Origin of the sequence: Streptomyces sp. TM32, from assembly GCF_004122755.1 — a bacterium.
Classification (GTDB): Bacteria; Actinomycetota; Actinomycetes; order Streptomycetales; family Streptomycetaceae; genus Streptomyces; species Streptomyces sioyaensis.
On record NZ_SDIG01000006.1, the window covers coordinates 1 to 57,671 of the forward strand.

Genomic DNA, 57,671 nt, shown 5'->3' on the forward strand with positions numbered 1-57,671 from the left:
GGGTCGGGATACGGCTCTCGGGTGAGGTGCTCCGGCGGGGGACGTAGCGGGTGGGGTCGTCGTCCGGCGTGGCCGCGCACCGGAACTGGCCACGCTGTCCGGGCGGGAACACAGGAGGTTTCCCCGCCCGGACAGCGCGACCGGCGAGGCCGGGTCAGTCGGCCAGCGGCAGGTACACCCGGTTCCCTGCGGCGGCGAACTCCTTGGACTTCTCCAGCATCCCCGCCTCGACCTCCTCGGGCGTCGCGTCCGCTTCCCCGCCGAACTGCTCGGTGATGCTCCGACTGATCTTCATCGAGCAGAACTTCGGCCCGCACATCGAGCAGAAGTGCGCCGTCTTCGCCGGCTCGGCAGGCAGCGTCGCGTCGTGGAAGGCACGGGCCGTGTCCGGGTCGAGAGCCAGGTTGAACTGGTCCTCCCAGCGGAACTCGAAGCGTGCGTCGGAGAGCGCGTCATCCCATTCCTGGGCGCCCGGGTGGCCCTTGGCCAGGTCCGCCGCATGGGCCGCGATCTTGTACGTGATCACGCCGGTCTTGACGTCGTCGCGGTCCGGCAGACCCAGGTGCTCCTTGGGCGTGACGTAACAGAGCATCGCGGTGCCCCACCAGGCGATCATCGCCGCGCCGATACCGGAGGTGATGTGGTCGTAGGCGGGCGCGATGTCGGTGGTCAGCGGGCCGAGAGTGTAGAACGGCGCCTCTTCGCAGATCTCCTGCTGGAGGTCGATGTTCTCCTTGATCTTGTGCATCGGGACATGCCCGGGGCCCTCGATCATCGTCTGCACGCCGTGCCGCTTGGCGACGGTGTTCAGCTCGCCGAGCGTCCGCAGCTCCGCGAACTGCGCCTCGTCGTTGGCGTCCGCGATGGAGCCGGGGCGCAGACCGTCACCGAGTGAGTAGGTGACGTCGTAGGAGGCGAGGATCTCGCAGAGCTCCTCGAAGTGCGTGTAGAGGAACGACTCCTTGTGGTGCGCCAGGCACCAGGCCGCCATGATCGAGCCGCCGCGGGAGACGATGCCGGTCTTACGGCGGGCCGTGAGCGGGACGTAACGGAGCAGCACGCCGGCGTGCACCGTCATGTAGTCCACGCCCTGTTCGGCCTGCTCGATGACGGTGTCCTTGTAGATCTCCCAGGTCAGCTCCTCGGCCTTGCCGTCGACCTTCTCCAGCGCCTGGTAGAGGGGGACGGTGCCGATGGGGACGGGGGAGTTGCGCAGCACCCACTCGCGGGTGGTGTGGATGTTGCGGCCGGTGGAGAGGTCCATGACCGTGTCGGCGCCCCAGCGGGTCGCCCAGGTCATCTTCTCCACCTCCTCCTCGATGGAGGAGGTGACCGCCGAATTACCGATGTTGGCGTTCACCTTCACCAGGAAGTTCTTGCCGATGATCATCGGCTCGATCTCCGGGTGGTTGATGTTCGACGGCAGCACCGCGCGCCCGGCCGCGATCTCGTCGCGCACGAACTCGGGGGTGACCTTCTCGCGGACCGCGACGTACTCCATCTCCGCGGTGATCTCCCCGCGCCGCGCATAGGCGAGCTGGGTGACCGCGGCGCCGTCGCGGCCACGGCGCGGCTGTCGGGGGCGGCCCGGGAAGACCGCGTCGAGGTTCTTGAGGCCGCCGCGCGGGGAGGTGTGCTTGAGGCCGTCGTCCTCCGGACGCATGGGGCGGCCCGCGTACTCCTCGGTGTCGCCGCGGCCGATGATCCAGTTCTCCCGCAGCGGCGCCAGGCCGCGGCGGACATCGGTTTCGATATTGGGGTCGGTGTATGGCCCTGACGTGTCGTAGAGCGTCACGTCCTTGCCATTGGTGAGATGCACCCGTCGCACCGGAACCCGAAGGTCCGGGCGCGATCCGGAGACATAGCCCTTGTGCCAGCCGATCTGCGGCTCGTTGCCGTCGCCGGCACCGTTTTCGGGCGTGCGTGCATCCTGCAGAGTCATATGACCCAACTCCCTACGCCGGCATTACCCGGTAACAGGTTCGGCGGTCGACGCAGCGGCTTCCGTCCATGGGCGTTTCACGTGAAACGCCGCTGGGACGAAGGTCAGCGCCCTCTCAGCCCGGTGCTCCGAGCTCCCGCGATTGCAAAGGTGTCACCACGGTAGCGGCCAGTCCGCCACGGTGAACAGGGGGCCCGGATTTCTTGCGATGATCGGGCGGTGCCTCCTCACGGGTCCCACCACCATTCCGCGCCGCACTCCCACGGCCACTCCCACGGCCACGGTCCTGCCGCGCCCGTCTCCCGGCATCTGCGCAGAGTCATCGCGGCGGTGCTGATCCCCTTCGCCGCCGCGGTTGCCGTCGGTCTGCTCGTGCTCTGGCCCGGCGGTGCACCACCCCACAAACCGTCCGGTGTCGGCTTCGACCAGCCCACCGAGCGGGCCAGAGTGACCAAAGTGGCGGAGGTGAACTGCGCGGACGTCCATGCCGAGCAGCAACCCCAGCCGCCGTCGCCGGGCGGGCAACCACCGACCGGGGGAGCGGACAAGGGCAAGCCCTGTCAGCAGGCGACGATCGAGGTCACCACGGGGGAGAACGCCGGGCGCACCTTCAAGACGGTGGTCACGCCGGACGCCCTGCGCCACTACACCACCGGCCAGGACGTGGTGGTGTCGTACTCCCCCAAGGCACCGAAGGAACTGCAGTACGCGGTCAGCGACGTCGACCGGTCGGTCCCGATGTGGGTGCTGGCGGCGATCTTTGCCCTCGCGGTGGTGCTCGTCGGCCGGCTGCGCGGCGTCCTCGCGCTGGTGGCGCTGGCGGCCAGCTTCGTGGTCCTGACGCTGTTCATCCTCCCGGCGATCCTGCAGGGCTCCAACCCGCTGGTGGTGGCGGTGGTGGGGGGCAGCGCGATCATGCTGATCGCGCTGTATCTGTGCCATGGGCTGACGGCTCGCACGTCGGTGGCCGTGCTCGGCACCCTGGCGTCACTGCTGTTGATCGGGCTGCTCGGGTCGGTGTTCATCAACTGGGCGCTGCTGACCGGCAATACGGACGACACCACCGGACTGGTGCACGGCCTCTTCCCGGACATCGAGATCCGCGGCCTGCTGCTGGCGGGGATCATCATCGGATCGCTCGGTGTGCTCGACGATGTGACCGTGACACAGACCGCCGCGGTCTGGGAGCTCAAGGAGGCGGACCCGTCGGCCGGCTGGCGCAAGCTGTACGGCGCCGCGATGCGGATCGGCCGGGATCACATCGCGTCCGTCGTCAACACCCTCGTGCTGGCTTACGCGGGCGCGGCACTGCCCTTGCTTTTGCTGTTCTCGATCGCACAGAGCAGCGTCGGCACGGTCGCCACGAGCGAAGTGGTCGCGGAGGAGATCGTCCGCACGCTGGTGGGCAGCATCGGACTGGTCGCCGCGGTACCGCTGACGACGCTGCTGGCGGCGCTGGTCGTCTCCGCGGACCGCAGGGAGCCGGGCCTGGCCGAGGTCGCGGACAGGTCGGGAGAGGGAGAAGGCTCGGGAGCCGGTACGCACACCGGGGAGCCGATTGCCGCCGGAGGGCTGGCGGACGCCACGGCCGGCCCGAAGCGGCGGCGCGGGGGACACGGCAGACGACGCAAGCGGTGAGGGTGACCGCGGGCGGGAGGGTGCGCGGCCCAGGCGGGGAGAGGCGGACGGGTACGCGGGATGACCTGCGTACCCGCTATGGCTCCGGCTTGGACGGTCGGTGCGGGGGCGGAGTTGAGGGAGAACGCCGTCGGGGCTGGGCGCACGGGCGGGGTCGGCTGGCCGAACTCAGCCGGCCGGGGCCTCGGTGAGGATCCGGTCGAGTACGGCCTCCAGGGTGTCGCAGACCTCTTCCTTGCCGAGGGGTACGAGCCGGTCCGTACGGTCCAGGAAGGCCACCAGCGGTGCCGCGCTCACCCGGAACAGCGCACGCTCGGAGCCGACTTGAAGGCTGATGAAGACGTCGCTGAGGTGCTCAGGGGAGGCCGGCTCGATACGCACATCGCCCTCACCGGACGGTCGACTCAGCCCGTCGAGCAGCAACTCCCGGCCGAACGCCCAGGTCACGGGGGCATCGCCGGGCAGATCGAAGGTGAGGCGGACGGCGAAGGGATCGGCGCTCGCGAAGTCCAGCTCCACCGGAATCCGGAACGCAAGCTCATCCGAGACGACGAAGCTCATGATCACTTCTGCCTGAACTGTGTCGGTCATCAACCACTGCCCCGCACTTGATCGGAGATGGCCGGGAAACATCCCCCGTAGCCCTATTGGCGCCATCGTCTGCCACGTGCCAGCAGATCACAAGGAGTGAGTTTTCAGATACTGATAGAGAAGGCGAGTGTCGTTAGTGTCGCCTCCGCCATTTTCCGTAGTCGGTCTGTAACGGACCGCAATCGATGCAGTTCGTTCGCGGGCAAGGAAATCGCCAGCGCAGCAGAGGCCGCCCCGACCTGAATGGGGATGGCTGCACACACCGTGCCAAGGGCATATTCCTGACGCTCATAAGCGACTTGACCGCGACGCACTGTATCCAAGCGGTGCAGCAAATCGTCCTCAGTTCGCACAGAAAAGGGCGTTATCGACTGGACGGGATAGCGCGCAAGATGCTCCTTCCTGGATGCCTCGTCAAGCTGCGCGAGCAGACACTGCCCCATCGCATGAGCATGGGCTGTGGTGCGGAAGTCGACCCACTCCTCCACGGGCGGCCGCGCCGGATCGTCGGTGACCGCCACCACCTCGACTTCACCCTCGCGGTAGACAGCGAAGTAGACGGCGGCATGCAGTTCCCGCCCGGCCACCGCCAGGGCTTCGGAGATCTGTGCCCGTTGCCGGCACCCGGCCCCGGCCCGGCCGATGGCCTCGGCCGCCGCACCGAGGACGAACACGCCCTGCTCACGGTGCAGATAGCCCTCGTGCGTCAGGGTCCGCAGCAGGTGGTAGGTCGTCGGCAGCGGCAGCCCGGTTTCCCTGGCGAGCTGCTTGGCGGGCGCACCGCCAGGATGCGCGCCCACCGCTTCCAGCAGCCGGAGGGCCCGCTGCACCGATCCGATCAAGGTGGGATGAGCGGCGGATTCGCCATTCACAACTGACAATGCCAACCCCCAGATCCGCTCGCAGTGGGGCACGGGCCCCGGTCACGGGACCCACTCCCGCAACCGCGCGCGTCTCCCAGGCCCCGCGATGCCGCCCGGACCGGTCTCGCCTCACTCGAATTTCCGGAATACCACCATCCGGAAGACGCCTGCGCGCCGCACTCTAACTCGGTCGATCCGGGCGGTAAGGGGAAATTCGGGGAGTTACCTCACCTGGTGCATGTGTGGACTTGAGTGGGCGGGATGGATTCGACATCGAAATCGATTGCGCCACCCTTGGGCGATTTGGGGCGGTGTCGATCGGACGTGATGGTGTCGGTGAGTCGGTGATGGCCGGTGGGTGGTGGTGAGTCGTTGGTGGCCTGTCGGTGTTGGTGAGTCGTGGCGGTGAGGCCCGGGGGGGTGTGGGTGCATCGGTTGCGGCTCGCGAGCGTTGGTGAATCGGCGGGGTGAGCCGGTGCGGTGAGCCGATGCAGGGAGCCGGTTGCGGTCGGTCGAGCGTGTCAGTTGCGTCGTGTGGGTCGGGCCACCCCGCACGCGGCCACTGCCATGTAGTGCCGTAAGCGCGGCGACCGCCGCGTGATGCCGTGATGCCCGAAGGCTGCCGTGAGTGTGGGACGGCCCGCGCGGGGCGTGCGGAGTCAGACGTCAGCCGGTGAGGCAGGGTGCGACGCGCGGGCCGTGGGGTCGGACGGGGACGGGGCTGACGAGGGGGTGAGGCCGGCCGTCCCGGTCTGCGGCTTACCAGTCGCTCTTGGACGAGGACGAGGAGGAGCCGGTGAACCTGCGGACCAGGTAGATGGCTCCGGCGATCAGCGCCGCCGCGATGAGGACCTTGAACAGCAGGCCGATCAGGATGCCGAGCGCGGTGGCAATCAGTCCGCCGAAGACAACGATCAGGATGACGGGCACCACGACCCAGGTGACCCACCACGGAAGCCCTGTGAATATCCCCTTACCAGCCACTGCTCTGCCCTGCTTTCTGTCTGTCGCGCTGTCGCTGTGTGCACCGCGCCATCTGTCCGTTGCGTTGTCCGCCTGCTGCGCCGTATGTCGCGCCGAGGGTTCGTTCCGCGTGCTGCGTGTCGGCCGCCGCCCGCTTCCGTTCCCTTCCCTCACGATGCTAGGACGCGGACCGCTGCCGCGGGGGCCGCGCAGCCCCCACCCGCCCCTGACCCTTCCCCTACGGGTCCCGGGGGCCGTCCCTTAGCTCTCAGGAGGAGAGAAGACCACCATCACCCGGAGGTCCTCGCTGATGTGGTGGAACTTGTGGGGCACCCCGGCCGGTACATAGACCACGCTGCCGCGCGCCACCGACTCCGTCTCCGTCCCGACGGTGATCGCCGCGCGGCCGCTGACCACGAGATACACCTCGTCCTGGGCGTGCGGCTGCTGCGGATCGATACTGCCCGCGTCCAGCGCATACAGCCCGACCGACATGTTGCGTTCCCGGACGAACTGCAGATATGCACCGTCGTTCGCGGCCCGCTCCGCTTCCAGCTCATCCAGTCGGAAAGCCTTCATGCCGTTCGCACCCCTCGATAGTTCAGAATCGTCTGCGACGATCTCACCATGAAGCATTTTCTGGTCAAGACGATCGCCAACGCCGCGGCGCTTGCCGTGGCCATCTGGCTGCTCAAGGACATCACGCTCACCGGTGAGAACACCGGCCGCAAAATACTCACCCTGATCCTGGTCGCGCTGATCTTCGGGCTGGTCAATTTCATCGTCAAGCCCGTGGTGAAGCTGCTTTCCTTCCCCCTGTTCATCGTCACCCTCGGCCTGATCACGCTGGTCGTGAATGCCCTGATGCTGTTGCTCACCTCCTGGCTCGCCGGCAAGGCCGACCTCGCGTTCCATGTGGGCGGCTTCTGGGCGGCACTGGTCGGCGGCGTGATCGTCTCCATCGTGGCCTGGGCGATGCACGTGATCCTTCCCGATGAGGACTGACCTTTGAACGCCCCGTTCCGCATCTGCTTCGTGTGTACCGGCAACATCTGCCGGTCGCCGATGGCGGAGTCCGTCTTCCGCGCCCACCTCGCGGAGGACGGACTCGACGGTCTGGTCGAGGTCGACAGCGCCGGCACCGGCGGCTGGCACGAGGGCGACGGAGCCGACCCGCGCACGGTCGCCGTACTGCGCGCGGGCGGCTACGCACACGCCCACACCGCCCGGCAGTTCCGCGCCTCCTGGTTCGACCGGCTCGACCTGGTCATCGCGCTCGACTCCGGCCATCTGCGCGCACTGCGCAGCCTCGCCCCCACCGAGCAGGACGCCGACAAGGTCCGGCTGCTGCGCTCGTACGCCCCGGGCGCGGCGGCGGACGCCGGCTCGGGGGAGCTCCCCGGCCTCCTCTCCGACTCCGACCTCACGGGTGACCTGGACGTACCCGATCCGCATTACGGCGGCTTCGCCGGATTCGAGGAGTGCCTGGAGATGATCGAGACCGCGAGCGAGGGCTTGCTGGCAGCGGTCCGTACCGCGCTCACGTCCCGCGCCGTGGTCGCGGCCCGCGCGCCAGCGCACGACGCCCCGCCCGCCCCGCGGGACCGGCACGGGTCGCGCGCCAAGGAGTGCGCATGACGGGCGACGGCACCCGCGTCGTACGGGCCGGGCTTCCGGAGCCCGAGGCATACGAGCCGACGCTCCCCGGGCCGGTGTTCGCGGCCCACTACCACCTTCCCGGCGATGCCGTCGGCCCGTATACGTACGGCCGCGACGCCAACCCGACCTGGACCCGTCTGGAACAGGCCATCGGCGAGCTCGAATTGCCGGAGGAAACCACCCATACCGTCACCTTCGCCTCCGGAATGGCAGCCGTCACGGCTGTCCTCTTCTCGCAACTGCGCACCGGCGACGCCGTGGTGCTCCCCAGCGACGGCTACCAGTTACTGCCGGCCGTCCGGACCCGCCTGGAGAGCTACGGCATCGAGGTCCGTACGGCGCCGACGGCGCACGACGCACAGCTCGATGCCCTGGACGGCGCCCGGCTGCTGTGGATCGAGTCACCCTCCAACCCCGGCCTCGACGTCTGCGACATCCAGCGGTTGTCCGACGAGGCCCACCGTCGCGGCGCACTGGTCGCCGTCGACAACACCCTCGCCACCCCACTCGGCCAGCGGCCGCTCGCACTCGGCGCGGACTTCTCGGTGGCCAGCGGCACCAAGGCGCTGACCGGCCATGGCGATGTCCTGCTGGGATACGCCAGTACCCGTGATGCCGCGCTGGCCGATGCCGTACGGCTGTGGCGCAAGACCGTGGGCGCGGTCCCCGGCCCCATGGAGAGCTGGCTCGCGCATCGCTCGCTCGCCACGCTCGCGCTGCGCGTCCGCCAGCAGTCGGCGGGCGCTCTGGCGCTGGCCGCCGCGCTGGCCGACCGACCCGAGGTCACCGGCCTGCGCCACCCCGGGCTTCCGTCCGACCCGGCCCACGCGCTCGTAGCCCGGCAGATGCGCCCTGGCTGCTTCGGCTCCGTGGTGTCCTTCACGCTGCCCGACAAGGCCTGCGCGGAGCGGTTCCTGGCGGCGCTGACCTTGGTGGACGACGCGACGAGCTTCGGGGGCGTGCGGTCCAGCGCCGAGCGCCGGGCCCGTTGGGGCGGCGACGCGGTGCCGGAAGGCTTCATCCGCTTCTCCGTCGGCATCGAGGAGCCGGAGGACCTGATCGCGGACGTCACCCGGGCACTGGACTCCGCCACGCGGAACTGACCCAACCGACCGGGATGATCTGCACACACAACATGAACTGCACGCGGCGGAACGGCTCGAACAAAACGAGTGAGCCTTGCGCCCGGCGCACCTGAAGAGCAAATGAAGGCCGGCAGGGTATCCCCCCTCGTCACCCTGCCGGCCTGCGGTTCCACGTGGCTCGAGCCCACGCGTTTCACGTGAAACCAAATGTTCCACGTGAAACGACCGCTCGAACAAGGCTAGTTGACTGTGCGTCAGTGTCCAATCACGCTAGCGACACAGCCCTATCGACAAATTTATAGTTGGCCCGCGACCAGGCTTCCGAGGGGCGCAGGAGGTACGCGATGGATCTGGCCCTGCTGCGCACCTTCGTCACCGTGCACCGAGCCGGCTCCTTCACTCGCGCCGCGGCCTTACTCGGCCTCTCCCAGCCCGCGGTGACCAGCCAGATCCGGGCGCTGGAACGCCAGCTGGGCCGCCCGCTCTTCCTGCGTTACGCCCGCGGCGTCACCCCCACCACCATCGGCGATGAACTCGCGCACAAAGTCGCGCCGCATCTGGACGCGCTCACCGAGATCACCGAGGCCGGCCTGGACCGGGACTCCGTCACCCGCACCCTGCATCTCGCCGGCCCCCCGGAGTTCCTCGCCGAGCGCGCACTCCCCGCACTGACCCCGCTGATCGCCCAGGGCCTGTCCATACGCACCGCCTTCGGCTCCGCGGAGGAGCTGCTGACCGGCCTGTCCTCCGGCCATCACGATCTGACGGTCAGCACGGCCCGACCCCGTGGCGGACTGCTCACCGCCACCCCGCTGTGCGACGAGGAGCATGTACTGATCGCCGCGCCGTTATGGGTGGACCAACTGGGAGGACTCGCGGAACTGCAGGCAGGGGGCGCGCGGGTGCTGGATCCCGTGCCGCTCGTCGAGGTCCACGAAAGCCTGCCGCTGATCTCCCGCTACTGGTCCGCGGTCTTCGACGCCAAGCCCGCTGCCTCCGCCGCCGTGATCGCTGCCGACCTCCGGGCGGTGCTGTCCTGCGTGGCGGCCGGTGCGGGGATCGCCGTACTGCCCCGCTATCTGTGCGCCGACGCGCTGGACAGCGGCGAGATCGTCGCCCTGCTCGACCCGCCGGTACCTCCGCTACGGACCTACTTCCTGGCCGTACGGCACGGGACGCTCGGGCTGCCGCATATCGCGCGGGCGCATGAGTGGCTGCTGCGGGCCGCGACCGCCTGGTGAGCGAGGCACGGGTTTCACCAGGCCTCGGCTGCGGCATCTGTCCCCTATGAACGTACGGCCAGTCGTCAAACGCACCGCCCGCGCGATTCTGCTGGACGGAGCGGACCTCGTTCTCATCAAGCGCACCAAGCCGGGCCGGGCACCGTACTGGATCACTCCGGGCGGCGGTGTCGAGCCCGAGGACGCCACGGTCATCGACGCCCTCCACCGGGAGCTGGACGAAGAGCTGGGCGCGAAGATCAAGGACGTGGTGCCGGTCTTCGTCGACACCGTCGAGCACTTCAGCGACGGCGGGGTGGACGGCGTGAAGGTGCAGCACTTCTTCGTCTGCCGGCTCGACTCCATGGACCTCTCCCGCCGACACGGCCCCGAGGTCGACGAACCCTGCGGGGACTACGAGATCGTGCGGGTGCCCTTCACCCGTGTCGGCATCGCCTCCGTCGAGGTCGTACCCCTGTCGCTACGGCACTACCTGGACGGCAATATCGAGGGCGTACGGGCGATGCACGCCCCCGACCTGGGCTGACGAACCACGGGCGCGGGCCGGCGCCGGCTCAGGCGTCGCGTCGGCCGAACCATCCCCGGAAGGCGGGGTCGTCCTCCACCGGCCCGCGGGGCCGGGCCCGGGCGAGCACCTGCTCGACCCGGTCGAGGAACTCCGCATTCAGCTCCTCGACGACATCCTCCCGGCCGGCCACCCGGGGCCCGGCGCCGGGCGTCGGGCCGGTCTGTGCGGCACGAGACGTGGCGGCGGGCACCGGAGCGGCGTCCTGGTACACCACGTCCTCGATGTCCTCGTGCAGTCCGCCACGGAGGTGTTCGTTCCGGTGCGCCGTGCGCCGGAAGGGCGGCCGCTCACCCGCCTCGGCCGCCGCGCCGAAGAAGTCCCCGCCCTTGCGCTTGACGTCATCGGTGCCCCAGGCCCGCGCCCCGCGCTGCTGCGCCGGGACCTTCTGCAGATGCGGGATGTGCTTGGCGCAGTGGATGTACGCCTCTTCGACCTCGACCGTGACCCACAGCTGGGCGCGCCGCCCGGGGACCGGGTCGACCGGGAGGTCGTCGTGGTGCGCCCGCATCTCTTCGTCCATGACGACCCGGGCGCGTCCGTTGATGTGCAGCCCGATGCGGTCACGGGTGAAGTCGATCATCATGATGCCCAGGCGCGGGTTCTCCGAGATGTTGCCGATGGACGCCATGACACCGTTGCCACGGTATTCCGGATACGCCAGCGTCCGGTCGTCGAGCACCTGGACGAAACCGGGCGGCCCGGCCCGGAACGACGAGTCGCATTCACCGTGCCGGTCGGCCGTGGCCAGGAAGAACATCTCCTGTCGGGCCACGAACTCCTGCATACGGACGTTGAGATGGTCCAGGACCTGGTCCCCGTAGAAACGGTCTGCGCGCTCGGTGGTACCGAGCCTCTGCTGAACCAGGTGCTCGCCGTCGCTCCCGGGGCGTTCCTGCTGCGCCATGCCCGACCTCTCCCCTGTTGGACCGGATTCGCCCTGCGCCGCCGAGCCTCAGCCTCAGTCTCCTGCCGGCACCAGCTCTTCCACGGAGTCGTGCCGTATGCGATCGGCCGGGACGCCGACCCCCACCAAAGCGTCCACACCGCTGCGGATCAACCCCGGCGGCCCGGAAAGATAGGCGTCGTATTCCCGGAACGGCCCGTATTGCCGCACTGCGTCCGGAAGTTGTCCGGTTTCGCTGCTCGTCCCGCCACGGGCCGCGGGTCCGGTCGCCACGACCGGGCGGACGGAGAGCCAGGGATGGGCCTGCTCCAGCTGCAGCATGGTGTCGAGGTCGTAGAGGTCATGGTCACTGCGGGCGCCGTAGAACACCTCCACGGGGCGGTGGATGCCGTGTTCCGCGACGTCCTCGACCAAGGCCTTCAGCGGCGCGATGCCGGTGCCGCCGCCGACGCACAGCAGACCGTTGCGCGTGGTGTGGTCGACCGTCATCGAGCCGCCGGGTGCACCGAGCCGGATGACGTCGCCGGGACGGGCGCGGTGGACCATGGCGTTGGAGACCCAGCCGGCCGGCACCGCCTTGACGTGGAACGAGAGCAGGCCGTCGGAGCGCGGTGCACAGGCAAAGGAGTAGTGCCGCCAGACCCGCGGCCACCAGGGGGTTTCCACACTGGTGTACTGGCCCGCGAGGAACGGGTAGGGCTGGTCGGGGCGGACCGTCACCACCGCGATGTCGGGGGTACGCAGCTCGTGCGAGACGACCTCGGCCTGCCACCACGCAGGGGCCACGGCCTCGTTCGCGGCCGCCGCATCGATCATGATCTGCGAGATCGCGGTGTACGCGCGCACCCACGCGGCCTCGGTCTCCGGCCCCCAGCTGGACGTCGCATAGCGCCCGAGCGAGGCGAGCAGGCATTCGCCGACCGCCGGGTAGTGGTCGGGCAGGGTGCCGTATTTGCGGTGACCGCGGCCGAGGTTCGAAAGATAGGCAGTGAGCACCTCGCCGTCGTCGACATGTTGGGCGGCGGTGAGCAACGCCTTGAAGAGCCGGTCGCGCTGGGTGTCCATCGAGGCGGGGAACAGTGCCCGCAGATCGGGGTGCTGGACGAAGAGCAGCGCATAGAAGTACGAGGTGACCTTGTCGGCCACGGGCTCGATCTCCGCCATGGTTCGACGGATGAGTACCGCGTCGGGAGAGGGGGGTGTGGACGAGGAGGCCGAGGCCTGCTGCATCGCGTCGAGGGAGGCCTCGGGGGCGGGAGCGGCGGGACGCGCCTCGGGGGCGAAGACAGAGGCAGCGGGTGCCTCGTTCTGGCCGGCCGGCGCGTGGGCCGGTGACGCCTGGGCGGGCGGTGTCTGGACAGTCGGCGCCTGGGCGGCCGGGGCTCGGACAGTCGGTGCCTGGAAGGGCGGTGGCTGGGTGGCCGAGGTCCGGACCGCCGGTTCCTGGACGGGTGCGGCTCCGGTGGGGGCGCTGTCCGCTGCGGCCTGCGCCTGCGTGGCGCGCGCCGATTCGTGTACGGGCTCGGGCTCGGGTTCCGGGGCGGACACCCGCTCCCAGACCGGCCAGCTGCCCTGGAACGGATCGGCGTGCGGGGTGGGCGTGGGCTCGGCCTCGTCGCGCGGTGTCGTGTAGGCGGAGGCGGTGTACCCGGGTGCCGCGGTGGACTGACCCGGATGGGAAGTGGCGGCGGGGTACCCGGTGGAGGAGGGGGCGGCGTGCTGTCGGGCCGCCTCGGCGGGCCGCGGCTGCGCGGCCTGCGGCGGCTCCGTCTCGCGCTCACGCTCGGCCGCGGTGCCTACGGGCCGGATCGGATTGACCGGACGACTGGGTATGTGCTCCCGGTCGTTCCGCTCCGCTCTTTCCTGCCGCTCATGGCGATCTCTGTACTCGCCGCGATCGTGGGGTGCACCCCGCTCGTCGGTTTCGGCCTGGCCGTCCTGGCCCTGTTGCCGGTCCTGGCTGTTCTGCCGCTCCTGCGGTTCTCCGGAGGACTTCTTCGCCGACGGAGTGAACCAACCCCAATCTCCACTGTTCCCGCCGGAAGAGCCGTTATCGGCCGACGTGGTGGTCGGAGCGTCCATGGTCTGCCTCGCCTCGAACGTCTTTCGGTTGTCTTCGCACTTCCATGATCGGAACTGCCCGGAATTCCCCCGCCCTGCCCCGGAATTGTTAATCGTCTCAAGCGATCCCGGCAACATCCTCCAAAGCGGACAAATCTCACGTCCTCGCGACAATGCGGAGCAGATGCCGCGCCAGCAGCATGCCACCCCTGCTCACCCACCGGACAAATTGCCGGAAGTCTGGGTATCGAGGGCCTCTTCGCCGCTAGGCTGACGAGCTTTGCCCGGCACCTTCGTGCACTCGCGGAAGCCTTGACTCCGCCAAGCCGGAGTCGACCATACCGGCAGCGGTTGAAACCACAAGACCTGATCTTGAAGCACGCCGCGCGGCCCGGCGATATCAGTGATCCTTCCCACAGAGCTCTATTTCACTGGATACAGCGGGTGATTCCGCCGGCGACGCCAGAATTACCGGCCGGTACGGATCAGTTCGTATGCCTCACGCAGATCCCGTCCCGCGTACGCATATGAGGCCAGGTCACTCACATGGTGATCCGCATTCACGGCAACGGACTGCGGAACTGCCGCGAACAGTTCGGTGTCCGACATGGAGTCGCCGTATGCGACACAGTCGGCCCGGGTGAACCCGTACTGCACGCAGAGTTCGTCCGCGATCCGCACCTTCGCCGCCGACGAGAGGATGCCGGCCGGGTCCACCGCCTGCCGAATGGGCACCGCGGGCCAGCGTGAGCCGTGCGCCGTGTCGGCGCCCCAGGCCAGCAGCCGTTCGACGAAGAAGGCCGGCGACAGGGAGACCACCGCGCACCGTTCGCCGCGCGCCCGGATGTCCGCCCAGACCTCCTGGATTCCGGTCAGCCAGGGGGCACCCTCGAAGGCCGCGGCCACCTGAAGTTCGGTCAGCTCGGCTGCCCATAGTTCACATGCCCGCTGCGCGAACTCCACGGGCGTCAGCTCACCCGCGGCAAATCCCCGTTCCAGCTCGGCGATCTCCCGCTCCAGCCCGAGCCGGCGGGAGATCTCGACGGCGGCCGCGGACCCGTAGAGCAGGGTCCCGTCCATGTCGAACAGATGCAGCTTGCTCATGCCCCGGAGCCTAAGGGGGCTGTCCGGCGGAAGGCACGGACGGAACCGGGGATGGCTACGACCGGCTGCTACGACCGGCCGCGTACGGTCCGGGAACGGGTTGCCGCCGGCACCATACGCCGGACGTACGTACTCAAGCCCGCGTAGGCGCTGATACTCCCGCCGGCAGATGTACCGCGGGGCGCGGAAGACGACCGTGGACGGTATGCAGCAGCTCAGCCGTCCGGCCCGCCGGGCCGTTCTCGTCCTCCATGTCGCCGTATCCGTCAGCTGGCTCGGCCTCACCTTGGGGCTGCTCGCGCTCGGTCTCACCGGCTACACCACCGGCTCGCCCGCTATGGCGACGGCCGCCTACCGTGCGATGAAGGTCTTCGGTGACTGGCTGGTCCTCCCCATCGCGTTGATGTCGCTGCTCAGCGGGCTGGTGCTGTCGCTGGGCACGCCGTGGGGGCTGGCCAGACACCGCTGGGTCGTCATCAAGTTCTGGCTGACACTCCTCACCCTGCTGTTGTCGGTCTTCGCACTCCGGCCCGGCATCAACCGCCTCGCCGCCGCAGCCGCGGCGGGCACCCCGGCACCCGACATCCACCTCGTCATCGCGCCGGCGGTCGCCACGGCCACCTACTTCTTCCTCACCGCGATCTCCGTCCTCAAGCCCTGGGGGCCGACCAAGCGCGGCAGCCGACTGCGCGCGGCACGGTCGGTCAGGGACCGCGCCGGACGGGCGCGAACGAGCGATCCCGCGGGTGTGGGCGTCCGCCGGCAGCGGACGTCCACCAGCAGAGGACGGTGACCAGCCTCAAGCGAGGCCGCTCTCCGCTCTCGCCTCGACGGCAATCCGGCGGTAAGCCGCTGCCGGTCGGGCTGTTGACCGGGGGGTGCCGTACGGACGCAAGGTCAGCTGCGTGACGCGGGCACGGGCTCGTCGGCCGGCGCGGCGGGTCCGCCGGCGGCCGCCACCTGGTCGCGGCCCTTCTCCCGCCGCTCCAGGGCAGTGGCGAGTATCGCCACCCCGAGCGCCGCAGCGGTCATCAGCGCACCGACCCAGTTGGGCGCGGTGTAGCCGAGACCGGCCGAGATGACGAGCCCGCCGAGCCAGGCGGCCAAAGCATTGCCGAAGTTGAAGGCCGCGATATTGCCGGCCGAGGCGAGGGTGGGGGCCGAGGCCGCCTGGTCCATCACCCGCTTCTGCAACGGGGGCACGGTGGCGAAGCCGAAGATGCCGATCAGCGCGATGGTGAGGATTGCGGCGATCTTGCTGTGCGCGGTGAAGGTGAACGCGGCCAGTGAGAGCGCCAAACCGGTCATGGACACAAACAGCATCGGCATCATGGCGCGGTCCGTGAAGCGACCGGAAACCAGGTTTCCGCCGACCATGCCGAGGCCGAAGACGGCCGTCAGCCAGATCACGGAGGACGGTGCAAAGCCGGTGACCTCGGTCATCATCGAGGCGAGGTAGGTGACGGCCGCGAAGACACCGCCGAAGCCCAGGATCGTCATCAGCATCGCCAGGCCGACCTGCGGGTTGCGGAACACGGCGAGCTCGCTGCCTATGGACGTGGCTGCCTTCGCCCGCTGCGCCGGGATCAGCTTGACGATGCCCAGCAGCCCGATCACGCCGAGCGTGGTGATGGCGTAGAACGTGGTGCGCCAGTCGAAGTGCTGGCTGAGCAGCGTGCCGACCGGTACACCCACGACGTTGGCGATGGTCAGGCCACTGAACATCAGCGAGATGGCGGTGGCGCGCTTCTGGGGCGCGACGAGGTCGGCCGCCACGAGCGCACCGATGCCGAAGAACGCGCCGTGCGTGAAGGCGGCGACGATCCGCCCCGCGAGCAGGAGCCCGAAGGTGGGCGCGACGGCGGTGAGCAGATTGCCCGCGATGAACAGGCCCATCAGCAGCATCAGCATCTGCTTGCGGGTGAAGCGCGTGCCGAGAGCCGTCATCAGCGGCGCCCCGACGACCACGCCGAGGGCGTAGAGCGTGGTCGCGTATCCGGCGAGCGGGATGGAGATGCCGAAGCCGGCCGCCATGTCGGGCAGCAGGCCCATGACCGCGAACTCGGTCGTTCCGATCCCAAAGGCACCGATGGCCAGAGCCAGGAGTGCGAGAGGCATGACGGATCCCTTCAAATGATTGCATCCATGCTTTACGAGCGTCCACAATAATTGCAGACGCTTGTTAATTGCAAGCGCGGGATATTGCGGGTGCCCTATACTGGCTCGTACACCCCATGAGGAGGTCTGCGATGCCGCAGCAGACGCGCGAGAAGCAGGAGACGCAGGACATGGCAGCCCCCGCGCCCGACTGCCCGCCGGCTGCCGCTCCCGCGCTGGCGCAGAGCTGGTGCGCGCTCTCCGCGCTGCACGGCCGTATCGAGACGCACATCGAGCGCGCGCTGCAGGCTCAGCACGACCTCAGCGTCCGAGAGTTCTCGGTCCTCAACGTGCTCAGTGAGCAGCACGACGGGCCGGGCGGCCATCTGCGGATGCACCAAGTCGCGGAATCCGTCGTCCTCAGCCAGAGCGCCACCACCCGCCTGGTGACCCGGCTCGAGGAGCGTGGCCTGCTCTCGCGCTTCCTGTGCCCCGACGACCGGCGCGGCATCTACACCAATGTCACGTCCGATGGCCTCGCACTCCTCGTGGAGGCCCGGCCCACCCATGACGGGGCCCTGCGCGAGGCTCTCCAGGACGCCGCACAGCGCCCCGAGCTGGCACCGCTCGTCACCGCCGTCGAAAAGCTCGCTCCGTCCGAGTGAGGCCCCCGGGCAGGGGCCCGGCGGCAGTTAGGGCGATGTCGCCGAGCACCTGCCGCCCCTGAGTCTCCTGAGGCTCCCCGGCATAGGGTCGCGCCCATGAGCGATATCGAGATACGCCGCGCGACCGAAGCCGACCTCCCCGCCATCGTCGCCATGCTCGCCGACGACCCGCTGGGCGCCGCCCGCGAGGCGCCGGACGACCTGGCTCCGTACCGTGCCGCGTTCGAAGCGCTGGCCGCCGACCCGCAGCAGCACCTGGTCGTGGCGGTCCGCGAGGGGCGGACGATCGGCACGCTCCAGCTCACGGTCATTCCCGGCCTGTCCCGGCGCGGCGCCACCCGCTCGATCATCGAGGGCGTGCGGATCCACCGCGACGAGCGCGGCAGCGGCCTCGGCACCGAGCTGATCGAGTGGGCGGTCGCGGAATCCCGCACGCTCGGCTGCCAGATGGTGCAGCTCACCTCGGACGCGACCCGGATCGATGCGCACCGCTTCTACGAGCGCCTCGGGTTCGAAGCCTCCCACCTGGGCTTCAAGCGCATGCTCTGAGGCGGCACGGCGGCCGGCCGGCTCCCGGCCGCGCCTGATCACCGCTGTCGGGCACGCCCCCGGTGAGCCTTCTGCCGACAGGCACCACCGCAGTAGCGCGCCGGGCGGCCCGCGCGTGCCCTAGCAAGTGCTGCTCCACACATCTCACACCGCGATCCGTTACGTTTTTCAGGACCTGACGTCAGTTTCGTTACGGCTCGCTCCGGCCGCAGCGCCTCGCACATCAGCGCCGTCATCCGGCCCTCCACCTCGTCCTCCGCGCCGGCACCCGCCCGGGCCCGCTCCATCGAAAGACAGCCCACCAGCAGCGCCCGCACATCCGCTATCCCGACGTCCTGCCGCACGGCGCCTGCCTCTTGGGCCCTGCCGAGCAAGACCTCCAGCGCATCATCGAAGTCCTTACCGACCCCGGGCGACGGCTCGAAGCGGCCCGCGCCGGCCGCCTCCAGTGCGTCGCACAACGCCTTGTTCCGTGAGGCGAGCCGTACGACCGACGCCAGAAAGCGAAAGAAGACCGGCCCGGGGTCGGTGACATCAGCCAAGTCCCTCGCGGTGTCGGTGAAGAGTTCGATCCGGTCCACGATGGTCGCCCTGAACAGGGCTTCCTTGGAAGAAAAGTGCCGGTAGACAGTGCCCGCGCCGACCCCCGCACGACGTGCGATCTCCCCGAGCGGAACCCCCAACCCCCGTTCCTCGAAGGCGAATCGGGCCGCCTGGAGCACCAGGGCCCGGTTGCGCCGCGCATCCGCACGCGAGGGCGGGACGCCGCCGTCCGACATCGCTCGACCTCCTGAGAAGCGTCGACCTCCGGGTCGAAAGAGCCACCCATACAAACGGGTCGCTCGTTCCGATTCTAGAGGAGGGTTCAAACAAGATCATTAATGACCTGACCGCCGCGTTGGTGAATCGCGTTGGGGTGCGGCCGGGCGCCGACGGCCAGCGGACCGCCGGACCGTGCACGCGTGACCCGCGCCCGCAACTCCGGAGTCCGGGCCGCCGTCCGCGCAGCGCGCGACGCAGACGCCCGAGCCGATAACCGATCCGCCGCGCCAAGGTCCGAGCCGACAGCACCCACGGCGTCTTCAGCGTCCAGCCTGCCTCCGGTGCCCGGGACGCGCTACTGGACTACTCCGGACGGACGCGGCCGCGCTCTCGCCGATGCGACGACCCTAAGGGCGTACGGACCTCACTCCCCCCGCCCACCAACTCCCGTTCCACACAAGGAACTTGGGCGGCAACAGGCTCATGGATCAGGACCTCTCGAAGGCGCGACATCCACCGCCGGACTACACCGGCTCGTACCGCCGTTTCACGTGAAACAACACCGCACCCAGACATGGACGTGGGGTCGTGTTTCACGTGAAACACGACCCCACATCGACAACTCGCCCGCCATCGGGCGCCGACCAGCCTCAGCCGGCGACCACCGTGTCCCACGCCGCGCCCGCTGCCAGGGACGCCGCCTCGGCATCCACCGGCACGTCCAGCGCGCGTAGCCCACCTGCCAGCGCCATCAGCGAGGCCGTGACCACGGCCCGGTCGGCGGCACGGCCATAGTGGTTCACCCGGATCATCTCCTTGGCCAGTGCGCCCGCCGCAGCCTGCACCGGCACCGCAGCATCCGCCGCGACCGCTGCGGCCACCACTTCCCGGGCGTCCACTCCCTCGGGCGCACGGAGCGTCGTGGCGGCCGGCGCCGCGTCCTCGTCGTGTACGACGTATGGAGCGAGCCCTCCCAGTGCCTGGATACCGGCCCTGGTCGCCGCGGACGCCGCCCGGTGCCGCGTGATGACCGCGGCCAGGCCCTCGGCTTCGACACGGTCCGCGGCCTGCTCCAGCGCGAGCATCTCCAGCTGCGCCGGAGCGTGTGGCAGTGCGGTGCGTCCGCCGTCGATCCAGCGCTCCTTCCAGTCCAGCAGCGAGAGGTACGAGCGCCGCGGAGCCTGCTCATTGGCGGCGATCCGCTCCCACGCCCGGGCACTGACGGATACCGCGGAGACCCCGGCGGGCCCGGCCAACGCCTTCTGCCCACCGATCACACAGAGGTCCACGCCCCACTCGTCGGTGAGCAGTGGCTCGGCGCCCACCGAGGCGACAGCGTCCAGCATCAGCAGCGCGCCGTGCTCCCGCACCACGGCGCCGATCTCGGCGACGGGGTTGGTGTTGCCGGTGGCCGCCTCGGCGTGCACCAGGCTCACAAAGTCGATCTCGGGGTGCTGCCGCAGGGCATCGGCCACCTGCTGCGGGTCAGCCGCACCCGTAAACGGCGCAGTGAGGGTGACGACGTCGGCACCGCAGGAGCGCAGCCAGCCGCCGAAGGTCTCGCCGTACGGCCCTGTGATGATGTTGAGCGCGGTGCTGCCGGGGCGGATGGCCGAGCGGATACAGGCCTCCAGCGGCAGCAGCGCCTCGCCCTGCATCGCCACGACATCACAGCGGGTGTGCAGAAGAGCAGCGACCTTGTCCTCGATCCGCGCGAAGTGGGCCGCGGTGAGCGGCGGCAGATCGAGCAGGACGGGGGCGGAGGGGTTCGCGGTCGGGTCAGACACGGCAGTCACAGGGCCTTCCAGCGGTGGCGAGCCGACGCGGCGCGGCTCCTGACATCTGGTTCGACTGTACGGCCGGCCCCCGCACCCTCGGGTACGGGCCTCACACCCGCCAGCCCGCCGGATCCACCCCGCCGGGGACCGGATCTGACGGCTCGTACGGCCCGCGGGTGAACACGAAGGTGCCGAGATCCAGATGGCTGACCGAACCGTCTTCGTCGCCCACCACCCGCAGCGTCTCGCCCGCGTAGTAGCCGTCCAGCCCCGTCCACGTGCCGTCCTCCTCCGGCCGGAATCGCGAGGATCGCCCCACCCCGGACAGCGGCGCGAGCTCCAGCCCGCGCTCGGGCCGCAGCCGCAGGACGTGCGGGTTCGCGCCCCAGTACCAGGGCCCGGTCAGCGCCAGCAGTTCCCGGTCCAGGGGCCCGGGCAGCGGGCGCCAGGGCTCGGGAATCCTCGGCTCGTGCTCGGTCACGATGTCTGTGAGGTCGGCGGCGATGGCGGAGACCACCGGGCCCGACGTGCAGTTGGTGAGCACGACTCCGGCAACGTCCTCGTCGACATCGGTCCACAGCGCCGCCAGATAGCCGGGCATCGAGCCGAGGTGCCCGGCCAGCAAGCGCCCGTTCCGCCGTACGAGCTGGACGCCCAGCCCGTACGCCGCCTCCCAGGCACTCCCCTCCGGCGGCACGGCCGGCATCCGCATCTCGGCCAGGCTCTCCGCGCACAGCACCCGGCCGTCGCCCCGCAGCAGGAACGCCGCCCATCGGCACAGGTCCGCAAGCGTCGACCACAACTGCCCTGCCGGGCCCATCAGTCCGGTGTCCTCGGCCGGCTCCGGCAGCAGCGCATCGGCCCACGGATGCACCGCCCAGCCGCCGGCGAACGGCGGCTGCGGATCCAGCGTCGTACGGCTCATGCCGAGCGGTTGCAGCACCTCGCGGCGCAGGACCTCGTACCAGGGGGTGTCGCCCCGCAGCCGCTCGACCAGCGTCCCGAGCAGCGCATAGCCAGGGTTGGAGTAATGGTGCCGACGGCCGGCAGGCAGCCGCTGCGGCCGCTCGCCGAAGAGGTCGGCCGGCGCGGGCCGCAGCCCACCGTCGCTCCGCTCCCACCACGGGCCCCGCGCCTCGGCCGTCAGCCCCGAACTGTGCGCGAGCAGCTGCGCAATCGTCGCGTCCGGCACCGGAGTCCCGTCCAGATGCCTGCTGAGCGGGTCCTCCAGCTGCAACAGCCCCTCGTCCCGCAGCCGCAGCACCAGCACGGCGACAAAGGTCTTCGTGAGTGAACCGATCCGGTACTGCACCGCGCCGTGTGGCGCCTCACCGTCCACCGCACCGCGGGCTCCCGTCCACATCACCCGCCCGTCGCGGACGACCGCACCCACCATCGAGGGCGCCCGGCCCTCCGACTGCCCCACCGCGAGCCGACGCAGCAACGCCCTCCGTGTCTGCGGCAACAGCTCCGCGAACTCGTCAGGCGCGGCAACCGCCCCCGGCCCGTTCGTCCCGGGCTCATGTGACTGCCCGGACTGTGCGATGGTCATGGCGCTCCTCCACAGCGGATCCGACTCGGCCGGGCCCATCCTCGCTGTATCACCGCAGCACTGCCGACCCGATCACCGCGCCCTGCAGCTTTCCTCTGTTCACCAGGCCGGCCACGGCCTGCAGACCGGACCGGCCGCACCACCGGCAAGGTCGTCCTGTCGGGCGCGCGCTGCCCCGGCCGCCCGAGGGTGAAGTCCCGGCCGGCGCTCCCTCGTTGACCGGCACCGGCCGTTCGTGCTCGCGCCGGTCCCGTCAGCACACTCCTACGCCGCGCATGACGGCCATGAGGCGCGCCGCACAACGCCGTTCAGGACGGCTCAGGTCTGCGCCATGTCAACAAACCGCGAGTAGTGGCCCTGGAACGCCACCGTGATCGTGGCAGTGGGGCCGTTACGGTGCTTGGCCACGATCAGGTCTGCCTCGCCGGCCCGCGGGGATTCCTTCTCGTAGGCGTCTTCGCGGTGCAGCAGGATGACCATGTCGGCGTCCTGCTCGATCGAACCGGATTCACGCAGGTCGGAGACCATCGGCTTCTTGTCCGTGCGCTGCTCCGGGCCACGGTTCAGCTGGGAGAGCGCGATGACCGGGAGCTCCAGCTCCTTCGCCAGCAGCTTGAGGTTTCGGGACATGTCCGAGACCTCCTGCTGGCGGCTCTCGGCGCGCTTGGAGCCACCGGACTGCATCAGCTGCAGATAGTCGATGACCACCAGCTTCAGCTCGTTGCGCTGCTTGAGCCGGCGGCACTTCGCGCGGATCTCCATCATCGAGAGGTTCGGCGAATCGTCGATGTACAACGGCGCGGCGGAGACATCCGGCATCCGGCGCGCCAGCCGCGTCCAGTCCTCGTCGGTCATGCTGCCGGAGCGCATGTGGTGCAGCGCGACCCGCGCCTCGGCGGACAGCAGACGCATCGCGATCTCGTTGCGCCCCATTTCCAGCGAGAAGATCACGCTCGGCAGATTGCTCTTGATCGAGCAGGCCCGCGCGAAGTCCAGCGCCAGGGTCGACTTACCCATGGCGGGACGGGCCGCGATGACGATCATCTGGCCGGGGTGCAGGCCGTTGGTGAGGGAATCGAGATCGGTGAAGCCCGTCGGCACGCCCGTCATCTGGCCCTGGCGTGAACCGATCGCCTCGATCTCGTCGAGGGCGCCTTCCATGATGTCGCCGAGCGGAAGGTAGTCCTCGCTGGTCCGCTGCTCGGTGACGGCGTAGATCTCCGCCTGGGCGCTGTTGACGATCTCGTCGACGTCGCCGTCCGCGGCGTATCCCATCTGCGTAATACGGGTGCCGGCCTCGACCAGCCGGCGCAGCACCGCACGCTCATGGACGATCTCGGCGTAGTACTCGGCGTTCGCGGCGGTCGGTACGGACTGGACGAGGGTGTGCAGATACGAAGCGCCGCCGACCCGCGCGATCTCGCCGCGCTTGGTCAGCTCCGCGGCGATGGTGATCGGGTCGGCCGGCTCGCCCTTGGCGTACAGGTCGAGGATCGCCTGGAAGACCAGCTCATGGGCGGGACGGTAGAAGTCCTCGCCTTTGAGGACCTCGACGACATCCGCGATGGCGTCCTTCGACAGCAGCATGCCGCCGAGCACGGACTGTTCGGCGTCCAGATCCTGCGGAGGCACCCGTTCGAAGCCGCCGGCCCAGGAGCCGCCACCGTCGTCGTCACGCTCCTGACGGTCGCCGCGGCCGCGGCCCTTGCCCTCGCCACGCCGGGAGCGGGCGGCCGGCAGCAGGTCGCTGGGACCGGAGTCCGCCCAAGGGTCTTCCATGGGCTCGGGAATGCTCACCCCGGCACCTCCTCCCGTCCGCGACGCGGACCTTGCTGTGCGGTTCTTTCTTACGGCACAGCTCTGACAATCGAGACGCCCGACTCCGGTTACGGCGCGTCGAGTTCGGACGTTGTCTCAAGCCGGAACGGGCGGCGGGTGCCGGACCACGGTAGGCCCGTGGGCACCGTCCGCCAATCTGGTTATCCACAGGCCATGTGGATGACTGGCCTACAGCTGTGGAGAAGTCCCCGGATCCTGTGCACGGCACGGGGGAAACTTCTGTGGACAAGCACACAATCACCCCACCCCTACCCTTCTGACCTGCACCTTTCTCATCCATAGGCTGTGGGGGAGAAAAACTTTCCCCAGGTGTTCAAGATCGCGACAAACGGCACACGCATGACACCCCCACACAGCGGAAAGTAAGGGATGGAATGGGCTTGCATCTCTTACCTGTGGAAGATTAGATTGCGCGGATGACACAGGCTCCCGCGATGCCGCGGCGCACCGACCGCCGCCATGACCGCGAGATCATCGCCCTTGCCCTGCCTGCCTTCGGCTCGCTGGTCGCGGAACCGCTCTTCGTCATGGCCGACAGCGCCGTCATCGGCCACCTCGGCACTCCCCAGCTCGCCGGCCTCGGTATCGCCGCCGCCCTGCTGACCACCGCCGTCTCCGTCTTCGTCTTCCTCGCCTACGCCACCACCGCGGCGGTCGCCCGCAGGGTCGGCGCCGGCGACCTCCCCGCCGCCATCCGCCAGGGCATGGACGGCATCTGGCTCGCGCTGCTGCTCGGCGCCGCCGTCATCGCGACCGTGCTGCCCACTGCCCCGTGGCTCGTCGAAGCCTTCGGCGCCTCCGGCACCGCCGCCCCGTACGCCACGACCTACCTGCGCATCAGCGCGCTGGGCATCCCCGCGATGCTCGTCGTGCTGGCGGCCACCGGCGTGCTCCGCGGCCTCCAGGACACCAGGACCCCGCTCTACGTCGCCATCGGCGGCTTCTCCCTGAACGCCGCGCTCAACATCGGCCTGGTCTACGGCGCCGGCCTCGGTATCGCGGGCTCCGCCTGGGGCACGGTCATCGCCCAGTGCGGCATGGCCGCGGTCTACCTCGCCGTGGTCGTCCGCGGCGCGCGACGGCACGGCGCCTCGCTGCGCCCCGATGCCGCGGGGATCCGCGCCTCGGCCCAGGCCGGGGTCCCGCTGCTGGTGCGTACGCTCTCGCTGCGCGCCGTACTGATGATCGCCACCGCCGTCGCCGCCCGGCTCGGTGACGCCGAGGTCGCCGCCCACCAGATCGTGCTCACGCTGTGGTCCCTGCTGGCCTTCGCGCTGGACGCGATCGCCATCGCCGGGCAGGCCATCATAGGCCGCTACCTCGGCGCGGGGGACCGCGACGGGGCCAAGGCCGCCTGTCGCCGGATGGTCCAGTGGGGCATCGCCGCGGGCCTGGTCCTCGGCGTGCTGGTCGCGCTCGCCCGCCCGCTGTTCATCCCCCTGTTCACCTCCGACCCCGCCGTGGAAGGGCCGCTGCTGGCGACACTCCTGGTCGTGGCCGTGACCCAGCCGGTCTCCGGCATCGTCTTCATCCTCGACGGCGTGCTGATGGGCGCGGGGGACGGCCCGTATCTCGCCTGGGCCATGGTGGTGACACTGGCGCTGTTCGCTCCGGCCGCGCTGGCCGTACCGGCCCTCGGCGGCGGACTGGTCACGCTGTGGGGGGCAATGGCCCTGATGATGACCGTGCGACTGCTGACCCTGTGGCTGCGCACCCGCTCCGGTCGGTGGATTGTGACCGGAGCCTCCCGCTGAACCACCTCCCGTCACACGCAGCGCATGTCAATAATGACCCTGTGCGCTCGCTTGCCAGGAAGTCCGTGCTGCCCTTGACGTCTGTCGTCATGATGGCTGCTGCCGTGGTGGGCTACGCCACGGAGCAAACCGACATCAGCAGCGGCAGCAGCATCGGCCGCAGCGGATTCGGCAAGTCCGGCGAGTCGGGCCAGGACCCGCAGGACCAGGATCCCAAGGCGACGGCCCCGGCCGATGACGGCAATGCGTACACCCCGCGCAGAACCGAGCAGAACGCGCGGGTCGGCGCGGTCTTCGAGAAGGACGACTCCGGCGACCACTTCTGCACCGCGAGCGTGGTGCAGAGCCCGGGCCGGAACATGCTCATCACCGCAGCGCACTGTGCCTACGACATCGACGCCGGCAGCACGGTCGACGATCTGGTCTTCGCCCCCGACTACCGCAACGGTGACGGGCCCACGGGCCTGTGGAAGGTCAAGAAGGTGATCGTCGACAATCGCTGGGCCAAGTCCCAGGACGAGGATCTCGACGTCGCCTTCCTCGTGCTCGACAAGAAGAGCGGCAAGCAGATCCAGGACGTCCTGGGCGGCAACACCCTCGGCATAGACCGTGGCTTCGACAACGAAGTCAAGATCACCGGCTACCCCACCAGCCGCAACATGCCGATCTCCTGTCAGAACCGCACCACGAAGTACAGCGACACCCAATTGCGTATCCAGTGCACCGACTTCGAGGGCGGTACGAGCGGCAGCCCCTGGCTGGCCGACTACGACCCCAAGAGCCACACCGGCACGGTCATCGGTGTCCTGGGCGGCCACGAAGGCGGCGGTGACGAAGACGATGTGTCGTACGCCGCGTACTTCGACGACGACATCGCCAAGCTCTACAAGCACGCTCAGGACGAGGACTGAGAACGGGCCCTCGCGGCCGGCCGTACAACGAGGCCGAGCCGGGGAGCAGGCCCCGGACACGGCGAAGGGCCACACCCCGGTGACGGGATGCGGCCCTTCGGCGCGGTACTGCGATTACGCGGCGACGACCTCGACGCCGAGCTTCGCGACGACCTCGGCGTGCAGACGCACGGAGATCTGGTGCGCGCCCAGGGTCTTGATCGGCGAACCGAGCTCGACACGACGCTTGTCGACGTCCGGACCACCGGCAGCCTTGATCGCCGAGGCGACGTCGGCCGGGGTGACGGAGCCGAACAGACGACCCGCGTCGCCGGCACGCACGGCCAGCTTCACGGTGACGCCCTCGAGCTGGCCCTTGACCTCGTTGGCCTGCTCGATCGTGGCGATCTCGCGGATCTTGCGACCGCGACGGATCTGCTCGACGTCCTTCTCGCCACCCTTGGTCCAGCGGATCGCGAAACCACGCGGGACCAGGTAGTTGCGGGCGTACCCGTCCTTGACGTCAACGACGTCGCCGGCGGTGCCGAGGCCGGAGACCTCGTGGGTGAGGATGATCTTCATGATTCGGTCACCCTTCCCTTATCGCGCGGTGGACGTGTAGGGCAGCAGCGCCATCTCACGGCTGTTCTTCACGGCCGTGGCGACGTCACGCTGGTGCTGAGTGCAGTTGCCGGTGACCCGGCGGGCACGGATCTTGCCGCGGTCGGAGATGAACTTCCGCAGCAGGTTCGTGTCCTTGTAGTCGACGTAGGAGATCTTCTCCTTGCAGAACACGCAAACCTTCTTCTTAGGCTTGCGAGCAGGCGGCTTCGCCATTGTCTCTCTCCAATGAGTTCAAGAAGTTTGTGCTGACGCCCTCAGGCCCCCGGCCGTCCACGGCGCTGTTTCACGTGAAACAGCGCGGAGTCGGACCGGCTCATGGACCTAGAAGGGCGGCTCGTCCGAGTAGCCACCGCCGGAGCTACCGCCCCAGCCACCGCCGCCGCCACCCTGCTGACCACCGCCGGCCGGGCCATTGGTCGCCCACGGGTCGTCGGCGGGAGCACCGCCGCCGCCCTGCTGGCCGCCGCCGGGGCCGCCGCCCCAACCGCCGCCACCCTGGCCACCGCCCTGCTGGCCGCCGCCGAAGCCACCGCCCTGGCCACCGCGACCGCTGGTCTTGGTGATCTTGGCCGTGGCGTTCTTCAGGCTCGCGCCCACTTCCTCGACGTCGAGCTCGTAGACCGTGCGCTTCACGCCCTCGCGGTCCTCGTACGACCGCTGCTTGAGGCGGCCCTGGACGACCACGCGGGTACCCCGCGTAAGGGACTCGGCGACGTTCTCCGCCGCCTGACGCCACACCGAGCAGGTCAGGAACAGGCTCTCGCCGTCCTTCCACTCATTGGTCTGGCGGTCGAACGTGCGGGGAGTGGACGCGACGCGGAACTTCGCGACCGCCGCACCGGACGGGGTGAAGCGCAGCTCGGGGTCGTCGACAAGATTGCCGACAACCGTGATGACGGTCTCGCCTGCCATTAGGGGAACCTCTCGGCGGGTGTGCTGCTGGCTGCTGGTGTTGCTGCTACTCGGACCCGGTTACCGCTGGCGCTGTCGCGCTCAGTGGGTCTCGGGACGGAGAACCTTGGTCCGGAGGACCGACTCGTTCAGGTTCATCTGACGGTCGAGCTCCTTGACGACCGCAGGCTCGGCCTGCAGGTCGATGACCGAGTAGATGCCCTCGGGCTTCTTCTTGATCTCGTACGAGAGACGACGACGGCCCCAGGTGTCGACCTTCTCGACCTTTCCGTTGCCCTCACGGACGACGGAGAGGAAGTTCTCGATCAGCGGGGAGACAGCGCGCTCCTCGAGATCGGGGTCGAGGATGACCATCACCTCGTAGTGACGCATGTGGAACCCACCTCCTTTGGACTCAGCGGCCACGGTCGTTCCGTGGCAGGAGGGTCATATGCGTTTCTGCGCCGTGCCCGGCCGGTCATCCGGACAGACATAGGCGCAGACCGTACAGAGTACCTGCCTCTGGCCTTCCGGTTGAAATCCGGCCGGTGCACCCCTCAATCTGGAACACAACGGGTGTGAGCGGCGTTACAGTGCGCCGCCCTGTCATCGGAGGTGCCGCATGGCACAGGCAAGGACCCAGCGCAATCTGCTCTCGCTGCTCAACAGCGACGGCAAGGACCATCCCGTCGAGAACACCCTCGCCCTCGTGACCATCGTGCTCGGCGCGATCGCCGTCTTCACCACGCTCTCTCCCAGCCTGCACCTCATCAGTTCCTGGGTCGGTCTGATCGGCATCGGGACCGGCCTCTGGGGCCAGTTCATCTCCTCGACGACGGGCGAACGCTTCCTGTTGATCATCGGCCTCGGAGCCTCGGCCGTCGGCTTCTATCTGGGCGTGGCACACGGCGGCCTTTTCGGCGGCGTCATCGGCTAGGTCCCGCCCGACGGGCCCGCGACGATGCGGCATACAGGGCCCGCGCGGGTACGGCCCAGACGGGGCGCTCCACGGTCACAGTAGGCTTCGGCGCGAGAGCCGGAGCCCCGACCATGGGGACACACCTGCCGAGGAGCGCCCCGCATGAGCCTGACCCTGAGGACCATCAGCCGAGAGCAGCATCTGGCGTATATCCAGAGCCTGCCCGCGGCAAGCCACATGCAGGTTCCGGCCTGGGCGGACGTCAAGGCCGAATGGCGCTCGGAGAGCCTGGGCTGGTTCGACGCGAGCGGCGAGATGGTCGGCGCGGGTCTGGTGCTCTACCGCCAGGTCCCCAAGGTCAAGCTCTACCTGGCGTACCTCCCCGAGGGACCGGTCATCAACTGGCACTCACCGAACCTGGAGGACTGGCTGCAGCCGATGCTGAAGCATCTCAAGCAGCAGGGTGCCTTCACCGTGAAGATGGGCCCGCCGGTGATCATCCGCCGCTGGGACGCCCAGGCGATCAAGGCCGGCATCCAGAACCCGGATGTGAAGCGCCTGCGGGACGTCGAGGCGACGCACATCGAGCCGCGCGCCTTCGAGGTGGCCGACAAGCTGCGCCGCATGGGTTGGCAGCAGGGCGAGGACGGCGGCGCCGGTTTCGCCGACGTACAGCCCCGCTACGTCTTCCAGGTGCCGCTGGCCGACCGCTCGCTGGAGGAGGTCCACAAGGGCTTCAACCAGCTGTGGCGCCGCAACATCAAGAAGGCCGAGAAGGCCGGCGTCGAGGTCGTCCAGGGCGGATACGAGGACCTGGCCGAATGGCAGCGCCTCTACGAGATCACCGCGGTCCGTGACCAGTTCCGGCCGCGGCCGCTCAGCTACTTCCAGCGCATGTGGACGGCCCTCAATTCCGAGGACCCCAATCGCATGCGGCTCTACTTCGCGCGCCACGACGGCGTGAACCTTTCCGCGGCGACGATGCTCGTCGTCGGCGGGCACGTCTGGTACTCCTACGGCGCCTCGGACAACATCGGCCGTGAGGTCCGCCCCTCGAACGCGATGCAGTGGCGGATGCTGCAGGACGCCTATGCGCTCGGCGCCTCGGTCTACGACCTCCGCGGCATCAGCGATTCGCTGGACGAAAACGACCACCTCTTCGGCCTGATCCAGTTCAAGGTCGGCACAGGCGGGCAGGCAGCGGAGTATCTCGGCGAGTGGGACTTCCCGCTCAACAAGCTTCTGCACAAGGCGTTCGATATGTACATGGCACGACGCTGATCCGCTTCACCGCACCGTTCGTACTCCTGACACACCGCAGCCACGAGAAAGGTTCCGGGCCCGGCCATGGCGCTCACCCTCTACGTCGACACCGCGCGCTGGCGGGCGCATCAGCAGAGCGTTCTCCAGCAGTTCCCCGGGCTCGTCCCGGTCTGCAAGGGCAACGGCTACGGCTTCGGCCATGAGCGCCTCGCCGACGAGGCGACCCGCCTGGGCGCCGACATCCTCGCGGTCGGGACCACCTACGAGGCGGCCCGTATCAAGGACTTCTTCAGCGGCGACCTGCTCGTCCTGACGCCGTTCCGTCACGGCGAGGAGCCGGTGCCGCTGCCCGACCGGGCGATCCGCTCGGTCTCCTCCGTCGAGGGCGTCGGTGGCCTGGTCGGCGCCCGGGTGGTCATCGAGGTCATGAGCAGCATGAAGCGCCACGGCGTCAAGCCGGAGGACCTGCCGAAACTGGCCACGGCCATCGAGGACATCCGGCTCGAGGGCTTCGCGCTCCACCTGCCGCTGGACCGCACCGACGGGTCCGATGCGGTCGAGGAGGTCATCGGCTGGATGGACCGTCTCCGTGCGGCCCGCCTCCCCCTGCACACCATGTTCGTCAGCCACCTCAAGGCCGATGAACTCGCCCGACTCCAGCAGCAGTTCCCGCAGACGCGGTTCCGCGCGCGGATCGGTACCCGGCTGTGGCTGGGCGACCACGAGGCCACCGAGTACCGCGGTTCGGTGCTCGACGTCACCCGGATCGCCAAGGGCGAGCGCTTCGGCTACCGCCAGCAGAAGGCGGCCTCCGACGGTTACCTGGTCGTGGTGGCCGGCGGCACCTCGCACGGTGTCGGCCTGGAATCACCCAAGGCGCTGCACGGGGTGATGCCTCGTGCCAAGGGCGTGGCGCGGGCCGGCCTGGCCACCGTCAACCGCAATCTCGCGCCCTATGTGTGGGCCGGGAAGCAACGCTGGTTCGCAGAGCCCCCGCACATGCAGGTGTCGATCCTGTTCGTGCCGGCCGATGCCCCACAGCCGCAGGTCGGCGAGGAACTCGTGGCCCATCTGCGGCACACCACCACGCAGTACGACCGCCTCGTGGACCGCTGAGCCGTTTCCCGGACCCCGCCCGGACGGACCGAGGGCCCGGTGCCGCAGACATTCCCTGCGGCACCGGGCCCTCGGTGCACCACGCCGGTGCCGGCTCATTCCCGTACGACGCCCCAGCGCACCCGTGGCGCCGCCTCGAACTGCATCGCGTGCCGCGGCTGGTGGTGGGTCCTGCCGAGCACGAACACATCAGGACTGTGGTCCAGGACTCCGCCCGAGGGGTCGTCGTCCCCGTCCCTGCGGACCACGTCGCGTTCCGGCAGCCAGATGTCCCGTACCACCACGGCACACAGGTAGAGGGTGCCCAAGAGGTGGAGGACGATGGCCAGTTGGTATCCCTCCGTGGGGAGCCCCTGGTGCTTGTCGCCGTTTCCTGTGTAGGCGAGGTACATCCAGATCCCCAGGAAGTACATGACCTCGCAGGCCTGCCAGATCAGGAAGTCCCGCCAGCGCGGCCGGGCCAGCGCGGCGAGGGGTGTCAGCCACAGAACGTACTGCGGCGAGTAGACCTTGTTGGTGAGGATGAACAGCGCAACGACGAGGAACGCCAGCTGGGCAAAGCGCGGCCGGCGCGGCGCGTAGAGGGCCAGCAGCCCGATGGCGCCGCAGCCGAGGATCATCAGCAGGGTGGCGTAGGTATTGGCGTTCTCCAGGGGGTTCCCGGTGCGCTGCGAGATCAGCAGCCAGACCGATCCGAAGTCGATGGGCCGTTCCTGGCTGAACGTGTAGAACTTCGCCCAGCCCTCCCGGATATGGAATCCCGCGGCATCATGCGTGATCATCACCGGGAGATTCACCACCAGCCAGGACACCAGGGCACCGGCCACCGCCTTCCGGTAGGCGCGCCAGGCTCCCGCGCGCCAGCACAGCACCAGCAGCGGACCCAGCAGCAGCACCGGATACAGCTTCGCCGCGGTGGCCAGCCCGATGAGGACACCGGCCGCCAGCGGCCGGCTGCGTGACCACATCAGCATCCCGGCGGCGGTCAGGGCGATCGCGAGGAGATCCCAGTTGATGGTGGCGGTGAGGGCGGCGGCGGGCGCCAGGGCGACCAGGAGGCCGTCCCAGGGGCGCCGCCGGTGGGTGCGGGTCACGCACACGGCGATCACGACGGCGCAGATCATCAGCATGCCGGCGTTGACCAGCCAGTAGATCTGTTCCCGCTGCTGGAGGCCGCCTGCGTGCGGCGTCATCCAGGAGGCCACCTCCATGAAGACACCGGTGAGCACCGGGTACTCGAGATACTCCATATCGCCGGGCAGCCGGTCGAAGTACGGGATCAGCCCCTCGGAAAAGCCCCGCCCCGCATAGAGGTGGGGGATGTCGGAGTAGCAGGCGTGGGTGTACTGGCTGGTGGCCCCGAAGAACCAGCCGCCGTTGTAGCACGGCAGCTTCTGCACCATGCCGAGCGCGAACATGCCGATGGCGACGAGCGCGATGACCCGGACCGGCGTCAGCCAACTCGTTCCGAGCAGCGCGTGCCGGCCGATCGGCCCTCCGATCAGCTCGCTGCCGGCCGCCGCCACCTCATCCCGCTGGGTCGGCCGCACCGACTCGTCCCGTCGCACGCTCGTCATGGCCCCATCCTGCCGTACGGCCGTGGACGGAAAACGGCGAAGCCCCCGCCCGGACAATCCAGGCGGGGGCTTCGTAGCTCCATGTTTCACGTGAAACATTCAGCGTTTCACGTGAAACAGTCGGTGCTCGTCAACCGGTCGGGCCACCGAACCAGCCGCCACCACCGGTGGCGTCCGTCGGGGCAGGAGTCGGACTGGTGCCTCCGGTGCCACCGCCCGGTCCACCAGGTCCGCCCGTTCCTCCTCCGTTGCCTCCGCCGCTACTGGCCCCACCGCTGTTCTTGCAGTTGACGTCAAACGGGGAGCAGGACTGCGACGGGCTCGGGCTGGGAGAGTTCGTCGGAGGAGCGGACTCGCTGGGAGTCTCCGACGGAGTGTTCGACGGCGTGTCCGACGGCGTGGGGGTCGGCTTCGGAGTCGGCATGCCGTCCTCGTCCACCCGGTCCCCGATGGGCGTGGCGGCCGGGAAGTCCTCCGGGGTGACGCCCTTCATCGCCTGCAGCATGTACTCGGTCCACACCTCGGTGGGCAGCGCACCACCGTGGATCGAGTCGAAGCCACCGACACCGTTCATGGACAGCTGACGGGGGTTCTGCGCGTCCTCACGGAACATCGAGACGGCCGTCGACAGCTGCTTGGTGTAGCCGACGAACCAGGCCGACTTGTTCTGGTCGGTGGTACCGGTCTTGCCGGCTGCCGGCATATTCAGCTTCTTGGCTTCCGTCGCGGTGCCGTTCTGGATGACGTTCTTCAGCACCTTGGTCACGTTGTTGGCGATGTTGGCGTCCATCCCCGTCTCGGACCTCGGCTTGTCGAAGCCCGGCAGGTCCTCGCCCTCGAACGTCACCTTGGTCACCGAATACGGCTCGACCTTCGTGCCCGACTCGGCAAACGTGGCGTAGGCGTCGGCCATCCGGATCGCGCTCGGCGTGGAGGTGCCCAGTGCGAAGGACGGGTTCAGGTTCTTGTCGAAGCTGGCCGGCGCAATGCCCGCCGACTGCGCCATGTCCCGGACCTTGCTCATCCCGACATCCATGCCGAGCTGCACGAAGGGGGTGTTGACGGACTGCTCCATCGCCTTGGTCAAGGGGATGTAGCCCCAGGGGTGGTTGCTCTCGTTCTCCTGATAGAAGACCGAGTTGTCCCGCTTCCGGACGTAGTTACCCTCAGCGTCCTTCACCTTGAGGTGGTCATTGCCGTTATACCGGCTGTCCGGCGAGATCGGCTGACCCTCGCTCTTGGCCGTTCCGTACTTCATCGCCGCAGCGAGCACGAACGGCTTCCAGGTCGAGCCGACCGGCACACCGAAGGTATCGGCGTTGTTGCTGAAGTGCCCCTTGTCGTAGCCCTCACCGCCGTACAGGGCGACGATCTTGCCGTCTCCCGGTACCACCGAGGCGCCACCGAACTGGACGTATTTATCCTTCGCGCGCTTCTTGGGGTCGATGTACCGCTTGTCGACCTTCTTGACCGCGGTCTCGAGCTGATTGGTCCGCTTCTCGTCGAAGGTCGTCCGGATCGTGTAGCCGCCCTTGTCGAACCGCGCCTCACTGAGCCCGGAGTGCTTCAGCACATACTTCTTCGCGGTGTCCATCATGTAGCCGATCTGACCGCTCTTGCTGGCCACCGGCTTCGGCAGCTTCGGCTTGGGGAACTTCCCGCGGTACGAGTCCCGCTGCGCCTTCGACATGAGGTGGTTGGCGACCTCGCGGTCGAGGATCCAGGACCAGCGCGCCTCGGCACGCTTGGTGTTCGCCGCCCGGGTGGCTCCCGGGCTGGTACCACCCGCGGGGTCATACAGATCCGCACCCTTGAGCACCGTGGCCAGGAAGGCGCTCTGGTCCGGCTTCAGCTTGGCGGCGTCCACGCCGTAGTACGCCTGAGCCGCGGCCTGGATGCCGTAGGCACCGCGTCCGTAGTAGCTCGTGTTGAGGTACCCCTGGAGGATCTGGTCCTTGTTCTTCGACCAGCCGACCTTGATCGCGATGAACAGTTCCTTGAACTTGCGGTCGATGGTCTGCTGCTGGCTCAGCATCGCGTTCTTCACGTACTGCTGGGTGATCGTCGATCCGCCCTGGGTCTCGCCACCCTTGGCCATGTTGAACACGGCGCGCGCGATACCCATCGGGTCCACGCCCGAGTCGGTCCGGAACGAGGCATTCTCCGCGGAGATTGCCGCATTCTGCATCGAACGCGGAATTTCATTGATCGTGACGTTTTGCCGGTTTGTCTCACCGTCGCGAGCCATGACCTTGCCATTGGCCCAGAGATAGACATTGTTCTGCGACTTGGCCGCCAGGCTCTCGTCGGGAACGTGCACCACGGCCAGCGCGACTCCGGAAACGCCGACGATCAGCCCTATGAAACCGACGCACAGGCTGGCGACCTGTTTCCAGGAGGGAACAAAGCGCCGCCAGCCGATGCGGTTGGCGCGCGGGTAATCGATCAGACGCTTCTTGGCCGGCTTTCCGCTGCCGCGACCACGACCACCCTCGGGGCCGCCGCCACCACCGCGCCGACCTCCGCCACCGCGGCCGCCGACTCCGGAGCCCATCCCAGCAGACTCGGGCGCCCTGCGGCGGCCGCTGCGCTGAGCGGCTCTGCGGGCCTCGGCACGCCCACCCTGCCGCGGCTCGTCGCCGTACGACTCGGAGGGGGAGGCAGGACCGGCAGCGGAGCCACGCGAAGGGGCGCCACGACGCCCTGGTGGCTGTGCGGCGCGTCGGGCCGCGGCACGTCCGCCACTCTGCGGCTGTGGCGGTTTGCGACGGTGCTCGCTCATGGAACGAATACTCCTCGGGCAGGCGCGCTATCTCGTCGCCTGAAGGCGGCAGTTGTCTTCAGGTCCCCCCGATGCACGGCTCGCTCCTGAGGCGCGAACCGCAATACACCGAGGACGGGGACGTCGGATATCGGCCCGCGGTTCCCGGCAGTCTGCATGCCGCACAGACTACGCACGTCCAAAACCTGCCCAGTGTTGAAATTCACTCCAAATCAGTCAGGTTGATTAGCACGATTCAGTGATGTGACGCCGTTCACCATCCCCCCTCTTGTTCCACCCAGGTGACCGTTCTATCGTCTGGATGTATCGAGTCGATACATCAGCACGACATAAAGAAGGCACAGACCAGGGAGGCGGAGGATGAGCAGACGCTCCGGCATCCTCGAGTTCGCCGTCCTCGGCCTGCTCCGTGAGTCCCCGATGCACGGCTATGAGCTGCGGAAACGGCTCAACACCTCGCTCGGGGTCTTCCGTGCGTTCAGCTATGGCACCCTCTACCCCTGCCTCAAGGCGCTGGTCGCGAACGGCTGGCTCATCGAGGAGACGGACGGCGCCCCGGAGGCCGTACCGGCCGCGGCTCTGACAGGGCGCCGAGCCAAGATCGTCTACCGATTGACCGCAGCGGGCAAAGAGCACTTCGAGGAACTGCTCGGCCACTCCGGACCGGACGCGTGGGAGGACGAGCACTTCGGCGTCCGCTTCGCATTCTTCGGCCAGACATCGCGGGACGTGCGGATGCGTGTGCTGGAAGGCCGCCGCAGCCGGCTGGAGGAGCGCCTCGAGCGGATGCACACCTCCCTGGCCAGGTCCCGCGAGCGGCTGGACGACTACACCCTCGAACTGCAGCGGCACGGCATGGAGTCCGTGGAGCGCGAAGTCCGTTGGCTGAACGAGCTCATCGAAAGTGAGCGTGCCGGGCGCGATCAGCGCGCGCCGGATCCCGCAGCACAGGACAGCAAGCACCAGTCAAGAGATACGGGCGGCCTGCCCCGGCACCGGGGTGGTTCCCGGCCGGATCCGTCCGATGACACCACCACATGAGGTTCCGTCGTGCGGAGCCTCATCGAGATCACAGGGAGCAACCGGAATGGGTTCGGTTCGCGTAGCCATCGTCGGCGTGGGCAACTGCGCCGCCTCGCTGGTACAGGGCGTCGAGTACTACAAGGACGCCGACCCGAAGAGCCGCGTGCCCGGCCTCATGCACGTGCAGTTCGGCGACTACCACGTGCGTGACATCGAGTTCGTGGCCGCCTTCGACGTCGACGCCAAGAAGGTCGGGCTCGACCTCGCGGATGCCATCGGCGCCAGCGAGAACAACACCATCAAGATCTGCGATGTGCCGAACGCCGGCGTGACGGTCCAGCGCGGCCACACCCTCGACGGCCTGGGCAAGTACTACCTCCAGACCATCGAGGAGTCCGCCGAGGCCCCGGTCGACGTCGTCCAGGTCCTCAAGGACAAGCAGGTCGACGTCCTGGTCTGCTACCTCCCCGTCGGCTCCGAGGACGCGGCGAAGTACTACGCCCAGTGCGCCATCGACGCCAAGGTCGCCTTCGTCAACGCCCTCCCGGTCTTCATCGCCGGCACGAAGGAGTGGGCGGACAAGTTCACCGAGGCCGGTGTCCCGATCGTCGGTGACGACATCAAGTCGCAGGTCGGCGCCACGATCACGCACCGTGTGATGGCCAAGCTCTTCGAGGACCGGGGCGTCATCCTGGACCGCACGATGCAGCTGAACGTCGGCGGCAACATGGACTTCAAGAACATGCTCGAGCGCGAGCGCCTGGAGTCCAAGAAGATCTCCAAGACGCAGGCCGTCACCTCTCAGATCCGCGACCGTGAACTGGGCGAGGACAACGTCCACATCGGCCCCTCGGACTATGTGGCCTGGCTGGACGACCGCAAGTGGGCCTACGTCCGGCTCGAAGGCCGTGCCTTCGGTGACGTCCCGCTGAACCTGGAGTACAAGCTCGAGGTCTGGGACTCCCCGAACTCCGCCGGAGTCATCATCGACGCCCTGCGCGCCGCGAAGATCGCCAAGGACCGGGGCATCGGTGGCCCGATCCTCTCCGCGTCCTCGTACTTCATGAAGTCGCCGCCGGTGCAGTACTTCGACGACGAGGCGCGGGAGAACGTCGAGAAGTTCATCAGCGGCGAGGTCGAGCGCTGACACGCCCGACGCACTCTCCCTCCGCGGGCCTCCGGGTATTCCACCCGGAGGCCTGCGGGCTGTGTGAGGCTGTGCCTCATGCATGCGGTGCGCGCCCTGTCCGTACTACTCCGGCTCCGCGACTTCCGTTCGCTCCTTGCCGCACGGCTTCTGTCCCAAGCGGCCGACGGGGTGTTCCAGGTCGCACTCGCGACGTTCGTCGTCTTCTCACCCGAGAAGCAGGCCTCGCCCGAAGCCATTGCCTCCGCCATGGCGATCCTGCTGCTGCCGTACTCACTCCTCGGGCCCTTCACCGGGGTGCTGCTCGACCGCTGGCGGCGCCGACAGGTCCTGCTGTACGGCAATCTGCTGCGGACCCTGCTGGCCATGGTGACCGCGGCGCTGATCGTGTCGGATGTCCCTGACGGCCTCTTCTACGTCTCGGCCCTGGCCGTGACCGCCGTGAACCGCTTCGTCCTGGCCGGGCTCTCGGCCGCGCTCCCCAGAGTGGTCGACGGGGGACAACAGCTGGTCATGGCCAACTCCCTTGCCCCCACCGCCGGAACACTCGCCGCGACGGCCGGCGGCGGGCTCGCTTTCGCCATCCGCCTGGCCGGCTCGGATGTGGACGCGTTCGTCGTGCTGCTCGCCGCGGCCCTCTACTTCTGCTCGGCCCTCACCTCGCTGCGCATGACGCCGCAGTTGCTCGGTCCCGACCCCGCGCGCCTCCAACCGCATCTGCGGGAAGCCCTGTTGAGCACGGTGCGCGGTCTGGCGGAGGGTCTGCGCCATCTCGCCGAGCGGCGCACCGCGGCGCGCGCGCTGATCGCGATGACCTTGATCCGGTTCTGCTACGGAGCCCTGACGGTCATGGTGCTGATGCTGTGCCGGTACTCCTGGTCCGACACCGAATCCGAGGGCCTGGCACTGCTCGGGATCACCGTCGCGGTGTCCGGTGGAGGCTTCTTCACCGCCGCCGTCGTCACACCCTGGGCCGTCACACGGCTCACCGCGTTCGGCTGGATCGTCTGCTGTGCCGCGATGGACGCGGTGCTGGTGCCGTCCCTCGGGTTGTTCTTCACGCCGGGCCCGATGCTGGCGGCCGCGTTCGTGCTCGGCCTCAGCACACAAGGGACCAAGATCTCCACGGACACCATCGTCCAGTCTTCCGTCGACGACGCCTTCCGCGGCCGGATCTTCGCCATTTACGACGTCCTTTTCAACGTCGCCTACGTCGGCGCTGCCGCGGTCGCGGCCCTCATGCTGCCGCCGGACGGACGGTCCACCGCGCTGCTGGGCGTGGTGACCGTGCTGTACGCGCTGGTGGCCGCGGCCGGGGTCCGCTTCGGTCATGGGGCAAGGCCCTCCCCCGTGCGGTGAGCACCCCGGCTTCTGCGGCAGGGCACCCGGACCGGATACCTTACGGGCGTCCTACCCAAGCCTGTACACATCAAAATCGGGGGAGTCCCATGACCACGCCGCCGCAGGGCGCGAATCCGTACGGCCAGGCGCCGTACGGACAACAGCCGTACGGACAGCCGCCCTACGGGCAGAACCCCTATCCGCAGGCACCACAAGCGCCGCAGGCTCCTTATGGCCAGCCCCAGGGCGGCTACGCCCACCCCGCGCAGCCGCAGGCTCCGTACGGACAGCAGCCACCGCCGGGTTACCCCATGGCTCCGCAGCAGCCCTACATGCAGGGTGGGCCTCCCGTGCCACCGCCGCGGCCTGCCAAGAGCCGTTCCCCCAAGGCCATCTTGAAGGGCATCGGGCTCGTCATCGGGCTGATCGTCATCGCCGTCGGCTGGATCAGCAGCATGGACGACGCAGAATCCGCCGAGGTCGGCGACTGCGTGCACAAGTCCAGCAGCTCGCTCGATGACGGCCTCGAAGTGGTGGATTGCGGGACCTCGAAGGCCCAGTACAAGGTGACCGCCGTGCACAACGGCACCTCGGACACGTCCGTGTGCCCCGCGGGTCAGCCGGCCTACGTCAAGGAAACGCACCGCCGCAGGCGCGCCGACACCGCCATGGTGCTCTGCCTGACCACAGCGAAGTAGCCGGCCTCAAAGGCATCGGATACGCGAGGAGCGGTGTTTCACGTGAAACACCGCTCCTCGTTTCACGTGAAACGTGACGACTGATCGACCGCACGTTTCACGTGAAACATCAGCCCTGGGTGGCCCACCACTCCTTCAGTGCGGCGATGGCCGTCTCACGGTCCATGGGGCCGTGCTCCAGCCGAAGCTCCAGCATCTGCTTGTAGGCCTTGCCGACCTCAGGGCCCGGGCGAAGACCCAGAATCTGCATGATGTCGTTACCGTCCAGATCCGGGCGGATCGCTTCCAGCTCTTCCTGTTCCTGCAGCAGCGCGATGCGCTCCTCAAGCCCGTCATAGGCACGTGACAGGGCACCGGCCTTGCGCTTGTTTCGGGTCGTGCAGTCCGAGCGGGTGAGCTTGTGCAGCCGCTCCAGCTGCGGTCCGGCGTCCCGCACATACCTGCGGACCGCGGAGTCCGTCCACTCGCCCGTCCCATAGCCGTGGAAGCGAAGATGCAGCTCCACGAGCCGCGAGACGTCCTTGATCATGTCGTTGGAGTACTTCAGGGCGGTCATCCGCTTCTTGGTCATCTTCGCGCCCACCACCTCGTGGTGGTGGAAGGAGACCCGGCCGTCCTTCTCGAAGCGTCGCGTCCTGGGCTTGCCGATGTCATGCAGCAGAGCCGCCAGCCGCAGCACCAGATCGGGCCCGTCCTCCTCGAGGTCGATCGCCTGCTCCAGGACCGTCAGCGAATGCTCGTAGACGTCCTTGTGACGGTGATGCTCGTCACTCTCCAGTCGCAGTGCGGGCAGCTCGGGCAGGATCTGGTCGGCCAGGCCCGAATCGACGAGCAGCCGCAGCCCCTCGCGCGGGTGCGGCGCCAGGATCAGCTTGTTCAGCTCGTCCCGCACACGCTCCGCGGAGACGATCTCGATGCGGTCCGCCATCGCCTTCATCGCGGCGACGACCTCGGGCGCGACTTCGAAGTCCAGCTGCGCGGCGAAGCGGGCCGCACGCAGCATCCGCAGCGGATCATCGGAGAACGACTCCTGCGGTGTCCCCGGCGTCCGCAGCACGCGCGCCGCCAGGTCCTCCAGACCGTCGTGCGGGTCGACGAACTCCTTCTGGGGCAGCAGCACCGCCATGGCGTTCACCGTGAAATCCCGGCGCACGAGGTCCTGCTCGATGGTGTCCCCGTACGACACTTCCGGCTTGCGAGAGGTGCGGTCGTATGCCTCGGAGCGGTAGGTCGTGACCTCGATGTCGAACGAGTCCTTTTTGCAGCCGACCGTCCCGAAGGCGATACCGACCTCCCAGACCGCATCGGCCCAAGGACGGGCGATCTTGAGGACGTCCTCGGGGCGGGCATCGGTGGTGAAGTCCAGGTCATTGCCGAGCCGGCCCAGCAGCGCATCCCGGACCGACCCGCCGACCAGGGCAAGTGTGAACCCGGCCTCCTGAAATCGACGGGCCAGGTCATCCGCAACGGGGGACACCCGCAGCAACTCGCTGACGGCACGACGCTGCACATGGTTCAGCGCGTTCGTCGACTGCGGGGTCCGCTCGGAGAGCGGGGCGGGGAGGTCATTGTTGGCGTTCGGCACAACAAAACAGGGTACGTGGCCGCGCAGCCCGAGGCGTCACGCAATAAAGCAGCCCAGGCGTCACGTAATAAAGGGGACAGGCTGGGCACACTGCCCGCTGCGCCGCCATCATGTGGAGCAGTCCCTGGCACTCCGGCGCGGCGGGCCTCGTTACCATTCGTGGACGCACATTCCGACGACCACAGACGACGACGAGGGACGGGCGAGCGCGTGGCCGAGGCGGCAGGGTTCCAGGCGACTGAACGGCCGCGTGGTCGATGGCTGCGAAGGACCGTGACACTGCTCACTGGAGTGCTCCTTCTCGTGGGGCTGCTCCAGGTCCCGCACGCCCCTTCCGCTCAGGCGGCTCCCACCGGCTCCCGGACGGTCGACGTCACGATCGACTCGATGTCCCCGTCCGCCCCGTCCAAGGGCGATACGGTCACCGTCTCCGGCACGCTGATCAACGACGGCCGCAGCACGATCACGGACGCCAAGGTCGCCATGCACCGCGGCGCCGCCATCGGCGGCCGCAGCTCCATCGAGAGCCTGTCCCGTCGCACCGGCTATCTGCCGGGCGCGGACGGCGAAGCGGTCGACGGGCACACGGAGAAGATCGGCAAGCTGGAGCCCGGCGTCAGCCAGCCCTTCAGCCTCAGCGTGCCGGTCAAGGATCTCGATCTCGGCAAGGACGGGGTGTACCAGCTCGGTATCTCTCTGTCAGGGCGCTCCGCGTCCGCGCCGTCCGGGCAGGTCCTCGGCTTCGACCGGACGTTCCTCCCCTGGCAGGAGTCCGACGCCGAGAAGAAGACGCAGCTCACGTACATGTGGCCGCTGATCTCCTCCACGCACCTCACTGCGGAGACCAACCCCGACGCCCAGCAGACACCGGTCTTCCGTGACGACGACCTCGCTGCCGAGCTCGCGCCCGGTGGCCGGCTGCAGCAGATGGTCGAGCTGGGCAAGAACCTCCCGGTGACCTTCGTCATCGATCCCGACCTGCTCGCGACGGTCGACGCGATGACCAAGTCGTACCGGGTGAACGGCCCGGACGGCCGTATGGGCAAGAACCAGGCGGTCGCCAAGCAGTGGCTCCACGAACTTGAGGAGGCGGTCAAGACCCGCGAGGTGGTCGCGCTGCCCTTCGCCGACCCTGACCTGGCCTCGCTGGCTCACCACGGAAAGAGCGTGCCCAGCGCGCTCAGCCACCTCGGTCCGGCCACCGACCTTGCCGACAAGACCGTGGACACGATCCTCGGCGTCAAACCGCGCACGGACTTCGCCTGGCCCGTCGACGGCGCGATCGACTCCTCCATCGTCGATGTCGCGACCTCGGCCGGTGCGCACAATGTGATCACCCGCAGCGACAGCCTCCGCGAGGCCGGCGGGTTGCCCTACACCCCGACGGCCGCCCGGCCCATCGGCGGCGGCAACACCGCCGTTGTCGCGGATGCGCAGCTCTCACGGGCCTTCGAAGGCGATATGTCGAAGGCGGGAAACTCCGCCCACGCGGTCCAGGAGTTCCTCGCCCAGACAGAGATGATCAACCTTGAGGACCCCGGCCGGCAGCGCAGCATCGTCGTCGCACCGCAGCGCATGCCGTCGGTCAGCCAGGCCCAGGCAATGGCCACCGCGCTGCGGGAGCTCAAGCAGTCCGACCGCTGGACCCAGCCGCTGAACCTCAGCGGCGCGGCCAAGGCCAAGCCCGACCGCGCGGCCACCCGGCACGTCCCGAGCGGCAGCGCCTACCCGTCGTCGCTACGCCGGCAGGAGCTCCCCACGAGGGCGTTCCGGCAGATCCAGGGCACCCAGGCCGCACTGGACGACTACCAGGTGATCCTGGCCCAGCCGGAGCGCGTGGTGACCCCGTTCGGCAACGCCATAATGCGCGAGATGTCGACGCAGTGGCGACGGGATCCCAGCGACGCCAAGGCGTTCCGCCACTCCGTTCGCAGCTACCTCGACGGCCTGACCAAGAAGGTGCACCTGATCCAGAAGTCGGAGGCGACGCTCTCCGGGCGCAGCGCCACGATTCCGGTGACGGTCCAGAACAACCTGTTCCAGGGCGTCAAGGACATGACGCTGAAGCTGACCTCTTCGCAGCCCAACCGACTGGACGCGGGGAAGCCGCAGACCATCACGGTGGAAGGCGGGCACAGCCAGTCGTTCAAGTTCGACACCACGGCGAATGCGAACGGCCGGGCGTGGGTGACCGCCCAGCTCTACACCTCGGACGGAAAGCCCTACGGTAAGCCCATGATGTTCCAGGTGAACGTCACGGAGATCACCGCGACGGTGATGCTCGTCATCGCGGGCGGCGTGCTGCTGCTCGTCCTCGCCGGCGTCCGGATCTACCTCCAGCGCAAGCGGGCAGCCGGCCGGCGTGCCGAGGACGGAACCGAGGGAGAGGGCACCGACGGGGACGGATCCGACGGAGACGGGACCGACGGCGATACGGGCACGGACGGCGACAACGGCGGCACGGACGGCGACGAGCCCGAGCAGCCGAGTGACCCCACGCCGGACACCGGTTCGGAAAGCTCCGACCCGTCCGGCTCAGGTGAGAAAGTGGACCGTTGATAGATGGCGGGGCCGGATGGCCGGCTACGGATGAGGTGGGGCAGCGATGAATTCGCCGTACGACGGTGACCGGGGCCGGGGCGCCGGTGGCGACCCCAATGGGCCGGTCCCTCCGACGCCCCCGCTGCCCGCGGACCAGGACCCCTACGTCCAGGACGCCTACCGCAACGATCCGCACCGCACACAGGACCCGACGGCACAGGACCCGGTGACCGAGGCGCTCTACGACCGCGCCGCGCACCCGCCGCCGCCCCCGGGGCAGGCGCCGGGGCAGCCCACACAGCCGCTCTACCAGCAGCCTGCCGCCGGCCGGCACGCCCCCGATCCGCAGCTGTGGGCCTCACCTCCGCCGCCCGAGCCCCAGGGGCCCAGCCGCAATCTCCCGTACGGCGACGCCGCGGCGACCACCCAGTTCGTGGGCGTCGACGACCTGATCACCCAGGCCGCCCAGGAACGTCCGGAGCCGGATGCCTTTGCGCATCTCTACCGGGACCAGCAGCACTACGAGCCCCAGCACCCGCCCGCGGCACCCGGCCCCGAGGGCGTACCGCCGCAGTCCGCGCCGGAGCCGGAGCCCGCCCCCGTGGCGGCGGCCGGCAAGCCGTCCGGTGGTCGGGCCTCCGGCCTGCTCAAGTCCAGCGCGGTGATGGCCGCCGGCACGATGGTGTCCCGTCTGACGGGCTTCGTCCGCTCGGCGCTGATCGTCGCGGCGCTCGGTGGTGCGGTGCTGGGTGACTCCTGGCAGGTCGCCTACCAACTTCCGACGATGATCTTCATCCTGACCATCGGCGGCGGTCTGAACTCCGTCTTCGTCCCGCAGCTGGTGCGCGCGATGAAGGAGGACGACGACGGCGGCGAGGCCTACGCCAACCGGCTGTTGACCCTGGTCATCGTGGTCCTCGGCGTGCTGACGGTCCTGGCGGTCGTGGCCGCGCCGCTCCTGGTGAAACTGGTCTCCTTCGACATCTCCCGCGACCCGGCAGCCAACGAGGTCGCAGTCGCGTTCACCCGCTACTGCGTGCCCACGATCTTCTTCATGGGCCTGCATGTGGTGATGGGCCAGATCCTCAATGCCCGTGGCCGCTTCGGCGCGATGATGTGGACCCCGGTCCTCAACAACATCGTCATGATCGCCACCTTCGGCCTGTTCATCTGGGTCTACGGCACCGCGAAGACCTCGCACATCGGCGTCACCACCATCCCCGACGAGGGCATCCGGCTCCTGGGCATCGGCACCCTCCTCGGGCTCGTCGTCCAGGCGCTGGCCATGATCCCGTACCTGCGCGACGCCGACTTCAAGCTCCGGCTGCGCTTCGACTGGCGGGGCCACGGCCTGGGCAAGGCCGCCAAGCTCGCCAAGTGGACGGTGCTGTTCGTGCTCGCCAACCAGGCGGGCGTCCTCGTCGTCACCCAGCTCTCCACCTGGGCCGGTAACACCGCCGACCAGCAGGGACACCCGGGCACCGGCTTCATCTCGTACGCCAGCGCCCAGCTGATCTGGAACATGCCGCAGGCGATCATCACCGTCTCCGTGATGGCGGCGCTGCTGCCACGGCTGGCACGGTCCGCGCACGACGGTGACGCCGGAGCCGTCCGGGACGACATGTCGCAGGGCCTGCGCACCTCCGCCGTCGCCATCGTCCCGATCTCGTTCGGCTTCCTCTCCCTCGGTATCCCGCTGTGCACGCTGGTCTACGGCTCGTCCGGCGCCGGGGTCCCGATGGGCTACATGCTGATGGCCTTCGGCGTGGGTCTGATCCCGTTCTCGGTGCAGTACGTCGTCCTGCGCGCCTTCTACGCGTACGAGGACACCCGCACCCCCTTCTACAACACGGTGATCGTCGCCGCCGTGAACGCTGCGGCCTCCGCCCTGTGCTTCCTGGTCCTGCCCGCCCGCTGGGCCGTGGTCGGCATGGCTGCCTCCTACGGCCTGGCGTACATCATCGGCGTCGGCGTGGCCTGGCAGCGTCTGAGCAAGCGGATGGACGGCGATCTCGACACCGCGCACGTCGTCCGGACCTACGCGCGGCTGGCCGGCGCCAGCATCCCGGCCACGATCATCTCCGGGGCCGCGGTCTACGGCATCATGCAGTCGCTCGGCAGCGGGGTCCTCGGGTCACTGGCCGCTCTGGTCGTCGGCGCTGCCGCACTTCTGGCCGTGTTCTACGTCGCCGCACGCAAAATGCGCATCGAGGAACTGAACGCCCTGGTCGGCATGGTCCGGTCGAAGCTGGGGCGCTGAACGAGCACAACCATCGACTGCCACCGTGTGTCGTGCATAGTGGCGGACTGTGGGCACAATTGTCTTGGCTCATTGAGCCTGCAACGGATGGGGAGGCAGGAACGACGGTGGCGGAACGGAGCACGGCTGCCGTCGACGTGGCTGACACGAGCGGTGAGGAACCGCTGACCGCCAAGGCGGGTAAGGCCACGGACGACGGTGCTAAGGCCGAGAAGGTATCCGGCAGGGAAAACGACGCCGCAGGCACCGACGAGGAGCGTGCCGAGGCGATCGAAGCCCAGCCACCGGAACTGCACAGCGGCCACAAGCTTGCCAGACGTTATCGCCTCGAGGAGTGCGTCACCCGTCTGGACGGATTCAGCAGCTGGCGCGCGGTCGACGAAAAGCTGCGCCGCGCCGTCGGCGTGCACATCCTGCCGGCCGAACACCCACGGGCCCGGCCGGTGCTGTCCGCCGCCCGTTCCTCGGCGCTGCTCGGCGACCCACGGTTCGTCCAGGTCCTGGATGCCGTCGAGGAGAACGACCTCGTCTACGTCGTCCACGAGTGGCTGCCGGATGCCACCGAGCTCACCACGGTGCTCGCCAACGGCCCGCTGGAGCCGCACGACGCCTACCAGCTCGTCAGCCAGGTCTCCCAGGCCATGGCCGCCGCACACCGCGAGGGGCTGTCCCATCTGCGGATCACCCCCGGCTCGGTGCTGCGGACGGAGTCCGGGCAGTACCGCATCCGCGGCCTGGCCGTCATGGCGGCACTGCGCGGCATCACCTGCGAGCACCCACAGCGCACGGACACGGAAGCGATCGGCGCGCTGCTCTACGCCGCGCTGACCCAGCGCTGGCCGTACGAGAACGACGCCCACGGCCTCACCGGCCTGCCGAAGGGTGTCGGGCTCATCGCGCCCGACCAGGTGCGGGCCGGCGTGCACCGCGGGCTGTCCGAGCTCGCCATGCGCGCTCTGATCAACGATGGCGCCACGGCTTCCCGCCAGGAACAGCCCTGCACCACCCCCGAGGAACTGGCCAAGGCCGTCGCGGCCATGCCCCGCATCCGGCCCCCGGAGACGGCGTTCACCACGCCCCCGCCGTACCAGCGCACGGGGTACCAGCAGGGCAGTCACCGGCAGACGTCGGTCCACAGCGGCCCGTCCGCCCGGCAGACGCAGCCGGTCGCCACGCCTCCGCCACCGTTGCAGAGCCGCACCGGCCGGGCCCTGAAGTGGTCCGTCTCCGCCCTGCTCATCGCGGCGCTGGGGCTGGGCAGCTGGCAGCTGGCGGACACGCTGCTGAAGCGGGAGCACGACCAGGACGAGCCGCAGAACTCCCAGCCGCAGCAGGGCGCCAAGAAGAAGCCCGCGAAGCCTTTGCCGATCGCCGGTGCCACGGAGTTCTCCCCGCTCGGGGAGGCGTTCTCCGGGGACAAGGCCTCCGCCGCGGCGGACGGCGACCCGTCGACCGCGTGGATCACCAAGCGGTTCAAGGGGTGGCCGAACTTCGGGAACCTGCCGAACCGCAAGGACGGCAGCGGAGTCGTCATAGACCTCGGTAGCGCCAAGAACGTTTCCGGCGTGCAGGTCAGCATGTACCGCCCGGGCCAGACCGCAGAGATTTTGGCCGCCGCCCCCTCCACATCGAATCCGACCTCTCTCAGTGACTTCTCCCAGCGGCTCGCGGCGTCGTCGAAGGCTGGGGACAAGCTGACGGTGAAGCTGGACAAGCCGGTGAAGACCCAGTACGTCCTGATCCACATCACCGCGCTGCCCAGCGACGGGGAATCCGACTGGTTCCGAGGCGGAATTTCCGATGTGAAGGTCACCGGCTGAGTCGCCGGTGATCCGGCGAGCGATGCACTGACTCCGCAGAGACCTGGCGCCGAACCCATGCGGTTCGGCGCCAGGTTGCTATGTGGCCCCAGACAGGGTCGAAGTAGTGCCATAAGCTGTGCGGCGGGCCTTGCGACCGAGGAACGATCTTGGTGAGATCAAGTCAGTCCCAAAGGGAGGGGGTCTTTTTCATGAGCTCGCTGGACGACTGCAGCGATCAAGACCTCCTCAGCCGCCACGTCGCCGGCGACCCCCATGCGTTCGGGGAAATCGTCCGGCGCCATCGCGACCGGCTCTGGGCGGTGGCGCTGCGCACCCTCGGGGACCGCGAGGAAGCCGCCGACGCCGTGCAGGACGCCCTGGTGTCCGCCTATCGCGCGGCCCATACCTTCCGCGGCCAGTCCGCCGTCACCACCTGGCTGCACCGCATTACGGTCAATGCGTGTCTGGACCGAGCCCGCAAGGCCGCCTCTCGGCGCACCTCGCCCGTCGCCGAGACCGAGCGGCTGGAGCAGCTTCTCGAACCTGAGGAATCCGCCGCGGCGCCGGCCGAGCGTGAGGATCTGCACCGCGAGTTGCTCGGTGCCCTGCGCACCCTCCCCGAGGAGCAGCGTGCCGCCCTGGTCCTCGTCGATATGCAGGGCTACCCCGTCGCGGAAGCCGCAGAGATTCTGGAGATCCCCACCGGAACGGTGAAAAGCCGCTGTGCACGGGGCCGTGCTCGGCTCCTTCCCTTGGTCACCCATCTGCGCGGCGACGACGGGGGTAGCAATGCCGCGAGCGGGGGAAGGAACCGGGCGCAGGGGACATCCGTCCCACCGACGGCAGGACCGAAGGACACAGGTGCCGTGAAGGGCGGAGGTGGGCGAGCGTGACATCGACTACCGGCACGGGGGAGCACCCCACTGAGCACCCGGAGGTCGCCGAGATCTCCGACCTCACGGACGGGCTGCTGTCCCCCACCCGCACCGCGGATCTGCGCCACCATCTCACCACCTGCGCACTGTGTGCGGACGTCTACGCCTCCCTGGAGGAGATCCGGGCGCTGCTGGGCACACTCCCCGGCCCGGTGCGGATGCCGGCCGATGTCGCCGGTCGCATCGATGCCGCTCTCGCGGCCGAGGCGCTGCTGGATGCCACTGCTCCCGCCGGCGGGGTCACTGTTTCACGTGAAACAGTCGCCGCTCCGGTCACCGTTTCACGTGAAACCAAGGACGAGCCGCCCAGCCGCGCCACGCCGCCCACCCGGCCCGCCGGACGCCCCCGGGGCTCCTCGGGTCCGGGTCGGCCATCGCCGGGGAGTCGATCCTCCCGTGCTCGGCGCTGGCCCCGGATCCTGCTCGGGACCGCAGCGGCCGCGGCGGTCCTGAGCTTCGGGGGCTTCCTTCTCCAGAACGCCGCTCTCGACGGCACCCAGGCAAGCACCCCCCACCCCCAAGCCACCACCGAGAAGAGCACCACTGCGGCAGGCGAGCTGACCGCCGCCAACCTTGGCTCACATGTCCACGATCTGCTCGCGGCCAAGGGCTCGCACAAAACCCCGGACCTCGGCACCCGGAGCTCCCCCGACAGCCCGCTGCGCGGCAGTGCCGACACCGTTCCGTCGTGTGTCCGCCAGGGCACCGGGCGTCCGGAAGCTCCGCTCGCGTCCAGCCACACCCGTTACCAGGGCAAGGACGCCTACCTCGTGGTGCTGCCGGACCCGGCCGACCCGAAGCGTGTCTCTGCGTATGTCATCGCGTCCTCGTGCGTCTCCGCCACACCACCCGCTCCCGGAAAGGTCCTGCTGACGCACTCGTACCAGCGAGGCTGAGTGACGAGACGTGCGCTGTGACACTCCGGGAATGCTCGCCCCGTAGGATCCGTTGGGTGGGGTGAGAGATTCCGAGAGCCCCAGCAAGCAGTCGGCAGAGACAAGGAAGACACCCGTGAGCGACGTCCGCAACGTGATCATCATCGGCTCCGGGCCCGCGGGCTATACCGCAGCGCTCTACACCGCCCGCGCGTCCCTGAAGCCGCTCGTCTTCGAAGGTGCTGTCACCGCCGGAGGCGCGCTGATGAACACCACCGACGTGGAGAACTTCCCCGGCTTCCGCGACGGCATCATGGGGCCGGACCTGATGGACAACATGCGCGCCCAGGCCGAGCGCTTCGGCGCCGAGCTGGTGCCGGACGACGTCATCGCGGTCGACCTCTCCGACGAGATCAAGACCGTCACCGACTCCGCCGGAACCGTGCACCGCGCGAAGACCGTGATCGTCAGCACCGGCTCCCAGCACCGCAAGCTCGGTCTGCCCCGTGAGGACGAGCTATCCGGCCGCGGCGTCTCCTGGTGCGCCACCTGCGACGGCTTCTTCTTCAAGGACCAGGACATCGCCGTGATCGGCGGCGGCGACACCGCGATGGAGGAGGCCACGTTCCTCTCCCGCTTCGCCAAGTCGGTCACGGTCGTCCACCGCCGTGACACCCTGCGCGCCAGCAAGGCGATGCAGGAGCGTGCCTTCGCCGATCCGAAGATCAAGTTTGTGTGGGACAGCGAGGTCGCCGAGATCCACGGCGAGAGCAAGCTGTCGGGCCTGACGCTGCGCAACCTCAAGACCGACGAGACCGCCGAGCTTCCCGTCACCGGACTGTTCATCGCGATCGGCCATGACCCGCGGACCGAGCTGTTCAAGGGGCAGCTGAAGCTCGACGACGACGGCTACCTCAAGGTCGATGCGCCCAGCACGCGTACCAACCTGACCGGTGTCTTCGCCGCCGGCGATGTCGTCGACCACACCTACCGCCAGGCGATCACCGCGGCCGGCACCGGCTGCTCCGCCGCCCTCGACGCCGAGCGGTTCCTCGCTGCGCTGTCGGACGGCGAGGCGACGGCCGAGCCGGACAAGACCGCCACCGTCTGATCCTCGCACCCAGCTTTCCCACCACCCACCCAGTAAGGAGATTGCCATGGCCGGCGCCACGGTGACCGTCACGGACGACAACTTCGAAGAGGTCGTCCTCAAGAGCGACAAGCCCGTTCTCGTGGACTTCTGGGCCACCTGGTGCGGTCCGTGCCGCCAGGTCGCCCCGTCCCTGGAGGCCATTGCCGCCGAGCATGACGAGATCGTCATCGCCAAGCTGAACACCGACGAGAACCCGGCGACCACCGCCAAGTACGGCGTCATGTCGATCCCGACGATGAACGTCTACCAGGGCGGCGAGGTCGTGAAGACCATTGTCGGCGCCAAGCCGAAGGCCGCGATCGTGCGCGACCTGGAGGACTACCTCGCCTGACGCACGCCGTCACGTTTCACGGGAAACGGGCTCACCCCCCACGCGGGGGTGGGCCCGTTCTCTGTTTCACGGGAAACAGCGCCTCACAGCGGCCGCAGCGCGGGCTCCTTCTGCACGGCCCCCAGCAAACGGTCGAGCGCCAGCTCGACGTCTTCCTTCCACGAGATGGTGCTCCGCAGCTCAAGGCGAAGCCGGGGAAAGCGGGGGTGAGGGCGTACGGTCTTGAACCCCACCGCAAGGAGATGATCAGCGGGCAGCACACATGCCGGCTCGCTCCAGCGTGCATCGCCAAAGGCCTCGATGGCTTTGAAGCCGCGCTGGATGAGGTCCTTGGCGACCGTCTGCACCATCACCCGTCCCAGCCCCTGACCTTGGTAGCCGGGAATCAGCCAGGCCGTCAGCAGCTGCACCGCGTCCGGCGACACCGGGCTCGTGGGGAAGGCCGTGGAGCGCGGTACATAAGCCGGTGGGGCGTACATCACGAAGCCCACGGGCACCTCGTCGACATAGACCACCCGCCCGCAGGACCCCCACTCCAGCAGTACTGCCGAGATCCAGGCTTCCTTCTCCAGCTCGGGACGACCCGCCTTTACCGCGGCCTCGCCGCTGACGGGGTCGAGCTCCCAGAAGACACAGGAGCGGCAGCGCTTGGGGAGATCCGGAAGGTTGTCCAGCGTGAGCGGTACGAACCGACGGCCCATGAACCCAGGTCCTCACTTCCCTCGCCTGCCGCACCGCGCAGCACCGTCAGTGCCGCCTGCTCTCTGAGCAGTCCTCCAACGAATCCTCCGACGGCTGCGAGGCTGAACCCCGCGGCCAACAGTCCGGTGCGGCTCACCGATCGCATGGCCCTCTCCTCGGTATGAGGTGTCTCCACATGGATGCGTGCCATACCCGAACGCATCGTAACCACCCTTTACGGGCACGGGTACCGCAAGAGAGCAAAGGGCGGGCCGTGTTCCGGTATCGACTCCGGAACACGGCCCGCCCAGGGCCGAGGGGTCAGCTCACTCTTCCTCGTGGCTCTCCTCGGCCAGGGTCTGGCCCAGGACGCGCCCCTCACCGGGGGCGAGGGTGCCAAGGATGCGCTCCAGATCATCCATCGAGGCGAACTCGACGACGATCTTTCCCTTCTTCTGCCCCAGATCGACCTTCACCCGGGTCTCGAAGCGGTCGGACAGCCGGGAGGCGAGACCCGTGAGCGCGGGGGACACCCGAGTACCCGCACGGGGTCCCTTGGCCTTGCTCGCGCTCTGGGGTGTCGTCCCCATCAGTGTCACGATCTCTTCGACCGAACGGACCGAGAGCCCCTCCGCAACAATGCGACGGGCAAGGTGATCCTGCTCGTCCGAGTCCTCCACGGACAGCAGCGCGCGGGCGTGTCCCGCGGAGAGCACACCGGCGGCAAGCCGCTTCTGTACGGACGGCGAGAGCTTCAGCAGCCGCAACGTGTTGGAGACCTGCGGACGCGAACGCCCGATCCGGTCGGCCAGCTCGTCATGGGTGCACTTGAAGTCCTTGAGCAACTGGTCGTACGCAGCTGCCTCTTCCAACGGATTGAGCTGTGCCCGGTGGAGGTTCTCCAGCAGCGCGTCGAGCAGCAGCTTCTCGTCGTCGGTGGCCCGCACGATCGCGGGGATCTTCTCCAGGCCGGCCTCACGGCAGGCCCGCCAGCGGCGCTCGCCCATGATGAGCTCGTACCGCCCCGGCCCCGTCTGGCGGACCACCACCGGCTGGAGCAGACCCACCTCCTTGATGGAGGTCACCAGCTCGGCAAGGGCATCCTCGTCGAAGACCTCGCGCGGCTGGCGGGGGTTCGGCTTGATCGCATCCAGGGGAACCTCGGCGAAGTGCGCGCCGGATACCTCCGAGACGCCCGTCTCCGATGTCTCCCTCCCGGCCGGTGCTTCCGTTTCACGTGAAACACCGTGCGCCGGCAGCGAGGTCACCTTGGCGGCCGCTACGCCTCGCTCCGGGGTCAAGACCGGTACGGCGGACGGTGACGTCGCACCTTGTCCTGTGGTTCCGACATGGTCCGTGCTCTGCGGTGCCGCGGGGATCAGCGCACCGAGCCCACGGCCCAGGCCTCTACGTCGTTCGCTCACTGCGTCCCCTCCGAGATGCTGTGCTGTGCTTCATAGTTCACGCTGAGGCCCTGGCCCCCGGTCTGCGGGACCCCACGCAATGCGATCTCCCGGGCCGCTTCGAGGTAGGAGAGCGAGCCGCTGGATCCCGGGTCATAGGTGAGTACCGTCTGCCCGTAGCTGGGTGCCTCGGAGATGCGCACCGACCGGGGAATGCTCGTACGGAGCACCTCGTGGCCGAAGTGGCTGCGCACCTCATCGGCGACCTGCGAGGCCAGCCGGGTGCGCCCGTCGTACATCGTGAGCAGGATCGTCGAGACATGGAGCGCGGGATTCAGATGTCCCCGCACCAGGTCGACATTCCGCAGCAGCTGGCCCAGCCCCTCAAGGGCGTAGTACTCGCACTGAATCGGGATCAGCACCTCGGCGCCGGCAACCAGAGCGTTGACCGTCAGCAAGCCGAGAGAGGGCGGGCAGTCGATGAAGATGTAGTCCAGCGGCTGTTCATACGCCTTGATGGCCCGGTCCAGCCGGCTTTCGCGTGCCACCAGCGAGACCAGCTCGATCTCCGCGCCGGCCAGATCGATCGTGGCGGGCGCACAGAACAGGCCCTCCACATCCACGACCGGCTGCACCACATCGGAGAGCGGCTTGCTCTCCACCAGCACGTCATAGATGGACGGCACTTCGGAGTGATGGTCGATCCCCAGCGCCGTCGAGGCGTTGCCCTGGGGGTCAAGGTCGATCACCAGCACGCGTGCGCCGTGCAGAGCCAAGGCGGCCGCCAGGTTCACCGTGGTCGTGGTCTTCCCGACCCCGCCCTTCTGGTTGGCAACCACCATGACCCGAGTCTGTTCAGGTCGGGGCAGCCCCTCACCCGCGCGGCCAAGTGCCTCCACCGCCAGCTGAGCTGCACGACCGATCGGGGTGTCGTCCATCGGGGGCGGCGTTTCACGTGAAACGTCGTCCCCGAACGACTCACTACGGGGACCGGGGACCGGATCGGTCATCGGTCCCGCGATGTTGGCGTCGGACCGCAAGGATTCACTCTCCTCGACAGAGGGCTCGCAATGTTCAGAGCCTGCCATGCTTTCGGCGTCGTGAACCAGTGAGGTCCGTTCTCCTGTGGACGAACCCACTCCTGTGGATACTTCCGTGACCCTTGTGGGCCTGCGGTCGCGCGGCGCGGAGGCCGCACGACCACGGCCGATGATCCCTTGCAGCAGAGAACGACGTTTCACGTGAAACACGATGCCAGCGTCACGTCTGAATGAGCCGCGACACTCCGCCTTGTGTCGTTTTGGCGGCATTTACGGAATTTGCCGATCCCTATTCACGGACCGGCAGACTCCGCGCCTCAATCAGTGCTGATCTGTATCACTCGGGCATCAACGTCGGCGACCCCTCGACACCCGGCTCGCACGGGCCGCCTTCGCCCGCTTCGCCGCGAAGCGCACTCCGCCCGGGCTCTCGCCCACCTCGACCCGCACGACGGTCGAGGGCGGATCCACGATGCCCTCGCCGACATGCACCACCGAGGTCTCCACCACGCCGAGCTTGCTCAGCGCCGCCCGGGCACCCTTGAGCTCCTCCTCCGCGGCATCGCCCTTGAGCGCCAGCATCTCTCCGTACGGACGCAGCAGCGGAACGCCCCAACCGGCCAGCCGGTCGAGCGGGGCCACCGCGCGCGCCGTCACCACATGCACCTGAGGAAGCTTGCCCATGACTTCTTCGGCCCGGCCACGCACGACCGTGACATGGTCCAGCCCCAGCAGCTCAACGACCTCCTGAAGGAAGTTCGTACGTCGCAGCAGCGGCTCCAGGAGCGTGATCTTCAGATCCGGGCGCACCAGAGCGAGCGGGATGCCGGGCAACCCCGCCCCCGAGCCCACGTCACAGACCGAGACGCCCTCGGGCACCACCTCGGAGAGCACCGCGCAGTTCAACAGATGCCGTTCCCACAAGCGCGGCACCTCACGCGGGCCGATGAGCCCTCGCGTCACGCCGGCGTCGGCGAGCAGTTCGCCGTACCGCACGGCCTCCGCAAAGCGCTCGCCGAATACCTCCTCCGCCGCTTTCGGCGGAGGAGGGAGCTCCGCTGCTGCCTCCGTCACGGGAACCGCCCTTCCTTTGGACTGCTTTTTCTGCCGGGAACCCGGGTCAACCACCCGGGATAACACAGAACGCTGACAACTTTTGGCCCCGCCTGCGAGCAGACGGGGCCAAAGAAAAACGGGAGCGCTGAGCGGTCAGGCCGGGAGGACGACCACTCGGCGCTGCGGCTCCTCGCCCTCGGACTCGCTCCGGAGCCCGGCGGCGGCCACCGCGTCGTGGACGACCTTGCGCTCGAAGGGCGTCATCGGGTCGAGCTTCACCGGCTCACCGGTGCCCTTGGCCTCCTCGGCCGCCTTCGCACCGATCTCCGCGAGCTCCTCACGCTTACGCGCCCGGAAGCCGGCGATGTCCAGCATCAGACGGCTGCGGTCACCGGTCTCGCGGTGAACGGCCAGCCGGGTCAGCTCCTGCAGCGCCTCCAGCACCTCACCGTCGCGGCCCACGAGCTTCTGCAGGTCACGGCTGGTCGAGTCGCTGATGATCGACACGGCGGCACGGTCGGCCTCGACATCCATGTCGATGTCGCCGTCGAGATCCGCGATGTCCAGCAGGCCCTCGAGGTAGTCGGCCGCGATCTCGCCTTCCTGTTCCAGGCGGGTCAGGGTGTCGGTGCCCTCGGCGGCAGGGGTCGTGTCCGTCACGAAAGGGACTCCTTCTTACTTCTTCGACGGGTGCTTGGGCTGCTGGCCCTTGCGCTGTCCGGACTTGGTGGTGCGGGACCCGGAGGCGCCGCCCTTCTCCTTGCCGCCCTGCGCGTCCTTCTTCTCCAGCGACTGCTTCTTCCCGGCACCCTGACCGGAGCCCGCCGTGCCGGCGTCCGTGCCACGCGCCGCGGATCCGGCCCGCGTACGACTCTGCGCACCGCCGGCCGGGGCGCCGCCGGTCTGCCGCTTGGCCTTCGTCTGACGCTTGGGCTGCTGACGGTTGTGGCGCGCCTCCTCGGCGGCCTGCTTCGCCGCGACCTCGGCCGGGTCCTCGACGAGCTTGCCGGCCGCCCGCAGCCGCTCCTGACGCTCGGCGAACGCCTTGCTGCCCGGGGTCGGGTTACGACGGATGACGAACATCTGCTGGCCCATGGTCCACACGTTGGTGGTCAGCCAGTAGACGAGAACACCGACGGGGAAGTTGATACCGAAGACGGCGAACATGATGGGGAAGACGTACATCAGCATCTTCTGCTGCTGCATGAACGGCGTCTTCACCGTGAGGTCGACGTTCTTGGTCATCAGCTGGCGCTGCGTGTAGAACTGCGACGCCGACATCAGGACGATCATGATGATCGTGACCACGCGGACGTCGAGCACCGAGGCGCCGAGGCTCTGGATCTTCTCCGCGGTGTCCATGAACTTCGCCGCCAGCGGGGCACCGAAGATGTGCGCCTTCTGCGCGCTCTCCAGCAGCGGCTGGTCGATGACGCCGACCGTCTTGTTCTGGGCGATGTGGCTCAGAACCTGGTACAGCGAGATGAAGAACGGAGACTGGGCCAGAATCGGGAGACAGCTCGAGAGCGGGTTGGTGCCCGTCTCCTTGTAGAGCTTCATCATCTCTTCGGACTGGCGCTGCTTGTCGCTCTTGTAGCGCTCCTGGATCGCCTTCATCTTCGGCTGGAGCGCCTGCATGTTCCGCGTCGACTTGATCTGCTTCACGAAGAGCGGGATCAGGCAGATACGGATCAGCACCACCAGCGAGACGATGGACAGACCCCACGCCGCGCCACTGTCCTTGTCAAAGATGAGGCTGTAGAACGAGTGGAACTGGACGATGATCCAGGAAACAGCGATATAGAGGGGACCGAGGATCGTGTCCACGAATCAGGCTCCTTGGGCGTTGGGCTGAGTCTCGGGCTGGGCGACAGGCTCAGGGACGGTGGGCCCGCCCAGGCGGCTCCTCAGCCGCTGATGCCAAACCGGACGCTTCCGGGGAGGGACGTGGTCGACGCCCCCGAGCGACCACGGATTGCACCGCAGGATGCGCCAGGCTGTCAGCGCAGTCCCTTTCACCGCGCCGTGCCGGTCGATGGCCGTGTAGCCATAGTGCGAGCACGACGGGTAGTACTTGCAGACCGGTCCCAGCAGGGGGCTGATGGTCCACTGATAGATCTTGA

General features: G+C 68.6%; 52 protein-coding genes and 1 riboswitch (1 of these 53 running past the window's edge). Of the genes, 25 read left to right on the plus strand and 27 right to left on the minus strand.

Annotated features, from left to right (window positions below; translation table 11 throughout):
- Positions 1–154 precede the first annotated feature (154 nt).
- Complete coding sequence (thiC, locus tag EST92_RS02565; RefSeq protein ID WP_129245806.1) at positions 155–1,942, minus strand: phosphomethylpyrimidine synthase ThiC; 1,788 nt, start codon at positions 1,940–1,942, stop codon at positions 155–157.
- Positions 1,936–2,092: riboswitch (TPP riboswitch) on the minus strand. Its footprint overlaps the gene before it by 7 nt.
- Before the next feature lie 69 nt (positions 2,093–2,161).
- On the opposite strand from thiC, the gene EST92_RS02570 reads away from it, so the two are divergent.
- On the plus strand, positions 2,162–3,580 hold the full coding sequence (locus EST92_RS02570; RefSeq protein WP_129279352.1) for a YibE/F family protein: 1,419 nt from the start codon (positions 2,162–2,164) through the stop codon (positions 3,578–3,580).
- A 168-nt stretch (positions 3,581–3,748) separates the two neighbouring features.
- Here the strand turns inward: EST92_RS02570 and EST92_RS02575 are convergent, their stop codons facing one another.
- The 4 genes from EST92_RS02575 to EST92_RS02590 form a co-directional block, all read right to left on the minus strand.
- Positions 3,749–4,171 carry an SsgA family sporulation/cell division regulator gene (locus EST92_RS02575; protein ID WP_040898836.1) on the minus strand — a complete coding sequence of 141 codons (423 nt, stop codon included), beginning with the start codon at positions 4,169–4,171 and terminating at the stop codon, positions 3,749–3,751.
- Positions 4,172–4,275: 104 nt separating this feature from the next.
- Positions 4,276–5,052, minus strand: coding sequence for an IclR family transcriptional regulator C-terminal domain-containing protein (locus EST92_RS02580; protein ID WP_129279396.1), 777 nt, complete (start codon positions 5,050–5,052; stop codon positions 4,276–4,278).
- Positions 5,053–5,793: 741 nt separating this feature from the next.
- Entirely contained in the window at positions 5,794–6,018 is a 225-nt protein-coding gene (locus tag EST92_RS02585) for a DUF5326 family protein (RefSeq protein ID WP_129245810.1), read from the minus strand.
- A 240-nt stretch (positions 6,019–6,258) separates the two neighbouring features.
- The gene (locus EST92_RS02590; protein WP_129279353.1) at positions 6,259–6,576 is read right to left on the minus strand and encodes a cupin domain-containing protein; all 318 of its coding nucleotides are present in this window, start codon (positions 6,574–6,576) and stop codon (positions 6,259–6,261) included.
- Positions 6,577–6,624: 48 nt separating this feature from the next.
- Here EST92_RS02590 and EST92_RS02595 point away from each other — a divergent pair, with 48 nt between their 5' ends.
- From EST92_RS02595 to EST92_RS02615, 5 genes are all read left to right on the plus strand, one after another.
- Positions 6,625–7,002 carry a phage holin family protein gene (locus tag EST92_RS02595; RefSeq protein WP_129279354.1) on the plus strand — a complete coding sequence of 126 codons (378 nt, stop codon included), beginning with the start codon at positions 6,625–6,627 and terminating at the stop codon, positions 7,000–7,002.
- Positions 7,003–7,005: 3 nt separating this feature from the next.
- Entirely contained in the window at positions 7,006–7,635 is a 630-nt protein-coding gene (locus EST92_RS02600) for a low molecular weight protein-tyrosine-phosphatase (RefSeq protein WP_129279355.1), read from the plus strand.
- A complete protein-coding gene (locus EST92_RS02605; RefSeq protein WP_129279356.1) occupies positions 7,632–8,759 on the plus strand; it encodes a cystathionine gamma-lyase in 1,128 nt (375 codons plus the stop codon). The genes EST92_RS02600 and EST92_RS02605 overlap by 4 nt, the downstream gene beginning before the upstream one ends.
- A gap of 326 nt (positions 8,760–9,085) precedes the next feature.
- A complete protein-coding gene (locus EST92_RS02610) occupies positions 9,086–9,982 on the plus strand; it encodes a LysR family transcriptional regulator (RefSeq protein WP_129279357.1) in 897 nt (298 codons plus the stop codon).
- A 46-nt stretch (positions 9,983–10,028) separates the two neighbouring features.
- Entirely contained in the window at positions 10,029–10,508 is a 480-nt protein-coding gene (locus EST92_RS02615) for an NUDIX hydrolase (RefSeq protein ID WP_006604379.1), read from the plus strand.
- A gap of 28 nt (positions 10,509–10,536) precedes the next feature.
- On the opposite strand, the gene EST92_RS02620 is transcribed toward EST92_RS02615, so the two are convergent.
- The 3 genes from EST92_RS02620 to EST92_RS02630 all read right to left on the minus strand — a co-directional run bounded on the left by EST92_RS02620 (position 10,537) and on the right by EST92_RS02630 (position 14,619).
- Positions 10,537–11,454: a pyridoxamine 5'-phosphate oxidase family protein gene (locus EST92_RS02620; RefSeq protein WP_129279358.1), complete on the minus strand. Its 918-nt coding sequence runs from the start codon at positions 11,452–11,454 to the stop codon at positions 10,537–10,539.
- A gap of 54 nt (positions 11,455–11,508) precedes the next feature.
- A complete protein-coding gene (locus EST92_RS02625) occupies positions 11,509–13,536 on the minus strand; it encodes a globin domain-containing protein (RefSeq protein WP_129279359.1) in 2,028 nt (675 codons plus the stop codon).
- Positions 13,537–13,983: 447 nt separating this feature from the next.
- Complete coding sequence (locus EST92_RS02630) at positions 13,984–14,619, minus strand: HAD-IB family phosphatase (RefSeq protein WP_129279360.1); 636 nt, start codon at positions 14,617–14,619, stop codon at positions 13,984–13,986.
- 205 nt (positions 14,620–14,824) lie between these two features.
- On the opposite strand from EST92_RS02630, the gene EST92_RS02635 reads away from it, so the two are divergent.
- The gene (locus tag EST92_RS02635) at positions 14,825–15,412 is read left to right on the plus strand and encodes a DUF2269 domain-containing protein (protein WP_129279361.1); all 588 of its coding nucleotides are present in this window, start codon (positions 14,825–14,827) and stop codon (positions 15,410–15,412) included.
- A gap of 104 nt (positions 15,413–15,516) precedes the next feature.
- On the opposite strand, the gene EST92_RS02640 is transcribed toward EST92_RS02635, so the two are convergent.
- A complete protein-coding gene (locus EST92_RS02640; RefSeq protein ID WP_129279362.1) occupies positions 15,517–16,737 on the minus strand; it encodes an MFS transporter in 1,221 nt (406 codons plus the stop codon).
- A gap of 131 nt (positions 16,738–16,868) precedes the next feature.
- Between EST92_RS02640 and EST92_RS02645 the strand changes: the two genes are divergently transcribed.
- Complete coding sequence (locus EST92_RS02645) at positions 16,869–17,381, plus strand: MarR family transcriptional regulator (protein ID WP_254068433.1); 513 nt, start codon at positions 16,869–16,871, stop codon at positions 17,379–17,381.
- 96 nt (positions 17,382–17,477) lie between these two features.
- Positions 17,478–17,930, plus strand: a complete 453-nt coding sequence (locus tag EST92_RS02650) for a GNAT family N-acetyltransferase (RefSeq protein WP_129245831.1) — start codon at positions 17,478–17,480, stop codon at positions 17,928–17,930.
- Positions 17,931–17,968: 38 nt separating this feature from the next.
- On the opposite strand, the gene EST92_RS02655 is transcribed toward EST92_RS02650, so the two are convergent.
- The 4 genes from EST92_RS02655 to dnaB form a co-directional block, all read right to left on the minus strand.
- Entirely contained in the window at positions 17,969–18,709 is a 741-nt protein-coding gene (locus EST92_RS02655) for a TetR/AcrR family transcriptional regulator (protein ID WP_129279363.1), read from the minus strand.
- 633 nt (positions 18,710–19,342) lie between these two features.
- On the minus strand, positions 19,343–20,488 hold the full coding sequence (locus tag EST92_RS02660; protein ID WP_129279364.1) for an aminotransferase class V-fold PLP-dependent enzyme: 1,146 nt from the start codon (positions 20,486–20,488) through the stop codon (positions 19,343–19,345).
- 91 nt (positions 20,489–20,579) lie between these two features.
- A complete protein-coding gene (locus tag EST92_RS02665; RefSeq protein WP_254068435.1) occupies positions 20,580–22,022 on the minus strand; it encodes a serine hydrolase domain-containing protein in 1,443 nt (480 codons plus the stop codon).
- A 318-nt stretch (positions 22,023–22,340) separates the two neighbouring features.
- On the minus strand, positions 22,341–23,801 hold the full coding sequence (gene dnaB / locus EST92_RS02670) for a replicative DNA helicase (RefSeq protein ID WP_174243909.1): 1,461 nt from the start codon (positions 23,799–23,801) through the stop codon (positions 22,341–22,343).
- A gap of 476 nt (positions 23,802–24,277) precedes the next feature.
- Here dnaB and EST92_RS02675 point away from each other — a divergent pair, with 476 nt between their 5' ends.
- Together EST92_RS02675 and EST92_RS02680 are read left to right on the plus strand one after the other, a co-directional pair.
- Entirely contained in the window at positions 24,278–25,615 is a 1,338-nt protein-coding gene (locus EST92_RS02675) for an MATE family efflux transporter (protein ID WP_129279365.1), read from the plus strand.
- 41 nt (positions 25,616–25,656) lie between these two features.
- Positions 25,657–26,526, plus strand: a complete 870-nt coding sequence (locus EST92_RS02680; protein ID WP_129279366.1) for a trypsin-like serine protease — start codon at positions 25,657–25,659, stop codon at positions 26,524–26,526.
- A 114-nt stretch (positions 26,527–26,640) separates the two neighbouring features.
- Here the strand turns inward: EST92_RS02680 and rplI are convergent, their stop codons facing one another.
- From rplI to rpsF, 4 genes are all read right to left on the minus strand, one after another.
- On the minus strand, positions 26,641–27,087 hold the full coding sequence (rplI, locus tag EST92_RS02685) for a 50S ribosomal protein L9 (protein ID WP_129279367.1): 447 nt from the start codon (positions 27,085–27,087) through the stop codon (positions 26,641–26,643).
- Between the two features lie 18 nt (positions 27,088–27,105).
- Positions 27,106–27,342: a 30S ribosomal protein S18 gene (gene rpsR, locus EST92_RS02690; RefSeq protein WP_003978893.1), complete on the minus strand. Its 237-nt coding sequence runs from the start codon at positions 27,340–27,342 to the stop codon at positions 27,106–27,108.
- A gap of 108 nt (positions 27,343–27,450) precedes the next feature.
- Positions 27,451–28,041: a single-stranded DNA-binding protein gene (locus EST92_RS02695; protein WP_006604398.1), complete on the minus strand. Its 591-nt coding sequence runs from the start codon at positions 28,039–28,041 to the stop codon at positions 27,451–27,453.
- Between the two features lie 81 nt (positions 28,042–28,122).
- Positions 28,123–28,413 (minus strand): 30S ribosomal protein S6, encoded by a 291-nt coding sequence (rpsF, locus tag EST92_RS02700; protein ID WP_006604399.1) that lies wholly within the window; start codon positions 28,411–28,413, stop codon positions 28,123–28,125.
- A gap of 229 nt (positions 28,414–28,642) precedes the next feature.
- Between rpsF and EST92_RS02705 the strand changes: the two genes are divergently transcribed.
- From EST92_RS02705 to EST92_RS02715, 3 genes are all read left to right on the plus strand, one after another.
- Positions 28,643–28,957, plus strand: a complete 315-nt coding sequence (locus EST92_RS02705; protein ID WP_129245847.1) for a hypothetical protein — start codon at positions 28,643–28,645, stop codon at positions 28,955–28,957.
- A gap of 144 nt (positions 28,958–29,101) precedes the next feature.
- Positions 29,102–30,220 carry a peptidoglycan bridge formation glycyltransferase FemA/FemB family protein gene (locus tag EST92_RS02710; RefSeq protein ID WP_093484181.1) on the plus strand — a complete coding sequence of 373 codons (1,119 nt, stop codon included), beginning with the start codon at positions 29,102–29,104 and terminating at the stop codon, positions 30,218–30,220.
- Between the two features lie 66 nt (positions 30,221–30,286).
- On the plus strand, positions 30,287–31,318 hold the full coding sequence (locus tag EST92_RS02715) for an alanine racemase (protein WP_129279368.1): 1,032 nt from the start codon (positions 30,287–30,289) through the stop codon (positions 31,316–31,318).
- A 95-nt stretch (positions 31,319–31,413) separates the two neighbouring features.
- Here EST92_RS02715 and EST92_RS02720 read toward each other — a convergent pair whose 3' ends face one another.
- Both EST92_RS02720 and EST92_RS02725 read right to left on the minus strand, forming a co-directional pair.
- Positions 31,414–32,895 carry a glycosyltransferase 87 family protein gene (locus tag EST92_RS02720; protein WP_129279369.1) on the minus strand — a complete coding sequence of 494 codons (1,482 nt, stop codon included), beginning with the start codon at positions 32,893–32,895 and terminating at the stop codon, positions 31,414–31,416.
- A gap of 130 nt (positions 32,896–33,025) precedes the next feature.
- Positions 33,026–35,449 (minus strand): transglycosylase domain-containing protein, encoded by a 2,424-nt coding sequence (locus EST92_RS02725; protein WP_254068437.1) that lies wholly within the window; start codon positions 35,447–35,449, stop codon positions 33,026–33,028.
- 588 nt (positions 35,450–36,037) lie between these two features.
- Between EST92_RS02725 and EST92_RS02730 the strand changes: the two genes are divergently transcribed.
- The 4 genes from EST92_RS02730 to EST92_RS31510 all read left to right on the plus strand — a co-directional run bounded on the left by EST92_RS02730 (position 36,038) and on the right by EST92_RS31510 (position 39,886).
- Entirely contained in the window at positions 36,038–36,718 is a 681-nt protein-coding gene (locus EST92_RS02730; protein ID WP_129245851.1) for a PadR family transcriptional regulator, read from the plus strand.
- Positions 36,719–36,764: 46 nt separating this feature from the next.
- Entirely contained in the window at positions 36,765–37,847 is a 1,083-nt protein-coding gene (locus EST92_RS02735; protein WP_129279370.1) for an inositol-3-phosphate synthase, read from the plus strand.
- A gap of 78 nt (positions 37,848–37,925) precedes the next feature.
- Positions 37,926–39,206, plus strand: a complete 1,281-nt coding sequence (locus tag EST92_RS02740) for an MFS transporter (protein WP_129279371.1) — start codon at positions 37,926–37,928, stop codon at positions 39,204–39,206.
- Between the two features lie 89 nt (positions 39,207–39,295).
- Positions 39,296–39,886, plus strand: a complete 591-nt coding sequence (locus tag EST92_RS31510) for a hypothetical protein (RefSeq protein ID WP_174243905.1) — start codon at positions 39,296–39,298, stop codon at positions 39,884–39,886.
- Between the two features lie 109 nt (positions 39,887–39,995).
- Here EST92_RS31510 and EST92_RS02750 read toward each other — a convergent pair whose 3' ends face one another.
- Positions 39,996–41,471: a CCA tRNA nucleotidyltransferase gene (locus tag EST92_RS02750; RefSeq protein ID WP_129279372.1), complete on the minus strand. Its 1,476-nt coding sequence runs from the start codon at positions 41,469–41,471 to the stop codon at positions 39,996–39,998.
- 273 nt (positions 41,472–41,744) lie between these two features.
- On the opposite strand from EST92_RS02750, the gene EST92_RS02755 reads away from it, so the two are divergent.
- The 7 genes from EST92_RS02755 to trxA all read left to right on the plus strand — a co-directional run bounded on the left by EST92_RS02755 (position 41,745) and on the right by trxA (position 51,368).
- Positions 41,745–44,030, plus strand: coding sequence for a DUF6049 family protein (locus tag EST92_RS02755; protein WP_129279373.1), 2,286 nt, complete (start codon positions 41,745–41,747; stop codon positions 44,028–44,030).
- 46 nt (positions 44,031–44,076) lie between these two features.
- Positions 44,077–46,272: a murein biosynthesis integral membrane protein MurJ gene (gene murJ / locus EST92_RS02760; RefSeq protein ID WP_129279374.1), complete on the plus strand. Its 2,196-nt coding sequence runs from the start codon at positions 44,077–44,079 to the stop codon at positions 46,270–46,272.
- A 107-nt stretch (positions 46,273–46,379) separates the two neighbouring features.
- Positions 46,380–48,092 (plus strand): protein kinase family protein, encoded by a 1,713-nt coding sequence (locus EST92_RS02765; protein WP_129279375.1) that lies wholly within the window; start codon positions 46,380–46,382, stop codon positions 48,090–48,092.
- Between the two features lie 191 nt (positions 48,093–48,283).
- The gene (gene sigM / locus EST92_RS02770) at positions 48,284–48,967 is read left to right on the plus strand and encodes an RNA polymerase sigma factor SigM (protein WP_129279376.1); all 684 of its coding nucleotides are present in this window, start codon (positions 48,284–48,286) and stop codon (positions 48,965–48,967) included.
- Positions 48,964–49,905, plus strand: a complete 942-nt coding sequence (locus tag EST92_RS02775) for a zf-HC2 domain-containing protein (RefSeq protein WP_129279377.1) — start codon at positions 48,964–48,966, stop codon at positions 49,903–49,905. The genes sigM and EST92_RS02775 overlap by 4 nt, the downstream gene beginning before the upstream one ends.
- 115 nt (positions 49,906–50,020) lie before the next feature.
- The gene (gene trxB / locus EST92_RS02780; protein ID WP_129245870.1) at positions 50,021–50,995 is read left to right on the plus strand and encodes a thioredoxin-disulfide reductase; all 975 of its coding nucleotides are present in this window, start codon (positions 50,021–50,023) and stop codon (positions 50,993–50,995) included.
- A gap of 46 nt (positions 50,996–51,041) precedes the next feature.
- A complete protein-coding gene (gene trxA, locus EST92_RS02785; RefSeq protein ID WP_006604416.1) occupies positions 51,042–51,368 on the plus strand; it encodes a thioredoxin in 327 nt (108 codons plus the stop codon).
- Between the two features lie 83 nt (positions 51,369–51,451).
- On the opposite strand, the gene EST92_RS02790 is transcribed toward trxA, so the two are convergent.
- From EST92_RS02790 to yidD, 7 genes are all read right to left on the minus strand, one after another.
- Positions 51,452–52,069, minus strand: coding sequence for a GNAT family N-acetyltransferase (locus EST92_RS02790; protein ID WP_093484169.1), 618 nt, complete (start codon positions 52,067–52,069; stop codon positions 51,452–51,454).
- Positions 52,070–52,375: 306 nt separating this feature from the next.
- Complete coding sequence (locus tag EST92_RS02795; protein ID WP_129279378.1) at positions 52,376–53,473, minus strand: ParB/RepB/Spo0J family partition protein; 1,098 nt, start codon at positions 53,471–53,473, stop codon at positions 52,376–52,378.
- Positions 53,470–54,540, minus strand: coding sequence for a ParA family protein (locus tag EST92_RS02800; protein ID WP_129279379.1), 1,071 nt, complete (start codon positions 54,538–54,540; stop codon positions 53,470–53,472). Before EST92_RS02800 ends, EST92_RS02795 begins: the two co-directional genes overlap by 4 nt.
- Before the next feature lie 300 nt (positions 54,541–54,840).
- Complete coding sequence (gene rsmG / locus EST92_RS02805; RefSeq protein ID WP_129245874.1) at positions 54,841–55,566, minus strand: 16S rRNA (guanine(527)-N(7))-methyltransferase RsmG; 726 nt, start codon at positions 55,564–55,566, stop codon at positions 54,841–54,843.
- Positions 55,567–55,701: 135 nt separating this feature from the next.
- Positions 55,702–56,208 (minus strand): R3H domain-containing nucleic acid-binding protein, encoded by a 507-nt coding sequence (locus EST92_RS02810; protein ID WP_129245876.1) that lies wholly within the window; start codon positions 56,206–56,208, stop codon positions 55,702–55,704.
- A gap of 15 nt (positions 56,209–56,223) precedes the next feature.
- Complete coding sequence (gene yidC / locus EST92_RS02815) at positions 56,224–57,375, minus strand: membrane protein insertase YidC (protein ID WP_129279380.1); 1,152 nt, start codon at positions 57,373–57,375, stop codon at positions 56,224–56,226.
- 3 nt (positions 57,376–57,378) lie between these two features.
- Positions 57,379–57,671, minus strand: the 3' portion of a protein-coding gene (yidD, locus tag EST92_RS02820) for a membrane protein insertion efficiency factor YidD (RefSeq protein ID WP_006604423.1). It continues 25 nt past the right edge of the window; 293 of the gene's 318 nt are visible here — the last part of the coding sequence; its start codon lies beyond the right edge, outside the window — the gene reads right to left on this strand; it ends in the stop codon at positions 57,379–57,381.

Excerpts from the sequence above, each read along its gene's own strand:
- thiC (WP_129245806.1), bottom strand. The coding sequence starts at position 1,942 with ATGACTCTGCAGGATGCACGCACGCCCGAAAACGGTGCCGGCGACGGC.
- EST92_RS02575 (WP_040898836.1), bottom strand. The coding sequence starts at position 4,171 with ATGACCGACACAGTTCAGGCAGAAGTGATCATGAGCTTCGTCGTCTCG.
- EST92_RS02590 (WP_129279353.1), bottom strand. The coding sequence starts at position 6,576 with ATGAAGGCTTTCCGACTGGATGAGCTGGAAGCGGAGCGGGCCGCGAAC.
- EST92_RS02595 (WP_129279354.1), top strand. The coding sequence starts at position 6,625 with ATGAAGCATTTTCTGGTCAAGACGATCGCCAACGCCGCGGCGCTTGCC.
- EST92_RS02605 (WP_129279356.1), top strand. The coding sequence starts at position 7,632 with ATGACGGGCGACGGCACCCGCGTCGTACGGGCCGGGCTTCCGGAGCCC.
- EST92_RS02610 (WP_129279357.1), top strand. The coding sequence starts at position 9,086 with ATGGATCTGGCCCTGCTGCGCACCTTCGTCACCGTGCACCGAGCCGGC.
- EST92_RS02615 (WP_006604379.1), top strand. The coding sequence starts at position 10,029 with ATGAACGTACGGCCAGTCGTCAAACGCACCGCCCGCGCGATTCTGCTG.
- EST92_RS02620 (WP_129279358.1), bottom strand. The coding sequence starts at position 11,454 with ATGGCGCAGCAGGAACGCCCCGGGAGCGACGGCGAGCACCTGGTTCAG.
- EST92_RS02625 (WP_129279359.1), bottom strand. The coding sequence starts at position 13,536 with ATGGACGCTCCGACCACCACGTCGGCCGATAACGGCTCTTCCGGCGGG.
- EST92_RS02630 (WP_129279360.1), bottom strand. The coding sequence starts at position 14,619 with ATGAGCAAGCTGCATCTGTTCGACATGGACGGGACCCTGCTCTACGGG.
- EST92_RS02635 (WP_129279361.1), top strand. The coding sequence starts at position 14,825 with ATGCAGCAGCTCAGCCGTCCGGCCCGCCGGGCCGTTCTCGTCCTCCAT.
- EST92_RS02640 (WP_129279362.1), bottom strand. The coding sequence starts at position 16,737 with ATGCCTCTCGCACTCCTGGCTCTGGCCATCGGTGCCTTTGGGATCGGA.
- EST92_RS02645 (WP_254068433.1), top strand. The coding sequence starts at position 16,869 with ATGCCGCAGCAGACGCGCGAGAAGCAGGAGACGCAGGACATGGCAGCC.
- EST92_RS02650 (WP_129245831.1), top strand. The coding sequence starts at position 17,478 with ATGAGCGATATCGAGATACGCCGCGCGACCGAAGCCGACCTCCCCGCC.
- EST92_RS02655 (WP_129279363.1), bottom strand. The coding sequence starts at position 18,709 with ATGTCGGACGGCGGCGTCCCGCCCTCGCGTGCGGATGCGCGGCGCAAC.
- EST92_RS02665 (WP_254068435.1), bottom strand. The coding sequence starts at position 22,022 with ATGACCATCGCACAGTCCGGGCAGTCACATGAGCCCGGGACGAACGGG.
- dnaB (WP_174243909.1), bottom strand. The coding sequence starts at position 23,801 with ATGGAAGACCCTTGGGCGGACTCCGGTCCCAGCGACCTGCTGCCGGCC.
- EST92_RS02675 (WP_129279365.1), top strand. The coding sequence starts at position 24,278 with ATGACACAGGCTCCCGCGATGCCGCGGCGCACCGACCGCCGCCATGAC.
- rplI (WP_129279367.1), bottom strand. The coding sequence starts at position 27,087 with ATGAAGATCATCCTCACCCACGAGGTCTCCGGCCTCGGCACCGCCGGC.
- rpsR (WP_003978893.1), bottom strand. The coding sequence starts at position 27,342 with ATGGCGAAGCCGCCTGCTCGCAAGCCTAAGAAGAAGGTTTGCGTGTTC.
- EST92_RS02695 (WP_006604398.1), bottom strand. The coding sequence starts at position 28,041 with ATGGCAGGCGAGACCGTCATCACGGTTGTCGGCAATCTTGTCGACGAC.
- rpsF (WP_006604399.1), bottom strand. The coding sequence starts at position 28,413 with ATGCGTCACTACGAGGTGATGGTCATCCTCGACCCCGATCTCGAGGAG.
- EST92_RS02705 (WP_129245847.1), top strand. The coding sequence starts at position 28,643 with ATGGCACAGGCAAGGACCCAGCGCAATCTGCTCTCGCTGCTCAACAGC.
- EST92_RS02710 (WP_093484181.1), top strand. The coding sequence starts at position 29,102 with ATGAGCCTGACCCTGAGGACCATCAGCCGAGAGCAGCATCTGGCGTAT.
- EST92_RS02715 (WP_129279368.1), top strand. The coding sequence starts at position 30,287 with ATGGCGCTCACCCTCTACGTCGACACCGCGCGCTGGCGGGCGCATCAG.
- EST92_RS02720 (WP_129279369.1), bottom strand. The coding sequence starts at position 32,895 with ATGACGAGCGTGCGACGGGACGAGTCGGTGCGGCCGACCCAGCGGGAT.
- EST92_RS02725 (WP_254068437.1), bottom strand. The coding sequence starts at position 35,449 with ATGGGCTCCGGAGTCGGCGGCCGCGGTGGCGGAGGTCGGCGCGGTGGT.
- EST92_RS02730 (WP_129245851.1), top strand. The coding sequence starts at position 36,038 with ATGAGCAGACGCTCCGGCATCCTCGAGTTCGCCGTCCTCGGCCTGCTC.
- EST92_RS02735 (WP_129279370.1), top strand. The coding sequence starts at position 36,765 with ATGGGTTCGGTTCGCGTAGCCATCGTCGGCGTGGGCAACTGCGCCGCC.
- EST92_RS02740 (WP_129279371.1), top strand. The coding sequence starts at position 37,926 with ATGCATGCGGTGCGCGCCCTGTCCGTACTACTCCGGCTCCGCGACTTC.
- EST92_RS31510 (WP_174243905.1), top strand. The coding sequence starts at position 39,296 with ATGACCACGCCGCCGCAGGGCGCGAATCCGTACGGCCAGGCGCCGTAC.
- murJ (WP_129279374.1), top strand. The coding sequence starts at position 44,077 with ATGAATTCGCCGTACGACGGTGACCGGGGCCGGGGCGCCGGTGGCGAC.
- sigM (WP_129279376.1), top strand. The coding sequence starts at position 48,284 with ATGAGCTCGCTGGACGACTGCAGCGATCAAGACCTCCTCAGCCGCCAC.
- trxA (WP_006604416.1), top strand. The coding sequence starts at position 51,042 with ATGGCCGGCGCCACGGTGACCGTCACGGACGACAACTTCGAAGAGGTC.
- EST92_RS02790 (WP_093484169.1), bottom strand. The coding sequence starts at position 52,069 with ATGGGCCGTCGGTTCGTACCGCTCACGCTGGACAACCTTCCGGATCTC.
- EST92_RS02800 (WP_129279379.1), bottom strand. The coding sequence starts at position 54,540 with ATGGCAGGCTCTGAACATTGCGAGCCCTCTGTCGAGGAGAGTGAATCC.